This is a genomic window from Niabella aurantiaca DSM 17617 (assembly GCF_000374125.1).
In the GTDB taxonomy this organism is placed as follows: Bacteria; Bacteroidota; Bacteroidia; order Chitinophagales; family Chitinophagaceae; genus Niabella; species Niabella aurantiaca.
Genome location: NZ_KB893646.1, coordinates 1 through 57,671 on the forward strand (window position 1 = coordinate 1; position 57,671 = coordinate 57,671).

Below are 57,671 nucleotides of genomic sequence, written 5' to 3' on the forward strand. Positions count from 1 at the left end.
AGAAACTGATCGATTATTATGAATCCAATAAAGCAAGAATGAATTATCCATTATACAAAACGATCGGTGCCGGACTGATTGGTTCCGGCGCTATCGAATCAGCACACCGAACGATTGTCCAAAAAAGGCTGAAGCAATCCGGACAAAGATGGAGCCGAAATGGCGCCCAAAATATGTTGCATCTCAGAGTAACAAAGAAGAATCAACAATGGTCAAAGATTGTAGAACTATCCAAAAGGGAGTTTGTTAAGGTCGCAGCATAGCGAAAATCTGAAATGCACCCGGGAACACCGTCCGTGGTCTGCCACAGCGGTGCAGTGCCCTTCTGCTGCTTTTTTAAAAAATAACGGATCATGACAAAACGATTTCATACCATTCTGCTGCTTGTTTCCCTGTTAAAATTTGCACCTGCGCAAGGTCAGCCGGCGGTACCCTTTGTAATACCCGCATTGAAAAGCTGGATCTCCAACACCGGTTTTTTTCAGTTAAAGAATACAGCAGCCATTGTAATGAGCCCCGTTTCGGCCCGGGCCCTGCAACCGGGTATGCAGGTATTTTTGTCAGACCTGAAAACGACCTCGGGCTTTGGGTCGCTCCGGTTGCAGACAGGCACACCGGATGCGGGTGATGTTTTCGTTGCCCTGGGACTGAATGACACGGCGCTGGGAGATGAAGGCTATGTCCTGGAGATCGGCAAGATCGTATCTATAAAAGCAAATACACCCACAGGCGCCTTCTGGGCAACCCGCACTTTTTTGCAGCTGCTGGAACAGAATAAAAAAAGCAAACGCATTGCCGCAGGGATCGCCAGGGACTTTCCGGACTACCCGGTACGGGGTTTTGTGCTGGATGCCGGGCGCAAATTCTTTACCATGGATTTCCTGAGGAATTATGTAAAGTTTATGGCGTATTACAAGATGAATGATTTTCATATCCATCTAAATGACAATGGCTTCAAAAAATTTTTTAACAACGACTGGGACCAGACCTATTCCGCCTTCCGCCTGGAGAGCAGCACGTACCCGGAGCTTACGGCCAGGGACGGCCATTATACCAAGCGGGAATTCCGCGAGCTACAGCTCATGGCCCGCAACTACGGAGTCAACATCATTCCGGAGATTGATGTACCGGCGCACTCCCTGGCGTTCTCCAAGGCCGTTCCGGGTATCGGAAGCCGGAAATACGGGATGGACCACCTGGACATCACCAATCCAAAAACATATGAAGTGATCGATCATGTTTTCCGGGAATACCTGGAGGGCCCCAACCCCGTTTTTGTCGGAAAAGAAGTACATATCGGTACCGATGAATATGCAAAGGAGGAATCGGAGAACTTCAGGAAATTTGCCGACCATTATATCCGCTTTGTAGAACAGTATGGCAAGAAGGTACGCATGTGGGGATCGCTGACCCATGCTGCCGGCACAACTCCTGTAAAAGCCGACGGGGTCACCATGAACCTCTGGTATAACGGATATGCAGATCCCAAAGAAATGTTCCGGCTGGGATATAAAGGCATCAGCACCCCCGACGGATACCTGTATATTGTGCCTGCAGCCGGCTACTACTATGATTATCTGAATACCCGGATGCTGTACAACAGCTGGGCGCCTTACCGCATTGGGAAGGATAGCTTTGACGTACGGTTTCCCCAGATCAGGGGCGGCGCCTTTGCTGTATGGAATGATATTGTAGGTAACGGCATCAGCGAAAAAGATGTACACCACCGGGTATTTCCGGCCATGCAGGTGCTATCGCAGAAAATGTGGACGGCCGCAAGAAGCGCCCTGCCGTATGAAACATTCATGACCAGGGCGATGGCTCTTCCGGAAGCGCCCGGCCTGAACCTGCTGGGTAGGTTTAGCAGTGAACGGAAACTGGTATTGGCACCGTCTTTTTCCTCCGCCTCAAAAGCAATATCCAAAAATACAAAGCAGCTGAAAGAGGGGCACACAAATATACTCCGGCTGGCCGGGGGCAACAGCTACTATGCCCTGCCTTACAATGGCATTGGCTATGATTATACCGTTGTCTTCGAGATCAGGCCTGCCAAAAATAATCCCGGTGATGCGGTACTGTTCTCCTCGCCGGACGCCATTGTAAAACTGCAGCAGGGAAATACGGGCAACCTCGGATTCAGCCGGGATGGATATGACTTTACCTTTAATTATAAAGTACCCGCCGACCGGTGGACCCGGATCGCCATTGCGGGGAACAATAAAGGAACCCGCCTCTATGTAAATGGAGAGCTGGCAGACCGGCTGGAAGGTCAAAAGAAAGGATTTGCCAACATCAAAGATTCCATAAATATTGTACAAACCCTCTTTTTTCCGCTAAAATACATCGGCGCAAAGAAAAATGCATTTTCAGGATCTGTCAGGAACCTGAAAGTGTATAATTACATGCTCACCCCGAAGGAGCTGGCTGCCGTCAGAGAGCCTGAAAAAGCCACTATGTCCGGAAAATAATATTTTGGTCCCCTTATAAGCGCCATCCGGCGCGTCGTTGTCGTCAAAGCCGCGCTTTAGCGCAGCTTTGACGAAGCTGTAATTTCATAAGTGCCATCGGCACGGATCATTATGCCCGGGCCTATGGCTCTCTGTTGTTCTTTTGGACTTATAAACGGGTTGAAACCCGTTCTTGCCGGATCTTTCGAGGCCATGCCTCTTTTGCTAAAATGGTTGTTGAACCCCGCTTTTTACAGATGGCGGCTACAGCAAAGCCCAAAGTAGCGGCGATAAAAAACCCGTACCTTTTTTGTGACGATAAGGATGCTCCTGGATCGCTTTTAAACAGCTTCTTAGAGACTGTTTAAATATCATTTTTTTCAAAACCATTCAGGCATGAGGTGCGTTACGCCGCCTGGAATCTTAATGATTCCCCATATTCCAATGGTTATGGTCCTTTACTTGCCGTTTAAAGATCTAAACTGCTTCCCGGAAATAGGTCATGGGCAATTTGCCGGTCTGCAGCATGCAGGTTTAACATCTGCCTATTGAATTTCAATCGAAATCATTCATCCCTCAGAAGGCATTTACCGGCATAATGCCCTTACAGGGCCGGCGCATAGGAGCAGCCTGCCGGTAAAAGCCCGGCTTACGATTTTAGCCCTATCGGGGCGATGTATTGAAAAAGCTCAACCAATTTCACTGCGAAAATTTGAATGGCACCCATCCCTGGCTTAAATGTCATCTTTTGTTAATATTTTCGCAGCATCCCTGGGTGTTTGCCCAACACTCCGGCCCTATAAACAAATTATTAATAAACTCTAAACCATGATGATTAAAAGATCATTCAGCCTCATTATGAGTGTGAGTATAGGTCTAGGCCTGTACAGCTGTCAAAAAGGCGGGATTACGTCCCCCGAAACCCCATTGCCGCTCACTGCGGTCCGTAACGGTCAATCCCTGCTGCCGCCCGGTCAAAATAAAGACCACGTGCCGGGACAGGTGCTGATAAAATTCAAAGACGGAACCCCGGCTAAAACAAAAGCGGATATTCTTGCAAAATTAAAAGGGAAGCTCCGGGATAAAGCCGAACCCAAAGCCATTCCGGGGTTTGAAGATGAAGGCACCGTGGAGCTGATCGAAATTTCATCGGATGTCCTTACCGCCATCAACAAGGTAAAAAATGCACCTGAAATTGACTTTATAGAACCCAATTATATTTATCATACTGCAGAGGTACCCAATGATCCCTATTTTTCCGTTAGTCAATGGAACATGCAGGCTGGCGGGTACGGATGCCAGGCCAGCGCTGCCTGGACCAATCACAAAACCGGGTCCGGTAACGTTTACGTGGGCGTCATCGACCAGGGATATATGTACGGGCACGAAGACCTGAAAAGCAATGCAGGCACCAATCCCGGTGAGATACCTGGCAACGGAACCGATGACGATGGAAACGGATATATTGACGACATCTATGGATGGAATTTTTATAACAATACTGCCGCGGTATATGGCAGCAACGACTTCCATGGTACGCATGTAGCTGGCATCATCGGAGCCAAAGGTGGAAACGGGATGGGCGTGGCCGGTGTGGTCTGGAATGTAAAACTGCTGGGCGCCAAGTTTATAGAAAGTGGTTCAGGCAATGCATTTGCGGCCGCACGGGCCATTGATTATTTTATTGCGCTAAAAACAAAACAAAGACTCAATATCGTTGCGCTCTGCTGCTCCTGGGAGGGAAGTACGGGCTCAAAAGATCTTGAGGCCGCTATCCGGAGGGCCAACAAGGCCGGGATCCTGATCATTGCCGCCGCCGGCAACAGCGCCGGTAATATTGACCAGGCACCCGTATATCCGGCAGGTTATAAGACGGCCAATATCATTACCGTTACCTCCATTGGCCCCACCGGGGCCCTCTCTTATTTCTCCAACTACGGTTCCAAAAGCGTTGACATTGCAGCTCCGGGCGAATCGATCGTTTCCACATACCTGAACAACACCTATGCAGCTATGAGCGGCACTTCCATGGCCGCCCCGCACGTAGCCGGAGCCGCCGCGCTGTATGCCGCCGCGCATCCCGGCGCCAGCATGAAGGAAATAAGATCCGCCATCCTTTCCTCCGCCATTCCCACAGCCTCGCTCAAGGGAAAATGCGCCACCGGCGGCCGTTTGGATATCAGCGGGTTTTAAACAATTGCCCGTAGCCGTTTCACAGACTTTCACAAGATCATCCCGGAGTTTATTCAGGATGATCTTGTTTTTTGAAACCGGCCCAACGGCGGTGCGCGGGCATCGGGAAATCCTGTATATTTGATAAAGATCAACACAATTAACAGCTTATTACAAACACATTCAATATGAAAACCATCCCTACTGCTTTTCTGATGCTGATACTATCGCTTCCGGCAACCGCGCAGACCCGGCAATTCGCTTACTATTTTGATGCCAGCCTGGTTCCTTCACAAAAAGAGAAGGCCGCCATTTATGGCAAGGGGATCAGGCAGGATTCCGTTGTATGGGTCGATTTTTTTTTAATGGCCAATGATCAAAAACTTTTCTCAGGGGCATATACTGACTCGTCTTTAAACGTATTGCACGGAAAAGGCATTGACTATTATCCGGACGGGCGCGTACAGCAGGTAAAACACTATACGCACAATATACAGGACGGGCTTACGCAGCAATGGAACCGCATGGGCCAGCAGACCGATTCCATCATTTACGCACAGGGAACCGTTGCCTTTAAAAAGGAGTTCCGGTATTTTAAAAAAAACATCACGGCCAATGAAATCATTACAGACAGTGTCCGGAACACGATGCAGAATATCAGCTACGATACAACGGGAAGAAAGATCCGGGCATTTATTTTTTCCGGAAATAAAGGTATTGAAAAGATCTACCATACCGACGGCACGGTAACCGATGGCGACAGTCTTTATACCCGGGAACAAAAGGAAGCTGAATTTCCCGGAGGGTTAAACGCCTGGGCCACCTATCTCACCCGGTCGCTGGATGTCTTTCGGCCCATACGGAATGGTGCCGCTCCCGGAAAATACCAGGTTATGGTACAGTTCATCATTGATAAAGATGGGACCCTGTCGAATATCAAAGCATTGACCCATAACGGGTATGGGATGGAAGACGAAGCCCTTCGGGTGATCCGGAGATCAGGCAAATGGAGCCCCGCCCAACAATATGGCCGGTTTGTGAAAGCATACCGGAGGCAACCGATCGTATTTGCAATCACCAAAAAATAAACAACACCAACCCTGACCGGAACGGCCACCGGGATGACATATCCTTCCCAACGAATATCCGGCGCCACGGACCACAAAGCCGGGGTGTGCTTTCCTGTCTTATTTTTAAAGCTCTTTTAACGGTCAAAAGCACGGAGCGCTTTAAACTTTTTTTGTCGGCTTTACTCCAATAGATAAAATCCGTTTATTGAAGTTGTTCCAGCTTTTCAGATTGCAGCAAACAGGCCGCCCCGACAGGGCTGGCCCATTGGAACAGTCTGCCGGTAGAAAACCGGTCATAAGGATCTTTGAACTCGATCGGAGTGACTTATTGAAAAGTTGAAACAGCTTTATTGATAAAAACAAGATTCTATGAAGGCTTTTAAAACATTTGTTTGGGGAGCGCTGTTCGCCTTACTCCTCTCGGGCACCGGATCCTGTACGGTAAACGCCTATCCCCGTGCACCCCGGCACCGGGTATGGGTTCCGGGTCATTGGGTACCGGGCCATCACAGCCACCGGCACTGGGTTCAGGGCCACTATGAATACCGTTAGCAGTATTTTAAAGCTGGTCCCGCTCTTCCTTTACGAACTCCATGAGGCCTTTTATATGGTTGGGAGAAAGGTCAAATTTTAACCCCGCGGCCTCAAACAGCTGCGGCAGCGTTCTGGTGCCTCCCAGGCGCAGCGCCTGTATATAATGATCCAGTGCTTTTGCCTTATCTTCCTTAAACTGTTGCCAGAGGCCAATGGCTCCCAGCTGTGCAATACCGTATTCGATATAATAAAAGGGAACTTCGTATAAATGCAACTGGCGCTGCCAGCTGAAATTGCGGTAGTCCTGCAGTCCTTCCGTGTTTAGCGACCGGGGTGTGAATTCCTCCAGGATCCTGCTCCAGGCTGCGGTACGTTCCTCCCGCGTATGCACGGGGTGCTCATAAACCCAGTGCTGAAATTTATCGATGGTGGCGATCCAGGGAAAAATGGTCAGCACCCGCTCCAGCTGCTGTTCCTGTGCACGTTTCAGTTCCTCCGGCGTCTTAAAGAACGCGGTCCAGAACTCCATACTGAACAATTCCATGCTCATGCTGGCCACTTCCGCAATTTCGGTCGGATATTCTTTAAATGCGGAAAGCTCCAGCGGGTGGGCCAGGAAGGAGTGAATGGCATGGCCGCCCTCATGCACCATGGTTGTTACATCATCCATGGTTCCGGCGGCGTTCATAAATATAAAAGGAGCACCTGTTTCTGCCAGCGGACAATTATATCCTCCGGGGGCTTTCCCCTTGCGGCTCTCCAGGTCAAGCCTTCCCATTTCATTCATTTTGCGCAAACAATCTCCAAAGAACGGCTTCAGTTCATCAAAACAGTGAATGGCTTTCTCCACCAGCTCGCTGCCGGTCGTAAACGGGCGCAGTGGCTCGGTTCCCGCCGGCTCTGCATCAATATCCCAGGGCCTCAGCGCATCCAGGTTCAGTTTCTGTTTTTTTTGCTGATACACTTCGTCTACCAGAGGAAGCACATGCTGTTTCACAGCCTCATGAAACTGAAAACAATCCTCCTTGCTATAGTCGAAGCGCCCCAGCTCCGCAAAACGGTAATCGCGGTAATTTGCATAACCCGCATTCAGGGCCACCTGGTGTCGCTTTTTTAACAGTGTATCGTACAGGTCATCCAGTGCATCCTTATCCTGCAACCTGCGGTCGGCGATCTTCCGGTAAACCGATTCCCGTAATGGCCGGTCCGGGTTCTCTAAAAATTTAGCGGCCTGCTGCAAGGTATACTCCTGGTCGTTCACCGTTACCGTCATTTTACCCGCGATGGCTCCGAATTGCTGGGCTTCCACTGCCAGCTCCGATTGCAGCGGGATGTTCTCTTCCCGGAACAGGTCTATGTTTTTCTTTATATTCCTCAGATAAGTAAAATATTCCGGCGCCTTTAATTCAGCAGAAAGCGGGCTGTTGATCAGCTTCCGGTTCAGCTGGTCGGCATAGGGCTGCATTTTAGGCTGGATCTCCGTCATAAAAAAAGTAAAGGATTCCGCCAGTGCGGTATCGGTCGTATCCCGGGTCATATTGATCTGTCGCCAACAGGCTTCTTCGCTTACCACGGCCTCCAGCTCGCTGGTATCCTTCAGCCAGTGGTCCAGCTCCTCACGGTTTGTAAGTGATCTTTCAGAAAGGTCTTTAAAATAGGGCTCCAGGGCATCCCAATTGGTGATCTTAAAATTTTCCGGTAAAAAGCTTCTTTTCAACGGTTGAATATTTGCATCTGGTTTCATGTTCATTATTTTTCTGCTCTGTTACAGTAGGGTCTCCGGGAAAACAAATGCCCCGGAACCGGGAGCAGCAATATACTTTATAAAAAGCAAACCATCACAAAACAATAAGCCCCCGCTGCAGCGGGGGCGGTATCTATACAATATGAGGTGATGATTAATCTTCTTTCTTTTTGACTGCTTTCTTTGCAGCAGCTTTCTTGGCCGGCGCTTTCTCTTTTTTTACGGCTTCATCTGCCGGGGTGGCTGCTTTTTCTTCCGTAGCCTTCGCAGCTGGCTTCTTTTTAGGTTTTGCCGCTGTTTGCTCTTCGGCCGCTTCCGGTTCAGCAGCTGTATCCGTTTCCAGCTCTTCGGCTTCGTCTGCCTCCGTTAATTTGATCTCAATATCATTTTTTTGCAACAGGTCAAACCATTTAACGATCTTCTTCATGTCCGAAACATACACCCGGTCAAAATCCATATCGGCATATACCTTCTGGAAATAAGCTTTGATTGCCTTGTCGTCCTTTACATCCGGTAAAGCTGTGCCATCCGTCTTCATGACATTGAATACATCTACCAGGTTCACATTTTCCCTTATGGTATAGATCTCAATGCTTTCCAGGTGTGAAAACTGATGAATACGGGAAGACGCAAATCTGGTTGTTTTGTCATTCAGGGAGCGAATGATGGCCCCGTCACTTTTACTGCTGATCAGCTCAAATAAGCCCGATAATCCACTTACTGCAACTAACTTATTATACTCCATGGTCATTTTTTAAGAGCCGCAAGATAAATGACTTTTTTTAAGAATATGCCTAAACGTTCGTTTTTATGTTCTTCTTTTACAGTTTTCCGTAAAAACAGGGAGAAACAAATTATTATTTATCAGCATTTTTAGCCCTTATCAAAAATGCCGACCGAAAGTTTGAGCCTATTTCATCGTCCAATGAACTTTATATCCCCTATTTATGAAGCATATCGTAGTTTTATTCGTACTTGTGATGACAGGAATCCTTACCAACGGGCAATCCATCAAAGGCACTTTAATGGATCCTGTGGAAGGAACAACGGTGAACGGCGCCACCGTCCAGCTGGAAAATGCCGCCGATTCTACCGTAAAAACATCTACGCTCTCGGATAAAGAGGGGAAGTTCAGCTTCATCAACCTCAGTCTGGGTTCTTATATTTTAAAAGCCACTTCCATCGGTTTTGAGAACCTCGAAACAAGGGTCACACTATCGGACACGCTCCGCGATGCAGATCTGGGCGACATTTACATTCCCAAAAAGACCACGACCCTCGAAGGGGTGGTGATCGTGGCCACCGCCCCGGCGGTTACACAAAAAGGTGATACCGCCCAATTCAGCGCCAGTCAGTATAAAGTGAATCCCGATGCCAATGTGGAAGATCTGATCAAGAAAATGCCCGGCATTACCGTAGACCGCAGCGGAAACGTAACCGCCCAGGGCGAAGCCGTAAAAAAAGTGACCGTTGATGGTAAGGATTTTTTTGGAGACGACGCTACTATGGCCCTGCGTAACCTTCCCTCCGAAGTAGTGGACAAGATACAGGTCTTTGACCGGCTGAGCGATCAGGCCCAGCTGACCGGTTTTGATGACGGCAATTCTCAAAAATCCATCAATATTGTTACCAAATCCGGTATTAAAAACGGCCAGTTCGGGCGTATTTACGCGGGATATGGTACAGACAGCCGTTACTCCGCAGGCGGTAATACCAGCTTTTTTAACGGAAGCCGCCGGATATCGCTGGTGGGAAACTTTAATAATGTCAACCAGCAGAACTTTGCACAGCAAGACCTGCTGGGTGTTACGTCAAGCGGCGGCCGTGGCGGTGGAAGAGGCGGCGGTGGCGGATACCGCGGAGGGGGCGATTTTATGGTAGGCCTTACACCCGGCATCAGCAAGACCAATGCCTTTGGTATTAACTATGGTGATAAATGGGGCAAGAAGGTTGACGTTACTGCCAGCTATTTTTTTAACAACCAGTACAATACCAACGAATCCGAATCCAGCACTACCTATCTGACCGGCGACCGCAACACGTATAATAAAAGCCAGCGGACCTCCAACAACAACAATCACCGGTTCAACATGCGGCTGGAATACAAAATAGATTCCAACAACACACTGTACTTCATCCCGAACGTAAGCTTTCAAAATAACGGAAGCAGCTCTGTTTCTGAAATGCACACCTACCGGCCCTTTGACGATCACGTTGATTCCATTAACAGCTCGAGGGGAAATAACCAGTCAAACCGGCAGGGGTTCAACATCAACAACAACCTGATGTACCGCCACTCGTTTGCCAAACCGGGCAGGTCCTTTTCCGTTGGCCTGGAGGCTTCTTATAACAAAAACGATGGCACGGCCAAAAACTACAACCTGATCAACTATTACCGGGATGCCCTCCTGGACAGCATAGAACTGCAGGATCAGTTCGTAGATAACAATTCCAACGGCAGCAGGTACCGTGCCCGTACCAGCTATACCGAACCCGTAGGCCAGCAGGGCATGTTCCAGATTGAATACAGCTACCAGATCCAAAAGAACAAAGCTGACCAGGAAACCTTTGACTTCGACGGATCCGGCTACAACCTGTTCAATGAAGCGCAATCAAACAAGTTCGACAACGACATAAAAACACATACGGCGGAGCTGGATTACCGCCTGGGCAGAAGCAGGGATAACCAGTTTTCCGTAGGACTGGATTTTGAAAATACCCTCCTGCAAAGTACACGCATCTACCCCACCGCTTACGGGATCAATCAGACCTTCAATACCCTGCTGCCCAATATGCGCTGGTCCAAAAAAATTGGAAGATACAGCAGTTTCCGCCTGTTTTACCGTATGCGCAATGAGTTTCCCAGCATCAACCAATTACAGGACGTCATGGATCTGAGCAATAAGCCTAACATCAGTACGGGTAATCCGGATCTGAAGCAGACGTCTACCAATTGGGGATCTGCACGGTATTCTTATACAAATACAAGGAACAGCCAAAGCGTCTTTTTAAATATTTTCGGACAGCTGTCCAATAATTATATTACCACGGCCACTTATTTCCCCGACCAGGATTCTATCGTGAATGGCCAGATGATCGCCCAGGGTGCTCAATTTACCAAACCGGTCAACCTGAACGGCTACAAAAATTTGAACATGTTTGTAACCTATAGTTTTCCCATCAAACCCATAAAATCGAACCTGAACCTGAATACCGGCTATTCGTTCACCCAACGGCCGGGGCTGATCGACTATGTGAAGACGAATACCACCAACCAGGGCATTTCCGCGGGGGCGGTGCTGGGAAGCAATATCAGTGAATATGTGGATTTCAGCCTGTCTTACAACGCGCAATTCAATAATACGACCAGTACGGATCAGCGAACCGGGGATAACCGGTATGTAACACAAACCGGGGGCTTTTCAGCCAACCTGCTTTCAAAAAATGGCTGGTTCGTCCAGAACGATCTTTCCTATCAGAACTATTCCGGTTTGTCTGCCGGCCTGAACCAGTCGTTCTGGTTGTGGAATGCCGGCATTGGCAAAAAATTCCTGAAAAACAAGGCCGGGGAGCTGAAGCTTTCCGTGTTTGACCTACTGAATCAGAATCAGAGCATCAGCAGGACCGTAGACGCCAACCTGATCACCGATTCCCGGAGCATGGTGCTGCAGCAGTATTTTATGCTCACTTTTACATATAGCCTGCGCAATTTCGGCAAAGGAAAAGCACCGGCCAACAGCGAGGGCGGAGAACACAGAAGAGAATGGCGGGGAGGCCCTCCGGGCATGATGCGCGGGGGCGGGCGGCCCGGCGGACCAATGTTTTAGCGGGTACTATTTATTTTTTTTGTAATATCGCTGAATTAACCGGTATTACATTGCTTAACGAAGAAATACTTGTACAGGAATTAAGGCAGGGCAATGAAGCCGCGTTTAAAGAAATCGTGGACACTTACCAGAATATGGTCTATAATACCTGCCTGGCGATCGTAAAAAGCGAAGAGGACGCAGAAGATATTGCCCAGGAAGTATTTGTTCAGGTTTTTCAGTCGATCCACGCATTTAAGGGGGAATCCAAGCTGTCTACCTGGATCTACCGGATCGCTACCACAAAATCACTGGACTTTGAACGGAAAAAGAAACGGAAAAAAAGGTTCGGTTTTGTACGCAGTATCTTTGGGGAAGAAAGCCAGGTAGTGGTAAACCCTCCGGATTTCCAGCACCCCGGCATTGTGCTGGATAAAAAGGAAAACGCAGCTATTTTGTTCAAGGCCATCGATCAGCTTCCTGAAAATCAGAGAATTGCCTTTATTTTAAACAAGGTGGAAGGGCTAAGCTACCAGGAGGTAAGCGAAGTGCTGCGGACCTCGGTATCTTCTATCGAATCCCTGCTGCACCGCGCAAAGAACAACCTGAGAAAGATACTCGAAAAGGATTATAAGCCGCGGACATAAAAGAAAAGTTTAAAAATGACGTCAAATACTATTTAATAAAATATATTTAGGGTATTGTAACCATCATCAAACATGATAAATCCGTTTATTGATGAAACAGCAAGATCATATAGAAACCATCCTCAATAGCTTCGATGGCATACAAAGGGCTGAATCCAGGCCGTTTATGTACACAAGGGTAAGGGCCCGCCTGAGCGAGGAGTCCAATTTCTGGACAAGGACCAGCAGCATCATCGCCAAACCAGTTGTTGCGATCTGCTGCCTCGTGTCCGTCGTTACCGTTAATGTATATCTTATTATAAAGGCAAATAACGAACAAAATACAGAAACGGTAGCAGCAGGCGCAGAATCCGATATTCTGCAAAATGAAAATTTTATCCTGGCATCCAATAACAGCTATGATTTTAACAAATAAAAGGCATGAACAATACGGCACGTAACAGAACCCTTATATTTATCATTGCCTTGCTGCTGATCACTAACCTGGCATTACTGGCCTATTCTTTTATCTATTCAAAACGGCCGCAGCCCAATAAAGAGCGCGAAGGCTTCACCGCGGCATTGAAGAATGAAGTAGGATTTACCGACGGCCAGATCGAGCAGTTCAAACAGTTAAAACAAAAACACTGGGCCAGTGCCAAAACGGATATGGAACAGATCCGGAAGATCAAACAATCCCTTTTTGACCTTACAAAGCAACCGGAAGTTGCAGACAGCACCGTTGCTGCGCTGGCAGATTCGATTGCCGTACTGCAAAAGCACGCGGAGATCAAAGTATTCCATCACTTTAAAGCCACCCGGGCTATCTGTACTCCCGTGCAGCAACCAAAATACGACGCCCTGATAACCCGGATCATCCGGCAGGGAAGAAGCGGCCGCCCCGTACCTCCAAAGCCTCCGGCTAAATAAAAAAATCCATACCTTGCAACTTTCTTGCCTGTAAGATGCCTCTTGTAATATATAAATGGTATCAAATTGCATAATTTTGTAACATGAGAAGCAGATTTATCCTGATTTTTGGCCTGTTCCTGGCATTCAGCACCCCCATGCATGCCCAAAAGGAAGGAGTTGGGGATAAAGTGAGTGCCGTCCTGACAAAATTTGACGCTGCCATTAAACCCGACAAGGCAAAAAGAAGCAGTATCGAAACCATCTTTACAGATTTTTACACCGCGCAGGAAAAACTACGCGATAATATACAGGGATCCACGCTGGCACAGGGACTGCAGCAGGACTACCAGAGCGTCCGCAAAAAAAATGAGAATCTCTTTACGGAAAGAGACACCCAGCTGAAAAAAGTGCTGAGCGCTGACGAATATAAAAAATGGAAGGAAGACATCGAGCCTTCTATCCGGAAGAGCGGAAAAAAATAAATACCGCAGCGCTGGCAGCGTTTAGTTCACCGAAAAAAGATAAAGCCGGTCGGTATCCGGTTGGGTGTCATGATCCTGCACCACGGCTACCTCCTTTTCATCCTCTGCCCAAACGACCGAATGAATTTCCTTTTTTGCTATCGGCAACGGCGTTTTTGAAAAATCGCTGATGCGTAGCACAAAGGCTTCATGATCACTATTAATATAGAATAAAAAATTTCCTGCAGGGCTTAACCATGCCTTGGTAAACTCAAAATCAATGGGTTTCCTGGAGATCATGTTCCCGGCCTGATAGGTTACAATAAAACTGGTGTCCTCTGTCATCAAATGATTATCATCCAGGTACACGAGCCGGTTTTGAGGAAGCAGTGCAAACTTAAAATCCAGGTTGCTGTAGTGGCGGATGCCAAACCGGTGCAGCGTATCATTTCCACGCATGAGCAGGTGCGCGTATTCGTTTGCAAGCCCGGGAGCTGAATCCTGCGGACTGTAAACCGTAAATGCATAATGATCGCCCTGGCCATATACTTCCCCCATCAGGTCATACAGCCGGTGCTGGATCCGGGCACCCCGCAGCAGCTCGTCCTTTTTGGTCAGCAGGTTATACCGGTGAAACGAAATACCTGCGGCATAGGGGCCGTTTACGGCATCACCGGTTTTATAAATGATCCGTGCAGAATCTGTAAATACAGGATCCATCAAAAAGCCACGGGGGGCTGCAACGGCTGTGACGGCCCTTTTGGAGTTGAATTCAAAAATACGGATATCGTTTCCCTTAAGCGCCCCGGCAACGATCTTTGCGCTGCCCAGCGGGCTTTTCTGGTGTGCATAGACCACCCGGCGGCTATTGGGCGAAAACCGGGGCGCCCACCCGTAATCCAGCAGGCTCAGACGGCGGCTCTTTAAATCATAATGGGCAATCACCGGATCCAACAGGCGGCTGGCACCGGGTCCCAGCTCAAAAAAACGCTCTACCCCTTTCTCTTCCACGGTGCCGGTGCTCGACGCGGAGTCTTTACCGCGCAGCCGTTTTACAAAAACGAGCTGATCGCCTTTCTGATTTATGGAAACACCCTGGATGATATGCCCTTTCTGGAACCACTCCAGCTGGCGTTGAACCTTTGGTATTTGCGCAATCGCCCCTCCTGCAAAAAGAAGAGCGAAGAACGTTGTAATCAATTTCATCAATGCTGAATCCTTTTAATTGCAATCGTATTGTAAATGATCTGTCAACAATAAGACGCCCGTATGGCTGTTTTGTTGCTTTACCGGGGATTATTTAACTTTTTTTAGCAAATATGGGGCCATGCGCGGCTGCCGGAATGCGCGCAACGCTTTTTGACCCCGCCAGCAATAATTCCCCATAGAGGGTGCCGGCAGTATGCGCACTGTTATGATATCCGTAGCATTTCCTGCTCCTGTAACGCCAGTTCATAGCTGATCACCCGAACAACCCCGTCTTCATTATTGTCAAAATCCGTTGTAAACGCAGCGGCAGCAATGATGCCCGGGTGCGCGTTCTTCATAGCATAGCTATATCTGGCTACTTTCATCATCTCGAGGTCGTTCAGATAGTCGCCAAACACCATGGTTTCGGCATAGCCGATCCCCAGTTGCTGCTGTACCAGTTTCACACCAACGCCTTTATTGGCGTTTAAGGCTGTAAAATCGAGCCAGCGTTCGCCTGCAACCGCCACTTTGCAGGAGGCTTCAAATTGTTTAAAATGGGGATAGCTGTTGGTTTCGGCATCGACCAGGTCGCACAGCGATACTTTCAAAATGGGCTCCGTCACCGCTGTAAGGTCATCAACGATCTCATAATGCTGGTAATACTGCAAAGCCTGCTTTAACAGTGCCTCTTGCGTGTTTTCCATATATGCTTTATCCTTGCCGCAAAGTACGGGATACACTTTATCCAGGGGCCTTGCCTTGCGCACAATAGAAAAAACGGTCTCCGGCTCCATCATTTCCACCAGCAATTCCTGCCCGCGATAGGTCACGTAGCTTCCATTGTCTGACAAAAAATAAGTATGCCCTTTTATAGGTTCAAACAGCGCCACCAGGTTATGGTGAGGCCGGCCGCTGGCGATGCCCAGCACAATATTTTGCTGTACCAGCTGTTTTTCAAGTTCCCAGAACTTTTTGGGAAGTTCTTTTTTATCATTTAATAGAGAGCCGTCCAGGTCTGTAACGATAAGTCTGATCATAAAATGCTGCAAAGGTAACACATCCTCCTGCGGGGAACTTAAAATATCCAATGTAAAATGTTAAATCAGTAGCTGTTGTATGGCGTTGAGGTACAAGGCTACGTTGGAAACCGGCCCGGTGGTGAATCAAAAAGACAAAATGTAAAAAATCCCTCCTGTAACGGGTTCTTATCCCGGATTACAATCCCCCACTTCAGCATTTACATTCCCCTGCAGAGGATCTTACCAAATCCTGATCCGGTTCTCCGGCTTTTATACAATTTATCTCCCGGCTTTACATCAAATGCCTTGTACCATGCATCTATATTTACCAGTGGACCTTTTTATAAAATAAATACTCCTCAGAAGCTGTTTAAAAATAATATTTTGGTCCCCCTTATAAGTGCCATCCGGCGCGTCGCTATCGTTAAAGCCGCGCTTTAGCACGGCTTTAACGAAGCTGTAATTTCATAAGTGCCATCGGCACGGATCATTATGCCCCGAGCCTATGGCTCTCTGTTGTTCTTTTGGACTTATAAACGGGTTGAAACCCGTTCTTGCCGGATCTTCCGAGGCCATGCCTCTTTTGCTAACATGATCGTTGAACCCCGCTTTTTACAGATGACGGCTACAGCGAAGCCCCAAGTAGAGACGATAAAAAGCGGGTACCTTTTAATGGTTATACGGATGCTCCCGGATCGTTTTTAAACAGTTTCTAAGAAGCTGTTTAAAATGTGCATTTTATTGTGCATAACCGGTTCAAAACATGTTTTCCCCATGAACAACCCTCTTTTTTGGTGCATAACACTGTTTATAACCACTGCAAAACAACCGGCCAAAAAATTTGGAAATGGCTGTTTCCGGATCGTATCTTCAAATTGCAATTGATGAGAACAATTAATTTATTAAGGGTTTTATCAAACGCACTGACAGATTCTTTGACATCCTGGTTTTAGCGTACCGTAATCCGCCGGGCAGCAATGCAGGGCGGGGAGCATGCCTGGAGCCGGAAATCAGAAATCGTCTTCGCTTAATAAAGCATGGACGGGTGCCCTTATGCAAAGGCTGAACAGCAGAAATGCCGCAAGGTATGGAGGCGTTTAACCCGAGGTAAGTGCAAAGCCCGCCCGGAATTTTAAGCAAAAAACAGCGGAAGCCTTGCCGGTTGCCGGGGTCCGGACGTTTTAGCTGTGTGGTCTGTAAAAGGAGCGCACAACTGTTACAAGGTTCCTGACAGCAACAAAGCAGAAGCTATTAAAAAAGCATCGGGTTAGTAAGTGATAGACCGGGAAACCGGTTTTGAAACAAAGCACGATGCTTTTTTTATTTAGAGCTGCCCATCTGTTATGGTTTTAGAAACTTAACAGGTGGGCAGCTCTATTCTTTATCGGCCAGCTCGCTCACCATTTCTGCCACCAGGGCCGACCAGCCGGTTTGATGGCTGGCACCCAATCCACGACCCGAATCTCCATTGAAATACTCATAAAACAGGATCAGATCCTGGTTTTCCGGCTGGTTAAAAAACCAGTTGTATTCCCCGTAAATGGGGCGGCTGCCGCCGGCATCTTTTTGAAACAGGCTGATCACCCTTTTAGAGAGCTCGGTAGAAATGTTGAACAGGTTCATTTCGTTACCGGAGCCCGTCGGGTATTCCATCAGGAAGGAATCATGATAAAATTTACCCAATCTTCTGATCGACTGGATGATGATAAAATTAATGGGGATCCATACCGGCCCTCGCCAATTGGAGTTGCCGCCAAACATATCCGATGTCGAATCACCCGGATCATACCGGATGGAATGCACTTCTCCATTAATGGTAACCGAGTAAGGATTGGCTTCGTGGTACTTTGACAACGCCCGGATGCCCCCATCGGATAAAAATTCGCTTTCATCCAGCAAACGGGTCAGCAGGGCCTTCAGCCGGTCGCGCTGCACCAGCGACATGAGCATTTCCTCCCCGTCTCCTTTTTCTTCATTCGGCCAGAACAGGTCATTCTTTAACCGGTAATTTTTGAACCAGTCGAACCGTTTTTTGAAGTCGGGCAACCGATCAAAAATATCCCGGCTCATGATATTCACCGCATACAGGGAGGTCAGCCCCACAATGGAGCGGATCTTCAACGGCTGGGGCGGGGCATCCCGCATACACAGCACATCATAAAAGAACTGGTCCTCCTCGTTCCAGAGCACATGATCATTCAGCGCTTCAGCGATCAGCACAAAATGCTCAAAGAATTTGGTCACCATATCCTCAAAGGAAGGGTCCACCGCGGCGATCTCCAATGCAATATCCATCATATTCAGGGCATAAATACCCATCCAGCTGGTTCCATCGGCCTGTTCCAGCTGGATCTCTCCTTTATCATGATAGCTGCGGTTAAAGACCCCGATATTATCCAGCCCCAGGAACCCGCCTTCAAAAATATTATCTCCCTTCAGGTCCTTCCGGTTGATCCACCAGGTAAAATTGATGGTGAGCTTGTTAAATACCTTTTTCAGGAAATCAATATCGCCCTTTCCGCTCATCTTTTTTTCAACTTCGTAGATCTCCATTGCGGCCCAGGCCTGCACCGGAGGATTTACGTCGCTGAAATTCCACTCGTAGGAAGGCAGCTGCCCGTCCGGTTTCATGAACCACTCCCGCATCAGGAGGAGCAGCTGGTTCTTTGCAAAAACCGGGTCTACCACGGCCATGGAAATACACTGGAAGGACTGATCCCAGGCGGCGTACCAGGGATATTCCCATTTATCGGGCATAGAAATAATGTCCTGGTTCTTCAGGTGCGTCCATTCACTGTTACGCCCGGTCAGCCGCGAAGGAACGATGGGGGTAATGCCGTCCGATACACTCAGCCAGCGCTCTACATCATAATGATAGTACTGCTTGCTCCATAGCAACCCTGCAAGGGCCTGCCGCTGCACACGCGCCATATTGGGATCAATACCCTTTCGAAAAATGGTCTTATAAAATGCATCTGCCTCCTTTTTCCGTTTTTCAAACAGCTGCAAAAAATGATCGTCAAAGGGGTTTTCTGACGGCTGGTTGGTAAGCCTGCAGTAGATCGAGACCGTTTCTCCTGCATTTACACTGCGTTTATATACCGGCGCAAAACGGGTACCATGCTTCCGGTTGCGCAATGCTTCGGTATTTTCCCCCTCGATGACCGCGTCATGAAAAGCATCCTTTACAAAAATGCTGGCATTGGGACGGTCAAAAAGTTTTTCAAAATTGGTCTCATTATCGGTAAACAGCGCATCATCCGCACCCTGGAAATAAAAATAATAGTCCCCGATGCGATGGTGCCGCGCCAGCACGGCATGATCATTTACCAGTGAGATATCCGGAACCGCCGGGTTGGATCCGTGCGACCAGCGGTTATAAAACCAGAGCAGGGGCAGCACGGTTACCGGTGCCGGCTCCTGGTAAAGATTGGTGATATTGATCCGGATCGCTATATCAGTGCTGCTTTCCTTTGCATAGGTAATATGCACATTAAAATATTGGCGGTTGTTGAAGATGCCGGTATCCAGCAGCTCATACTCCGTCTCGTTTTTACCACGGGTACGGTTCTGCTCCCGGAGCTGATCATAAGGGAATGCCTGCTGCGGGTATTTATACAGGTATTCCATATAATAATGAGTGGGTAAATTATCCAGGTAGAAATACAGCTCCTTTACGTCTTCCCCGTGATTGCCTTCATGATTTCCCAGGCCAAACAGCCGCTCTTTTAAGATCTTATCCTTTCCATTCCACAAGGCTACCGAAAAACAGAGATTCTGAAAATAATCGGAAATGCCCGCAAGCCCATCCTCACCCCAGAGATAGGCCCGGCTATGGGCATGATCAAACGGAAAATAATTCCAGGTATCGCCGTTCTGGCTATAATCTTCCCGTACGGTACCCCACTGGCGTTCACTGATATAAGGTCCCCACTGCTCCAGCGGGATTGGTTTTTTTGCGTTTGCTGCAAGACGTTTATGCTCTTCTGTCATCAATGGTCACTTTAAATAAAAGCCTCCATACTTGTAATATGGAGGCTGCAAAAATATCCTTTTTAAAATTAACGGGTCGCCGGGAGCTACTCAGTAGTTCCGGTACACATTGTACAAAACTTTTTTATCATAATCGGTCAACATCGGTGTGTTATCGTTCTGAATATAATGCAGTTTGAACGCCTGGATGGCCGTTGCCTGGTTGCGGGTATCATACCCGATAACGCGCAGCGCGAGAATGGCATTAAAATCTGCGGGCGGTTCCGCCAGGTTTGAAGAATCGTACCAATACCCGAAACCTGCATCTGCAAGCCGCTTCCAGGGAAAGTATTTGCTGGGGTCATTCTTCCGGCTGGGGGCGATGTCTGAATGTCCTATAAAATTAGCCTGCGGAATACCGAACTTGTCCTTCAGATAGTCCAGCAGTTTGATCAGGGAGTTCATCTGCGCGTCGGAAAAGGGTTCTGTGCCGTTATTGTCGATCTCGATACCAATGCTGCAGGAGTTCATATCGGTGATCGCGCCCCATTTGCTTCTTCCTGCATGCCAGGCGCGCATATATTCGTTCAGCATTTGATAGGTAACACCATCTCTGCCTACTACATAATGTGCACTCACACTGGTGCGTGAAATAGAGAAGGTAAACAGGGTTTGCTCTGCGCTGGTTTGCGCCGTATGATGCAGGATCACAAAGTTGGGTTTCCGGGCATCAAAATTCACGGTAGTGTACCAGGCCGAATTAACAGCCGGGTTCTTTGGATCGGGCACCACCGCCATTTCCTTAAAGAGGTTCTCTGTTGTTTTGTAGTAACTGGGTTTAGCGGCAACGCGCTGGATGCTGTCTGTAATATTTTTATAGTACGCCGGAGAACGATAGGTTGCAGGAGCAGTGGCGGTGTTCTCCGTTTCAGGCTCATCCCTTCGCTCTATTTTTGTATTTACGGTCGGCCGTACCTCCCGCGGTTTTCTTTTTGTGATCTGCTCCGGTCTTGTAAACGTGGTTTGATCGGGGTGCTTACCGGCATCCGGGTTTGCCGGTCTCTGGTTAGCGGGTGGCGATGTTCGGGACAGTACATTCCTTCGGGCAGGTTGCGAAGTGCCACATGCATACAGCACCACCATCAACAACGCCATTCTAAATAATGCTTTGCTGCTCAACATTTCTGATCTTTTCGTTCAATGAATCTGTATAAATAATGCCGTTTCCTCATGTGAAAGTAACGAAAATCCTCGTAAAACGGCTGCTCCTTCTCAAAATTGTGCATTCGAACAAATTATTTTATGATTTTGTTAATGCAGTATTATCTTTAGAAAAAAAAGTTTATGGCTGCAAGATTTGGTATGATCGGACTGGGTACAATGGGGCGCAACCTGGTGTTAAACATTGCGGATCATGGTTTTGAAGTTTGCGGTTACGACCGTGATGAAAACCAGCGGAAAATAACAGAGGAAGCAGGAAAAGGAAAGCCGGTTTCAACAGCCGCTTCTTCCTCCGAGCTGATCGCAAAGCTGGAAACACCCCGCATCATCATGCTGTTGGTGCCGGCCGGTAAGATCGTGGATGCCGTGATTGGTGAGCTGGTGCTGCTGTTGCAAAAAGGCGATATCCTGATCGATGGAGGAAATTCTCATTTTGTGGATACAGAAAGAAGGTACCAGGAACTGCAGCACTCCGGGATCCATTTTATCGGGATGGGCGTTTCGGGGGGCGAGGACGGCGCCCGTTTTGGTCCCAGCATGATGCCGGGTGGAAACCGGGAAAGTTATGAGCTGGTACGCGATATCCTGGAGGCGATCGCCGCCAAAGTGAATGATGAGCCCTGTGTGGCCTATATGGGACATACTGCTGCAGGGCATTATGTAAAAATGGTGCACAATGGCATCGAATATGCCATCATGCAAATGATCAGCGAGGTATATGGCCTGCTCAAAAATGAAGGCATGACCAATGCACAGTTTGCCGATCTGTTTGAAGAATGGAACCAGGGAGAATTGCAATCCTTTCTGATTGAAATCACTGCTGCGATCTTCCGGGAAAAAGACCCGGAAACGGGTAAAGACCTGCTGGACCTGATCCTCGATAAGGCCAAGCAAAAAGGCACCGGCCTGTGGACCTCGGAAAGCTCGCTGGAGCTGAATGTTCCCCTGCCAACCATTGATATTGCCGTGTCCATGCGCTACCTGTCGTCGCTTAAAGATGAACGGACGGCGTTCGCAACACTCTATGATCATCAGCAGCAAAAAACCAGTATCGACCTGAAGGAGCTGAAAACGATTTGTCGCGATGCTTTGCATTTTTCCTTCATGCTGGCCTACGCCCAGGGGCTGGAGCTGCTGCAGGTAGCCTCCGCCGCCTATCATTATGAGATCGATATTAAGACAGTGGTAAAAGTATGGCGAGGCGGATGCATCATCCGCTCGATATTATTGCAGGATCTGTTCAACGCTTACGACAAAGAACCGGCTCTTTCCAATATTATCGGCTCTTTGCAATTCGCCGGCATACTGAAGGAAAAGCGCCGGGCAATGGTGCAATTCCTGAAGACCGCTATGGATGCAGGGGTTGCCGCCGCATGCATCTCATCCGTACTGAATTATTTTGATGCCTACACCACGGCGCGCCTGCCGGCCAACCTGATTCAGGCGCAGCGCGATCTGTTTGGAGCACATACCTACGAGCGCATCGACAAACCGGGTAGTTTTCATACAGACTGGCCATATACACCGGCAGAGGCGCAGTAGTGTTTGTGCCATGAAGGCTCATTATACCCCGGGCCCATGGCCCTCTGTTGTTCTTTTGGACTTATAAACAGGTTGAAACCCGTTCTTGCCGGATCTTTCGGGGCCATGCCTCTTTTGCCAAAATGATGGTTGAACCCCGCTTTTTACAGATGACAGCTACAGCGAAGCCCCAAGTAGAGACGATAAAAAGCTGGTACCTTTTAATGGTTATACGGATGCTCCCGGATCGTTTTTAAACAGCTTCTAAGACCTATCCCCTCCTTTGTGACTTTGGGTCTTTGTGGCTCTGTATTCCTTTTAAACATTCCTTTGCGTAACTTAGTGCCTTCGCGTATTGTGGCGTAAAAAATTAAATCGTTCATATGAGTTTTAAACAAACACCTGCCAATATTGTGATCTTTGGCGGTTTTGGAGATCTTTCCTGGAGAAAACTGATCCCTGCATTTTACAACCTGTTTATTTACGGCTATATGCCGGAGGAGTTTGCGATCTATGCCGTGCATTACCAGGGCATGCCGGAAGATTCCTTTGAAAAGCACATGCTGGAAGGTGTCAATAATTTTTCAAGAAGCGGCAAGGCCAATCCCGAACAATGGAATGCGTTTATTAAAAAGCTCTATTTTTTCCAAGGCGATTTTACGCTGGATGATACCTATACCCGGTTGAAGACGATCCTGAATAAAAACGATAAGGACTGGAAAAAGCGCGCCACACGCCTGTTCTATTATTCCGTGGCACCGATGTTCATTGATCCTATTTCCAAATCCATCTCTAAATACAAACTGGCTCCGCAGCCCAACAAAGATCGTATTGTGGTGGAGAAACCTTTTGGAACGGATCTCACATCTGCAAAGGCGCTGAACAAACTGCTCAAAGATAATTTTGAAGAAACCCAGATTTACCGCATCGACCATTACCTGGGTAAGGAAGTGGTGCAAAACCTGTTGGCCTTCCGCTTTGCCAATTATATTTTTGAACCTTTATGGAACCGCAATTTCATCGAAAACATACAGATCACGGTAACTGAACAGGTAAGCGTGGGCACCCGCGGCAGCTATTATGATAAGAGCGGCGCCTTGCGCGATATGATCCAAAACCACCTGATGCAACTGCTTTCCGTGGTAGGCATGGATTGTCCCAAAGGCAACGACGCAGAAGCCATCCGCAATGAAAAAGTAAAAGTATTGAAAAACGTGCGGCCTTTTACCGCCGCCACAGTGGCATCGGATGTGGTGCGGGCGCAATATACCGCGGGTGAGATCGACGGAAAAAAACAACAGGGTTACCTGCAGGAGACGGCTATTGCCCGGAACTCAGCAACGGAAACCTATGTGGCAGCCAAACTTTATATTGACAATGACCGCTGGAAGGGCGTTCCGTTTTACCTGCGCACAGGCAAATGTTTACAGAAGCAGTCATCCCTTATTGTGATCACCTTTAAAGATTCGCCCTTTAAAATATTTAAAGACGATGTTACCCCCAACCAGCTCATCATCAGCATACAGCCGGAGCAGGAGATCACCTTGCTGTTTGAAGGAAAAGTGCCCGGACCGGTGATGAAGCTGAAGCCGGTGGAAATGGACTTTACCTATTACGAATCCTTTACGGAACAACCACCGGAAGCGTATGAAACACTTTTACTGGATGCACTGGAAGGGGATGCTACCCAGTTTATGCGGGCCGACCAGGTAGAAACTGCCTGGAACCTCGTAATGCCCATTTTACAGGAATGGGAAAAGAACGGGAAAACCGGGCTGGAAAAATACCCTGCAGGAAGCTGGGGACCTAAAAAGGCAGAACAGCTGATCAAAAAAGACGGCTTTCACTGGGTGCTGCTGCCGCCACCGAATGGCAGAGACCGCTATATTTGCAAAGAACGCAGAAAAGAAATTAAATCATGAGCAACCCGATTCAACTTGTTTGGAAAGATAAAGAAGCGCTGAGCCTTGCCTCCGCTTATCATTTTGTTACCGCAGCTGCTAAAAGCATTGCAGCCAATGGCCGTTTTACCGTGGCTTTTTCCGGCGGCAGTACGCCGAAGAGATTGTTTGAACTACTGGCCACGCCCGCTTTTAACCATAATATCGATTGGAAAAAGGTATTTGTCTTTTGGAGCGATGAACGCTTTGTGCCACATACCAGCGATGAAAGCAATTATAAAATGAGCAGAACGGCCCTGTTGGATCATATCAGGATCCCCAGGAAAAATATTTTTGTCACCCCCACAAAGGGCGAACCCGCAACCTGTGCAAAGGAATACGAAGCCAGTGTAAAAGCCGTCCTTGGAAGAAATGCACAGTTTGACCTGACCCTTTTGGGCATGGGCGACGACGGGCATACGGCTTCCCTGTTTCCCGGCACAATGATCTTAACCGAAACAAAACGGTTGGTAAAGGAAGTATGGGTAGAAAGCAAGCAGACCTGGCGCATCAGCTTTACCTATACACTGATCAATAAAAGCAAAGAAGTAATGCTGCTGGTGGGCGATGCGAATAAGTATCCCATATTGAAAAAGATCTTTGCAAAGAACGCCAAACATCTTTATCCCGTACAGGGCGTGGCCCCGCAAAAAGGGCAGGCCATCTGGATGCTGGATGAGGCGGCAGTTACGGGAAAATAATATCGATCCTAGACGTCATTTCTTATTTCAGCAAAAAATAAGCGATAATGAACCGGAAAAACCTTTTGATCTTGTTATTTCTCCAGGTCTATTTATTGACGGGAATAACACTGGTTGCCCAAAACAGCGGTGCATCAAAAAGCAACGAACAAAAACCAGCTACAAACGAGCCTTTATATTATAGTCCGGGCGGTACTTACAGCGATTGGTACTTCCCTTCCGGCGACGATTATACCAGCCTCGAATGGACCTTTGTACCGGTTGCAGATCCGCCACCCAGCCTGGCAAAGCAAGGACTATTACACTACTACGCCTATAATTTTTCGCTGGCAAATGCAACCAGTAACATCGGGAGCGGCTATGCGGGCTTTCAGACAAATGGTATTTTTAAAAATTCGTTCCAGGGCAAAGTGATCAACTTTTCCATCTGGGGCTCCAATGGCGGAAGGTCAAAAGGAATGTTAAACGCAGTCAACGAAGAAAGCGGCGGTTATCAGATCATGTATAAATACAATTGGGTACCGGGGCAGCAATACCGGTTTGAGCTAAAGCAGGGGCCCAGCGGGGAGGATAGTCTTGGCAAATGGTGGGGGCTGTGGGTAACCAATAAAAGCACAGAAGTGAAAGACTTTATCGGCGAGCAGCGGGTGCCATCGACTATAAATGGCAAAAGCGCTGTAAAATGGAAGGCGCATACTTCTATGTTTGGTGAAGACCTGCATTGGTGGCAGTCTTTAAATGGTCATACAAAGTATAAGGACCAGTCCAGCTTTCAGCCCTCTGCTATGGCTGCTGTGGATATTACTGCAAACGGAGGCACAGTAAAGCCGGTCAGATTTTTTAACCTGATCAATTCAGGGAAACCTGTAACAGGAAGCAATGGCTTTAAATCTGTAAATTCCAAGGTGTCTATTTACCGGGACACTATGTTCAACGTACAACATAATTTAGGCTATTGGGCTTCCCCGGCACCCAATTACCTTAAGAAATAAGCAGCGCATAGTTGTTTTGTGTGCTGCCGGTACCACAAACAAAAGCTGCGGCCGCCGCACCCTTGCGCCGCTGCGTGAGATCGGACGAATACAACAGACAACACAAGATCTGGAGGAGCTAAAACCCGAACCATCCTCCTTTTTCAACTCCTACATACCAGCCATCCTCCCGCTCTTCCACCGGGTAGGTCTTTAAAAAGTAGCCTTCGCCGGTGGTATTCCGGCCCGTCTCCAAATTGAATTTGTACCGGTGCACCGGGCAAACAATGTCGCCCTGAACATTTACATAGCCCTGCGCCAGCGGAGCCGCCGCGTGGGGGCATTTGGCCGCACAGGCAAAAAGCCGGTCTTTAAACCGCGCAATGCACAAATGCCTCCCCTTTACTTTTATCTCTGCAAGGTTCTCTTCATTAAAGTCCAGTTCATTCGGATGTACGGCAAGCAAGTGCCACTCCAGTTCTTTGCTCATTGTTCAAATGATTTCAGCATCAAAAATCAGTAATTTTTTCTTTTCAGGGGATGTTATACTCTTTTACCTGTTGCATTATCGATCATAACAGGAGATCTTGCAACAAAATGGTTACAAGATTGTGAGTTACAATATTTTTTGTAGCTGAACTATTTGTACCCCATGGGATGGCAGCAGTCTTGCCTGCCCGCTCGTTCTTCAGGCAGGCGTCGCACATTTCGGCATTCAATAGGGATTAGCCGGTTGCGTTAAAGGGACTGGGAGACGGGGTTTCGTTTAAAATATGCTTTCAGGAAGCATGCCAGCACTACGGTTACCGAGGTAAAGCTATGGGCCATCCGGATGACCCGGCCAGACGGGTTTAATCTTTTTACAAAGGCCATCGGTCTGGATCATTCTTTTGAACTCCGGAATTTATTCCGGAAGCCAGAACATGCTACGGAGCACAGGAGTGCCATAGGCACGGAACATGGGGCGTGCACTCCTATGTTGCCGAAAATGATATTGATAAATATCTGATAAGATGGAACCTCGAGGAGGAGGAGGATAGCACAAAGGCATACCCCACAGATGAATTCGCCAGAGAGGGCTGGCAACTGCTGGATTTTATGGATAAGCTGAAACTGCCGCATTCCTTTAACGACTATGGAGCGCCCAATGGTTATGCCTATAAACTATTTACGAATCGGTTTACGCCCGCACCTCAACCAGCATTTAATCCAAAGAATAAAAACAGGAAGCCCTGGTGGAAATTTTGGTAAAATAAAGAAGCATCCATATTGACTGTATCCCCATCTATATATACTTGAAAAATGAAGTCTGAACTACGTTCCGGCTCTCAGAAGCTGTTTAAAAATAATATTTTGGTTCCCCTTATAAGCGCCATCCGGCGCGTCGTTGTCGTTAAAGCCGCGCTTTAGCACGGCTTTAACGAAGCTGTAATTTCATAAGTGCCGTCGGCACGGATCATTATGCCCCGAGCCTATAGCTCTCTGTTGTTCTTTTGGACTTATAAACGGGTTGAAACCCGTTCTTGCCGGATCTTTCGAGGCCATGCCTCTTTTGCTAACATGATCGTTGAACCCCGCTTTTTACAGATGGCGGCTACAGCAAAGCCCAAAGTAGCGGCGATAAAAAACCCGTACCTTTTTTGTGACGATAAGGATGCTCCTGGATCGCTTTTAAACAGCTTCTTAGAGAATAAAACCAGGTAATAAGGTTATACAGGCCGGATACCTGCGATACGCTCCGCCTATTGGGCACTCGCATGCCACTCGATGATAATTTTATACCCGCACTTTGCACTATTTACCAAGTGGAGCCTCGGCAAACCGGGGCAACATAAAACAATCGTCACACCAAAAAATCATCATAAGAACTATGTTCCCCAAAGTAATGGTAAATAACGCCACAACAAGACCTGTCAGGTCTGTAATGCATCGAATACAAACCTAACAGGTCTCGCCTCTTTGTTCTAATAAAACATCGTCTTATACGGGTACCGCACCTGGTACAGGTCTTTAACCTTATTCAGAATGGTGGCCCGTAATCCTTCTACATTCCGCCTTTCGGTTGCAGCAATAAATACGGCATTCCCGCCGGTTTCATGGTTCCACCGGTCATACAGGTCCTGCAGGATCTCTTTTTTGGTATCTTCACCCAGCCACTCATCAAAGGTCAGCTGTTCATACAGGTCCATTTTATTAAAAACGGTGATCACGGGTTTGTCAAACGCCTTCAGCTCCTGCAGGGTTTTGTTCACGACCCCCATCTGGTCTTCATATTGCGGATGGGAGATGTCAATAACGTGGATCAGTATATCCGCCTCTCGTACTTCATCCAGCGTGCTTTTAAAACTCTCGATCAAATGATGTGGCAGCTTGCGGATGAACCCAACAGTATCGCTGAGCAGGAAGGGGGTGTTCTCAAACACCACTTTACTGGTGGTGGTATCCAGGGTAGCGAACAGCTTATTCTCAGCAAACACATCGCGCTTGCTCAGCAGGTTCATAATGGTGCTCTTTCCCACGTTGGTATAACCGACCAGCGCCACGCGGATGAACTCCCCGCGATTCTTGCGCTGGGTAGCCGACTGTTTGTCGATTTCTTTCAGGCGGTTCCGCAGCAAGGAGATCTTTTCACGCACAATACGGCGGTCAGTTTCGATCTCCGTTTCCCCCGGTCCCCTTGTTCCGATACCGCCTCCCAGGCGCTCCAGGTGTTTCCACATCCCGCGCAGGCGGGGTAAAATGTATTGATATTGCGCCAGCTCAACCTGGGCCTTGGCTTCTGCCGTTTTTGCCCGCCGGGCAAAGATGTCGAGGATCAGGTCCGACCGGTCGATGGTCTTTACACCCAGTACCTTTTCAATATTGTTGATCTGGGCGCCGGAAAGCTCATCATCGAAGATGGCCAGGTTTAGCTGGTGGGCAACAATATACTGGCGGATCTCCTCCAGCTTCCCTTTACCAACGAAGGTCCTGGAATCCGGATGCTGCAGCTTCTGAATGAAGCTTTTTTTTGTCTCTGCCCCGGCCGTTTCCGCCAGGAACGCCAGTTCCTCCAGGTATTCCACCACCTGCTGCTCCGTCTGGTCCTTCGTTACCACTCCAACAATGACGGCTGTTTCCGTTCCCTGTATTACATTCTTTTTATCAAGCATGAATGGGCAAAGTTAATACAAAGACCTGTAAGGTTTTTAAAAGTGAAACCGGAAGTAGTAAATAGTTAGCGGGAGATTTTCTTCCGTTCCTTTTAGGCGGCGAACAACAATTGAATAACGGCCCACAGAACGCACAGATTCTCACAGAAGTCTTAACAGATATCCATTATTCTGCAAAATCCTTAAAAAAATCGGGGATCAGGGGTCCGCGGATGTTCATGAAATCCGTAAGAAAAACAACATATGCTAAAGCTGCAGACCTACCGCTGGCTGGCAATGAGCAGGTTGAGATCGGTATAGCGGAGGTCAAAGCGCTGACTCAGGTAAAAATTGGTAAGATGTCCTTTGAACAGGTAGATCCCGTTCCGGAGATGGAGCTGATGCCAGGCAAGCCGTTCGATGCCCCCCTCTTCCCCTGCCTCTATCAAAAGCGGCGCCAGCACATTGCTGATGGCCTGGGAGGCCGTACGGGCAAAACCAGAAGGAATATTGGGCACACAATAGTGAATGACACCGTATTTTAAAAAGATCGGGCTTTCGTGCGAAGTAACTTCTGAGGTCTCAAAACAACCACCCCGGTCGATGGTTGCGTCAATAATTACCGATCCCTGGCGCATACCGCTTACCATTTCCTCGGTAACTACCAGGGGGCTCCGGCCCGATTCATTGGTGAGCGCCCCCACCGCAACCTCACAGGTCTTTAACTGTTTTGCAAGCAGCTTGGGCTCCAGCACAGAGGTCCACAGCCGGTGTCCGATGGCGTTTTCCAGCCGCTTTAAACGGGAAATATTGCTGTCGAACAATTTAACGGAAGCCCCCAGCGCCAGCGCCGCCCGCGCGGCATATTCCCCTACAATACCGGCGCCAATGATGACCACCTTGGTGGGAGCGATACCGGTAATGCCCCCCAGCAATACCCCCTTCCCATGATTCGCAGATCCCAGGTATTGAGCAGCGATCAGCATTACCGCACTGCCGGCGATCTCACTCATGCTGCGCACGATCGGATAGGAATCACTATCGTCCTTTAAATTTTCAAACGAAAGCGCCGTGATCTTTTTTTGCATCATGGCATGCAGCACCTCCCTGCGCAGTACCGAAAGATGCAGCGGGGAAATAATGATCTGGTTGTATTGCAACAGGGGCAGATCCTCTTCTACCACGGGCGCGCTTTTTACCAGGATGGGCGCCTTAAAAACATCTTCTCTTGAATAGACAATTTTGGCGCCGGCTTCGCTGTAATCTGCATCGCGGAAATGCGCGGCATCGCCGGCGTTGTGCTCCACAATCACCGAATGCCCGTTGTTGATCAGCACCGCCACCGCATCCGGTGTCAGTGAAACCCGGTTCTCCTGAAAAGCGATCTCCTTTGGAATACCAATGGTCATACCGCCGCCCTTTACGCGAATATCCAATGTTTCCTCCTGCGTTTCATAACTGAAGGAGGTGCTCACTATGGTTTTTATCTTACTCATAAAAGAAAGGGCCGGGGAAAATGACTTTCAGCAAAAGGTTTAAGTTGTATGATATGGTTCAAGCCGCAAAATTACTTATTTTTTAAGTATTTCTATTTCCCGCTGTTCCCCGTCTTTTACCGTGAGCGATACATAGAGGGTCTCTCCGGGAAAAAGATCCGGCGCCTTTTCCGGCCACTCTACAAAACAATAATGACCACTGTACAGGCAATCTTCTACCCCGGCCCTTATGGCTTCTTCCTCATCCTGCAGCCGGTACAGGTCCATATGATAAACCGAAGCCGGTCTTCCCTCATCCATAAAACGATATTCGTTAATGATGGAAAAAGTGGGGCTGCTCACCACATCCTCAACCTGCAATATCTGGCAAAGGGTATAGATCAATGTCGTTTTCCCTGCGCCCATCTGCCCGTAAAAGGCAATGATCTTTTTATCCGCAAGCTGCTGCAACAGCCACCCGGCCACCTGTATGATATCGTCTTGTGAAAATTCCTTTTTCATCTGGCAAAGATATATCCCGTAAAGGGTAAATGAAGCAGGCAACTGATAAAAGTCGACAGATGCGGCACCCCCCTAAAAAAAGTTGCCGGCCTGCGCCAGCAACTTTTACCTATACTACCAACAAAACTAAGACGGTTACTGGCCGGGTGTGGAGCTGCCACCACTGGCTCTTTTGCTTTCATCATCCAGGCCCGTTTTGCGCTGCCGCGCCGATTTTACCTGTTTGTTTCCAAACCGGTAGGTAAAGTTCAGCTTAAACTGACGGCTGTCCCATTTGGCGATCACATAGTTGTAGGCCCCCGCAAAATTCATATCCCCGGTAAACCGCATGGTCTTAAACAGATCGTCCACACTTGCTTTCAGAGTACCATTGCCATTCAGAACGGTCTTTTGCATTCCCAAACTGATAAAGCCCATCGATCTGCCCTTGAAGGTTCCGGCCCATACAAACGGCGACAGATACAGCCCGGTCAGTTCCGCGGTCCAGGTCTTTGCAAACTTTAATGAATGCTGCATAAAGTACTGAACATTGAAATTTTTTGTATGAATATCCTTCCCATCCCCAAAGCTCGCTTCATACAAAGAGTAGTTGGCGGTAAGGTTGGAGAAGAAAGTGTAGGTCTTATAAGTGAACGGATAAGAAACGTTGAGGCTGAATACATCCTGGTTGGCCAGGTTTTCGTTGGTCTGGAACGATTTTGTTTTATCGATGGTATCGATCAGCTGCACGAACATATCCTTTACATGACTGTAATTTAACGAGGTATTGAGCTTGAATTTATACGTATGGGTAATACCCACGGTATTGGTATATTGCGGCTTCAGATTGGTATTTCCCCGCGCATAGAGATAATCATTCAGCCGGTATTCAAACGGGTTGAGATCATCATAGTCCGGGCGGTCGATCCGGCGGCTGTAGCTGATGCTCCACTGGTTCATGGGGTTTTTGTTATAGGTAACCGATGCACTGGGAAACAGGTCCGTATAATCCCGTTTTACCTTTCCCTCGTAGTCCTTATAGGCCTGTGTGGCTTCATCCCATTGCTTACCCGTGGAAGTTCCGTTGGAATGGGTATTTTCTGCCCTCAGCCCTACCTGGTAAGAAAAGGTTTTGTACGCCCGGTTATAGTTTACATACAGGGCATTTACGTTTTCCCGGTATTTGAAGTAATTGCTTTTTCCATAATCCAGGGACTCGGTACTGCCATTGGCATCATAGTTCTTAAAGTCATTGCCGGTGTTTACAAAATTCAATTTACCACCGTAGCCCAGCTTGCCTTTGAGGAAGGGGTGCTCATAGTCCAGCTTAAACGAATACAGGTCTATATTTGTGGCAGTGATGATCCTGTAAATGTTGCGGCTCTGTTCCGTTCCGTCGGCTGCGCGCATATAGATATTGGGCACATACTGGTTCCCGTCGATCTTAAAGTGTCCGTAATCCAGGTCTACATTCAGCTCCCGCCCGGAGGTATCGGCATAACGGTAGTTGAGGTTCCCGTTCAGGTTATTGCGGTCCCGGAGCGTTTGGGTATTGGTATAGAGGATCCGGTCAGTAACACCTGTGGGTTTGTACGCGATGGGCATATTGCCTGGCTCCCGGCGATCCACATCAGCGATATTGCCATTTACCATTACACCGATGGTATTCCTGGAGTTGATGAAATAATCAACCCCTGCTTTAAAATTATGCCCCTTGAGATAGTTTTTGCTGATCATATTCTGATCAAAAAGGCTGTCGCTTACCTCGCGCCTTATATACTGCTTGCTGAAACGCAGGCCCTGGTTGTAATTATAGCTCCCGAAAACATTTACGTTCTTATTGCGGTGGTTCAGATTGATCCCTCCGTTATAATTGGCATAGGTAGCCACATTCGCCCCGGCGGTAATGGTACCGTTCGTTCCAAAGGCTTTGTTCTTCTTCAGACGGATATTGATGATGCCTGCGTTCCCTGCCGCTTCATATTTTGCTGACGGGTTGGTGATCAATTCGATGGCTTCTATATCGGAGGACTGAAGGGACCTTAAATAGCTCGCCAGGTCGGCGCCGGTGAGGGGAGAGGGTTTTCCGTCTATATAAATACGCACGCCGTTTTTGCCGGCCATACTGATATTGTCATCTTTATCTACCAGCACTCCCGGAGATTTACGCAGCAGCTCCAGCCCGTCATTGCCCGTAGCATTAATGGTCCCTTCTACATTTACCACCATGCGTCCGGGCTTCACCTCCACAAGCGGTTTTTTTGAAGTAACCACCACACCAGACAATTGGGTGCTGCTCTTTTCGAGGGCGATATCGTCCAGTTTCAGATCAGCGCCGTCATAGTCAAATACGGATGAATAGGCCGGGGCGTACCCTATATTGGTAGCCATTACCAGGTAGCGTCCATTGGATATGGATTCAAACCGGTAACCGCCGTCGGTGCCGGCTGCATTTAATTTTACAATAGAAGAATCTTTGGCATTTAATAGCGAAACGGTTGTGTTTTCCACCGGCTTTCCCGCATCATCCTTTACGGTCCCCGAAATAACCTGAGCCTGAATGGTTGCATAAAAGAAAAAGAACAGTGGTGTTAATAATAATTTCATAAAAATAGTTTGTAGTCATCTTTTGAGGGAGCAAACTTAACAGTAAAATTCCTGCGAAAGAACCGGGCGCCGTTTAACGGTAAAAAATCTCCTGCGAATGGCCGTTTTTGCAGGTCAAACTGCGGGCGACGGGAACGGCCCGTAATGTTTTACATGCTATGGTACAGGGTTTTGAAAAAAACCGCCGCGACCGGAGGGAAGGAACAGGCATCAAAAGCCCGCCACCCTGAATCGGTTAATACTTATCCACCCCCGCTTTTTACGCGGTTTTGTTCATCCCCGGCACCACCGGTACGGCGGCGGGCGGGTTTGATATTTCCTTTGCCAAACTTATAGGTGAAGGAAATATTGAACTGGCGGTTATCCCGGCGGCGGTCATTGGCCACTGAAAGGTCCACATCCGCATAACGGGAAGAGCCGCTGAAGTTACTGGTGCGGAAAAGATCCCTTACCCCGATTTTGACCGTTCCGTTCTTATGAAACAGCTGCTTTGCCAGCGCAAGGTTCAGGGCGCCCATCGGGCGGGCGATTATTAAGCCCTCGGACGGGCTGGAGCTGTACCAGCCGTTTAGCTCAGCTGTCCACGTTTTGGCAAACGAAAAACTGCTGGTAAGGTTTGCGTCCAGCGTGTTCACCATCAGTTCCACCGGTATATTTTTAGCCCCATCGGTATATAAGCCCTTATATTGGTTGTTAAATATACCACTGTAAACGCTCAGGTTCCACCACGACAGCAGCTGTTTGTTTGCCGAAACCGAAAAGCCCCATTGCCTTCTTTTGCTGAAGTTTTCCGTGGTCTGAAAAGCGGTCTTCTTTTCCGTGTTCTGCTTGATGAGCTGTGTAATGATGTTATTTGTTTGGGTATGGCTGACGGTGAATGTAAGAAAGCGGTTCAACGTATGGCTCACCTCTACCCTGTTAGAGAACTCCGGCTGTAAATAGGGGTTACCCTGTCCATAGGTAAGGGAATCCAGGAAGAATACAAAAGGATTCAGGTCATCATAATCCGGTCTTCTTATCCGGCGGCTATAAGCCATGCTCAACTGATTTTTATCGTTAAAGCTATATACGGCGCCTATATTGGGAAACAGGTTGGTATAGTTCCGTTTGAAACTACTGTCGATGGTTACCTGCGTACCTTTGGCATTGGTATTCTCCACCCGCAAACCTCCGGTAAATTCCCATTTTTTTACCGTGGCGGTAAGGATGGCGTAGGCGGCGTTGATGTTCTCCCGGTAAATAAAATGATTGGTACGCTGCCGGTCCATATACCAGCCGGTGCTGGTGTCTCTCTCGTACGATACATTATTATCCGTGTTCACAAAACTGCTTTTCAGGCCCGTTTCCAGCTTCAGATTTTTGTTAAAGGGGTGGATATAATCCATTTTACCGCTATAGATTTTAATAATGGAGGGAAAATCGCCATGCAGCAATACCGTATTTCCTCTTTGGCTGTTGTCCGGGTTGTGCACGTTGGTTGTTAAAAAATTACTGCCCCGGCTTTCATAATACCCCTGATCGATATCCACCGAGAATTCGCGCCCGGCCGAATCAAAAGTGTGTTTGTAATTGAAATTGGTATTGATGTTTTTGGATTCGCTGGCATTATATGCATCTGAGATAAAAACAGTATTGATACTGCCGTCCGCATCCCGCAGGTTGGAGGCGCTTTTCTGCCAGTTCTTCCAGGGGTTGATGTTGCCCGTAACCACAATACCCGCTACGTCCTTTGGCGTAAAATTGTAGTCAAAACCCAGTTTTCCGTTGTGCCACTGGCTTTTGTTGTGTCTTTCCGTTTTCTGGTCGGAAGACCCGGAAAATACTTCCTCTTTATAAAAATTACGGTGGATGGTTAACGTTCCCAGCCCTTCCCAGACGCCGCCGTTATAGCTGCCAAATACGTTGATCTTATTGTTGCGGTAATTAAAATTGGCCCCGCCGTTGTATTTGGGATAGACCCCCTGGGCATAATTGAGGTTCAGGTTCCCGTTCATGCCTTTTATCGTTCCTTTTTTGGTTTTGATATTGATCACCCCGGCCCCGCCGGCAGCATCGTATTTGGCCGGCGGATTCGTCATGATCTCAATCTGGTCGAGCCCGCTTGCCTGGATGCTCTTTAAAAAAGCGGCCAGCTGGGTGCCCGACAGGTAGGTCTGTTTGCCATCGATCAATATCAATACGCCTCCTTTTCCCTTGAGGCTTACGTTTCCATCCGCATCAACGGATACGCCGGGCGATTTTTCCAGTATCTCCAGCACATTCAGCCCCGCATTGGTAGGAGAAGCGTCCACATTCACCACGGTCTTCCCAGCCTTCACCTCAAAAGGCGGTCTTTTTGAAGTAACCACTACCCCGGTCAGCTGCGTATTGTTCTTCTCCAAGACGATCGCATCCACCGTCGCATCCCCGCCTTCAAACTTTATGGGAGCTGAATAACTCTTTGTATATCCTACATTGGAAGCCATTACAAGGTAGCTGCCGGAATGCAATTTGTTGAACCGGAACTTCCCGGTCTTATCTGCAGTCGTTATCTGTTTCACCGAAGAATCCTGTGTACTCAAAAGCGAAACGGATGCTTTTTCCAAAGGTTTGCTGTCGGTGCCCGTAATTTTCCCGGAAATGCTCTGCGCCTGCGCCCACACACTCCCGATACTGAATCCGATCAAAAAAATCTTTCTCATAGTTGATGCGATTGTATAACACAAAACTAAAGTGCCGGCCTTCCCCGGGCCAGCTATTACCGGTAAATGGGGCAAAACATCCGTTAATTGTGATAAAATGCCCTTTAAGCGGATGTTAAAATCATCTTTGGATCAGAGGCCTTCTGTAAGGAACCGGTGCAGGTTCCAGCGCACCCGTCTGCTACACTAAATCGCGCAGCAGAAGAAAATGTTACACGATTTTCAGCAGCTTTCTGAAAAATTAGCAGTCCTTTAAAAATTATCCTTTTAAAAATGGAATATTGGGTTCCTTTACTCATATTTGTACTCAAAAATATTGTTATGAGTTATCCTGAAACCTTACGTTATACCAAAGATCATGAATGGATCAGTCTTGATGGTGATATAGCAACTATTGGCATTACGGATTTTGCACAAAGAGAACTGGGCGATATCGTGTATGTTGAAGTGGAAACAATCGGAACATCGTTAAAGGCCGGGGATGTTTTTGGAACCGTGGAGGCCGTAAAAACGGTTTCCGACCTTTTTTTGCCGGTTGACGGGGAAGTTACTGAACTGAACGAAGCGCTTGGCAATGCGCCCGAGCTGGTTAATACCGATCCTTATGGCGAAGGCTGGATGATCAGGATGAAGGTTGCCAACCCTGCAGATGTAGCCGCCTTACTGGATGCGGCTGCTTACGAGGCCCTGGTGGGGTAACCCGCTGCTGACACACAAAATGATGCAATTAAATATTAAACAAGTTACAGCCATTCACATTCCGTGACTGGCTTTTTTTATTTCCTAAATTGTATATGGTGAAAACGGATTATCTCCTGCTTTGCGCTTTGGTTTATTGGATCATTACCATTGTATTGCTCACACTTCCGGGATCGGCTTTTCCGCAGGAAGATATCTTTAGCAAGATCTATTTTGATAAATGGATCCATATCGGGATGTTTTCGATCCTGGTGCTGCTCTGGAATTTCTGGCTGATGAAAAAAAGAGGGGCCGGTCAGCGACTTTACACGCCCTTCGTAATGATCAGTATAACCGCCCTGGCGTACGGCATCCTGATGGAATATATTCAAAAATGGTATATATCCAACCGGTCCTTTGATACGGGAGACATTATCGCCGACGGAACAGGAGCAATAATCGGCTTACTGGCAAGCATTTACCTATATAAAAAAATAGACCCCTGTAGAAACAGGGGTCGCAACCAAAACTAACTGCTTATGAGAAAATTGACTATCTTTTTTTAAATTTTTATTGTTGTTCTTTCTATGTATAAACGCAATATCCTTGCCACTATTACAACCGGCTTGTTAAAGTAATGCTAAACCGATTTTTCAAGAATTATTGCCAAATAAATAAAGAGCGTCTGCAGCTATCAAATTGCAGAAACTATGCCAAAAAAGCCGCTATTTAAAAAACCCTGAAATTAAATTGGCCAGCCCGCCGGATTGCTGCGATTGCTGGTGCTGCTGGGCATTCTGGGTCACCTGGCTGATGATATCGCCGATATTTGTACCACCGGTATTTTGTCCTCCGGATACCTGGTTGAGTAATCCCTGAAAATCAAAACCACCGCCTCCTGCGTTGCCGCCGCCGGTTAAGCTGCCGATCAGGCTGTTCAGGTTAAACCCACTGTCCTGGGGATCGCTGCTTACCGTTTTGGATACCATGTTGCTGATCACATTCGGGATGATATTATTGGCTATGTTGTTTGCCGTTGCCGGGTTCAGTTTCATATTGGACACCAGCCGGTTGGCGAGGTGACCGACCATCATGCTGACAATGGGATTGCTCAATATACCGCTACCGCCCTGCCCCTGGTTCTGCCCTCCGCCGCCGGTAAATAATGAAAGAATGCCCTGCAGCCCGCCGCCACTGGCCATATTCTGAAATCCATTGGTAATGGTACTTGCGGCCTCCGCCATTACCTGGTTATTGTACTCATTTGGAACATCCGGGTTTTCTACTACGGTTTGTTGTCCGTATTGCTTTACAAGGTTCAGGATTTGATCTAACATTTTGTTTTCTTTTTTGGTGTAAAAAAAATTTACTACAAAATAAGACCAATACCGGAATATCAGGAATTTTTCTTTTCATTGCGCCACCAGCGAATACCCAGGAACACGATCAATGCCAGGGGCAGAAAAGCCAGGTAAAGAATGCCCGTATTGAAGCCCTGGGCGGGCCCGTCACCCATCTGCTGCGTGGTTTTGGTGCAGATGGAACACTGCGCCCATGTTTGGACCGACTGAAAAAAAACCAGCATAAAAACGGCTGCAAACAGCACTTTCTTTTTCATCCTGCAAAATTACTTTATTGTTCCCGTTAATGAACAACAAAAACACCGGATTGTTCGGATCCTCCACATACACCAAGCTTCTGCATCCATTACCTGAGGCACCGGACCTTCAAAAAATGTACCACCGGTTTTTCCGGCGGAAGCAAAAAAATATAACTATATTTATAGTTCAATAAGCCGGCAGAGGAACCGGATGAAATGCGCGCCATGATTTCCCTGCTCCTTTCCTTTTGCACGAAACCTAAACAACAAAACATATGAAATCAAAATTTACACTGACGCTCCTGCTGGCCTTAAGCCACTTTTTTGTAGCTGCGCAATATACAAATCTCAAATTCACTCCCGCTCAACCGGAGCCGGGCGAAACGGTCCGGTTCGAATACGATCCCGCCGGGACCACCCTGGAGAAGGCAGATAACATCACGCCTGCAGTTTTTATTTATGACGGATCCATAAAAGCGGCAGAAACCTCTTTTACCAAAACCGGCGATGGAAAATGGACGGGCAGCTTCTCCCCGAACGACAAGGCCAAAGCCGTCCTGATCGCATTTAAACAGGATAACCGTATTGACAATAACCAGGAACAGGGCTATTCCTTCTTGCTGATGCAGCAAAACAAACCGGTAAAAAATGCAGCGATCGGCCTGGTGTCCTTAAACGATTTTGGCAGCTTCATGCTGAAGATGAAAGTAAAACCGGAAACAAACCTTGCGCTTTATGACCGGGAGCTGGAAACGGACCCGGAGCTTAAGACCCGGCTTGCCAGCGCCTATGCGCGTCTTTTAATGACAGTGGACAAAGAGAACGGAAAGAAAAAGACAGAAGCGCTGATCGATGTATTGCAGCATAAAGCAAATAAAACGGAGGCGGATTATATCGCCCTGGAAGGCGTTTACATGGCCCTGAAAGACGGCTACAATGCCGATAAGATAAAAAAGGACATCCAGGCAATCTACCCCAAAGGCATCACGGCCAAAAGGGAACGGCTCAATGTCCTGTACAGGGAACAAAACGCCGAAAAACGGATCCAAATGCTGGAGCAGCTGCAAAAAGATTTTCCGGCAAAAAATGCGGATGATGAAAAGACCTATGGGAACCTGCTCCGCAATATATATGGTAATCTGGCTTTCAGCGCCGGAGTGGCCAGAAAATGGGCCGATTTTAAGAAATACATTGCCAAAACGGAAAGCAATACTGCATTGGCGCTTGCTTATAATGAAGCGGCCTGGGGCCTTTCCGGGAAAGGCCTCGGGAAAAAGGGCGATAGCCTGCAGTTTGCAAAAGAATTGTCGGCCAGGGCCTTGGCCTGTATCAAAAAAGAACTGGAAACCCCGGCCGGTAAACCCGATTACCGGACTACCGCCGATTACCTTAAAAGCATGGAATACACCCTCGGAAATTATATGGATACCTATGCGCTCATTCTCTGGAAGCTGGGCGAGCGCACAGCGGCCTACCAGATACAGGAGGAGGCCGTACAAAAAACAGGGAAGATCAACCCCGAAATCCTGGAAAGGTACGTGATCTTTAAAGAAAAGATCAAAGGCAGGAATGCCGTAAGGGAAGAAATAGAGGACATGATAAAAGCCGGTAACAGCACGGCAAGATTAAGGGGGGTCTTAAAAAATATTTATATTGCCCGGAACAAATCTGAAAAGGGATATGCCGGCTATCTTGAAAACCTGCAGGCAGCTTACCGGGTTAAGCTGAAAGAAGCGTTGCGAAAACAAATGATCAATGAGCCGGCGCCCAAATTTGCCTTAAAGGACCTGGATGGGAAAGAGGTATCGCTGGCATCGCTAACAGGAAAGATCGTTGTGGCAGATTTCTGGGCAACCTGGTGCGGCCCCTGCAGGGCATCCTTCCCCGGAATGCAGCAGGCCCAGAACCATTTCAAAAATGACCCGGATGTAGCATTTCTTTTTGTGAATACGCGAGAAAGAGCACAGCCCCGTGAAATGGAGACCAAGGTGGCGAATTTTATTAAACACAGCGGCTATGATTTTCATGTGTTGCTTGATGCAGACAATAAGGTTTCCGACAATTTCGCGGTGGAGGGCATTCCGGCCAAGTTCCTGATCGACGGAAACGGAAATATCCGGTTTAAGGTAGTAGGGTTCGACGGGAATACGGACAACCTGATAGAAGAAATGCGCGCCATGATCGAAGTCATGCGGAACTGATCTGCGGTATGACCATTAGCACGTAATAAAGCTTTCGTAATTGTTCCGGTTGATGGTATGAAAGGCCGCATCCGGGTACGCTTTTGCAAAAGGCCGCCGGCGGTATATTTTATGCGCTCGCTTAAGATGTAGTTTTCCCAAAGCATTCCGGTATCCAGCCGGATGGCCATTGGCTGAAAATTATTGAGCAATCATTTACAATCCTTTTAAAAAGAGCGCGTTCGATCATAGATCTAAAAATACTAAAACTGACGGAATTTATATTTTATTCAATAAAAAAGCCAGACCATGCTTATGATCCGGCGTTATAATATATTGCTTTGTAATTTATTATACAGCTTCTGCCGCCATTTTCTTTGCGATCTTGTTCCGTTCAATCTCATCCAGCACTACTTTACGCATCCGGATAAAATTGGGGGTTACCTCAATACACTCGTCCTGCTGTATATACTCCATACATTCCTCCAGGGTCATCAGCGTTTTGGGAGCAATGCGGGTAGCATCGTCGCTACCACTGGCGCGGTGGTTGGTCAGCTTCTTTTCTTCTGTAGCATTGACCACCAGGTCGCCGGGTTTGATGTTTTCCGCAAGGATCTGTCCTGTATATACTTCTTCACCCGGATCCACAAAAAAGGTACCCCGGTCCTGCAGTTTATCGATGGAATAGCCGGTGGTCCTTCCCTGATTCTTGGAGATCAGCACCCCGTTATTCCTGCCGGGAATCAGTCCTTTCCAGGGCTGGTACGATGAAAAGCGGTGCGCCATCACGGCTTCACCAGTAGTAGCCGTGAGCATCTGCGTACGCAATCCGATCAAACCGCGGGAAGGAATTTCAAACTCCAGGTGCTGCATTTCGCCCTTGGTTTCCATCACCAGCATTTCTCCTTTACGACGGGTAACCAGGTCGATCACCTTGCTGGCAAATTCTTCCGGCACATCCACCACCAGTGTTTCAAAGGGTTCGTGTTTTTTACCATCAATCTCTTTAGTGATCACCTGTGGCTGGCCAACTGTCAGCTCATATCCCTCGCGGCGCATGGTTTCGATCAGTACCCCCAGGTGCAGGATGCCCCGGCCATACACCAGAAAGGCTTCTCCACCTTCGCTTTCCTCCACCCGCAGCGCCAGGTTCTTTTCGGTTTCCTTTTCCAGGCGATCGCGCAGGTGACGGCTGGTAACGAACTTACCGTCCTTACCAAAGAAGGGTGAGTTGTTAATGCCAAACAGCATGTTCATGGTAGGCTCATCCACACTGATCCGGGGCAATGCTTCCGGATTTTCGGCGTCTGCAAGAGTATCCCCAATATTAAAATCTTCGATGCCCACTACTGCACAAAGATCGCCGGCCTGTACTTCTGTCACTTTCTTTTTACCCATTCCTTCAAATACATACAGCTCTTTTACCCTTGTTTTTCTTACACCGTTCTCCTGCATCAGGGCTACCTGCTGGCCTTCTTTAATAACACCACGGCTTACTTTGCCTACTGCAATACGGCCGAGGAAGGAAGAATAATCCAGCGAGGTGATCTGCATCTGCAGCGAGCCCTCTTCTGCTTTCGGAGCCGGAACATATTTTAAAATGCCATCCAGCAGGGGCGTAATATTATCGGTGGCCGTTAATGAATCATTGAACCATCCGTTTTTCCCGGAACCGTAGTACGTAGGAAAATCCAGCTGCTCTTCAGTGGCATCCAGGTTAAAAAACAGGTCAAATACCGCATCATGTACTTCGTCCGGCCGGCAGTTGGGCTTGTCTACCTTGTTGATCACCACGATGGGCTTCAGTCCCAGCGCCAGTGCCTTCTGCAATACAAACCGCGTTTGCGGCATGGGGCCTTCAAAGGCATCTACCAGCAGGATCACCCCGTCGGCCATTTTCAGCACACGCTCCACCTCTCCGCCAAAATCGGCGTGACCGGGCGTATCAATTACATTGATCTTTGTGTCCTTATAGGTTACCGCGGCATTCTTACTGAAAATAGTAATGCCCCGTTCGCGTTCCAGATCATTGTTGTCCATTATCAGCTCCCCGGTAGCCTGGTTTTCTCTGAAAACCTGCGTAGCATGGAGGATCTTGTCCACCAGGGTGGTTTTGCCATGGTCTACGTGGGCAATAATGGCTATGTTCCTTAAATTCATATTCTTATGTTGAAAAGTTTATCTGCCTAAAAGTAAACAGGGAGCATATAAAAAGGCCGGTTTCCTGCCGCTGCCAACCCGTTGTCCTGCCAACCGGTTCTCCTCCTGCTCCTTAAAAAGAGCGCAAAGGTACGGTAATTGTGGAGCGCAGCCCAAATTTTTAACAGATTTAGTATGGGAAATAACTAAAAAATAATCCCCTTCTTAAATTATTTGCCACCGGAACAGTTGTTGTCAATCCGTATTCGGCTTAAATATTTTATCTTGCTGCTTACAAGCATTTGTTTTATGAATCGGACCATTATTGCCGGTATTGGTAGCTATGTGCCTGATAATGTGGTGACCAACGCAGAGCTCGTTCAGTTTATGGACACCAGCGACCAATGGATACAGGAGCGTACCGGTATCAAAGAGCGGCGTTATGCACGCCGTTTTGAGCAAACGACCGCAACGATCGGGGCGGCAGCGGCCAAGATCGCTGTTGAACGGGCGGGCATTGCCGTTGATGACATCGACTTTGTGATCTTTGCCACGCTTAGCCCGGACTACTTCTTCCCCGGCTGCGGAGTGCTGGTGCAGCGCCTGCTGGGGTTAAAGGACGTAGGCGCATTGGATGTACGCAACCAATGCAGCGGCTTTTTATATGGATTGAGCGTAGCCGACCAGTTCATTAAAACAGGTATGTACCGGAATATCCTGCTGATCGGGGCAGAAGTACACTCCTATGCCATGGATTTTTCTACCCGGGGGCGGAATGTATCGGTTATTTTTGGGGACGGAGCGGGAGCGGTAATATTGCAGCCCTCCAAAGATACCGGCAGGGGAATTTTAAGCACACATCTGCATAGCGACGGCTCGGCTGCCGAGGTGTTGAGCATGCCCAACCCTGGTTTCCACTGCGGCGTGCATCGCCCAGAATGGCGGCCGCCCGTGCCTGAAAAAAAATACGGCGGCGTTTTCATTACCCCGGATCTTTTAAATAAGGAAGACTTTTATCCTTATATGGACGGACAGGCCGTGTTCAAAAAGGCCGTGGTAAAATTGCCGGAGGTCATTATGGAAGCCCTTAACGCCAATGAGCACAAACCGGAAGACCTGCAGTTACTGATCCCGCACCAGGCCAACCTGCGTATTTCCCAGTTTGTACAGCAAACGCTGAAGCTACGCGACGACCAGGTTTTTAACAATATACAAAAATATGGAAATACCACAGCCGCGTCCGTTCCCTTAGCTTTGTGCGAAGCCTGGGAAAAAGGCCGGGTTAAAGAAAAGGACCTGGTATGTCTGGCAGCCTTTGGCAGCGGATTTACCTGGGGAAGCGCCTTGTTAAAATGGTAGATCACCGCATGAAAAGAAAAATAGGTTACATCGTTAATCCGATATCGGGCACTAAATCGAAGGACAAGGTTTCCAGCGTCGTTGCAAAGGAAACATTGCGGGCCGGGATTCCCTTCTCGTTTTTCCCTTCGGTCGCCAATGGCGATTATTCTTTCCTGTACGATACCATTACGGATGAGCAGTACACAGATATTGTGATCATTGGCGGCGATGGAACCGTAAACCAGGTGGTAGACAGTCTGAAGCATCTGCCGGTGCAATTCGGGATCATTCCGTCCGGCTCCGGAAACGGCCTGGCATTTGGAGCGGGGATCCCCAAGACCCCGCAAAAAGCGCTGACGATCATCTTTAAAAATAAAAGCATTCCGGTTGATGGCTTTCGGGTAAACGGTAAGTTTGCCTGTATGCTCTGTGGGCTGGGTTTTGATGCAAAGGTGGCACACGATTTTGCCAACCAGCCACAACGGGGATTGATGACTTACGTGAACCAGGTTTTCAAAAATTTTTTTGGCGCCCGGCCGTATTCCTTCAAAATAAAACTGGCGGAAAAAAGGTTTGAAACCGAGGCGTACTTTATCAGCATCGCCAACAGCAACCAGTTTGGCAATCATTTTACCATTGCGCCCAAGGCCAGTCTGAATGACGGCCTGCTGGATGTGGTGATCGTTACCGAACAATCAAAAATGGCCATGCTTTACAACACGCTGATACAGGTGGGCGGCATGAACAAGGTACGGACCGTAGAAGAGGTCCGGAAAAAACGGGGGATCATTTACTTTCAAACGGAAACCATCCGCATCAGCAACTGGAGTGAGGCGCCCATGCATATCGATGGCGAGCCGGTAAATACCGAAAAGAAATTAAGCATAGAAATTGAAAAGAACAGCTTTAAACTGCTGGTACAATGATACAAAAAGAGCAGGATAGCCTTCCCCGCCTGCTGCTGACCCACCAGCAGGACCTTTTGGAAGCCGGCTGCGATGAAGCGGGCCGGGGCTGTTATGCAGGACCCGTATTTGCGGCCGCTGTTATCCTTCCTGAAAACTTTTATCATCCCCTGCTGAACGACAGCAAACTGCTGAAACCGGAGATCCGTACAGAGCTGCGGTATCACATTGAAGAAAACGCCGTTGCCTATGCGGTGGCCCAGGTGGGCGTGGAGGAGATCGATGCCACCAATATCCTGAAAGCCGCTCAAAAAGCCATGCACCTGGCGCTGGATGCCCTGAATCCCGGGGCTGCGTTCATTGCCGTTGACGGTAATTATTTTGTACCGTACCGCCGGGTACCCTACGCCTGCATTGTTAAAGGCGATGGAAAATATGCACATATAGCCGCGGCAAGCATCCTGGCCAAAACCTACCGGGATGCCTATATGCAACGGATCCACGAAGAATTTCCTCATTATAACTGGATCTCAAACAAAGGATATGGTACCCCTGCACACCGGCAGGCAATAGAAGCACTGGGGATCTGCAGGCACCACCGGAAAAGTTTTAACATTTTACCGGGGCAGCCGCCATTATTTGAAGACTAATGGCATCGATTTTGAATGTACCGGATGTATCTGTAAATCCATAAAATATGAAAAAAATATTTCTGTTAATACTGATTGTTGTATGTGCGATCTTCACCTCATATGCCCAGCCGCGCCCGCCCAGGCCACCGCATCCGCCCAGGCCGCACGCGCCCCATCACTACAAATCCAAAAAGCAGCATCATAAAAAATATGATAAAAAGAAGCACGCCCAGTATCGCCCCGTGCGGCACCGGCGTCCGCAACACCCGCCCCGGCCTCCATTGCCTCCATTGCCACCACGGCCCCCGCTTCCGCCACACCCGTAAATATACCCGGAATCAGGTATAGCAGGATTGCCGGTTTCTCAATAAATTTGACAACGGGTTTGCGTATTTACTATTTTAAAATGAAACAGATATATGAAAAAAACAATTTTTCTTTTACTGCTTGGTTTTGGAATGCTGACCGCCTCCTACGCGCAGGATTCCAAAAAAACGGATGATACAAAGGACGACACAAAAACAGAAAGATCCGGTTCCAAAAAAGCAAAGGCCGATAAGAAAGAAACCACGGAGGAACGCCACGAACGCCAGAAGGAGTTCTGGAAAAAAGTAGGAAATGACCAGCGTGATTTCTGGAAAGGGGAACATGAGCGCCATGTTAAGAACAAGGAAGAAAAGGAGGGTAAAAAAGAAACCGCATCCGAGGGATCGAAGGACAATACAAAAGAGGCAACAATAGAGCGGGAAGACCGGCGTCCGCCCCATCCGCCCAAACCGCCCAATCCTTTTAAAAAGAAAAAGAAAAAAGATAAGGACAACGGGGATAAAGAGGAAAGCTCCGAGTCTGGTTCTTAGTTGTCACAAGAACAAATTCACGGAAGCACCGGGAATATTTCCGGTGCTTTTTTTATCTTTAGCCGATGAAACATTTTCTCCCAGCGATTGTCTTTACCATTGTCCATCTGTGCTGCGGCGCACAAACCAGCCGGCAACCCAATATCCTGTTCATCATTTCGGACGACCATGCCTATCAAACGATCAGCGCATACGGAAGCAAACTGACCCAAACGCCGGGTATTGACCGGCTTGCCCGGGAAGGTGCATTGTTTACCAATGCCTACGCAACCAATTCGCTCTGTGGCCCCAGCCGGGCAACCATTCTTTCCGGCAGGTACAGCCATCTGAACGGGTTCAGGGACAATATGCAATCCAACTTCAATTTCAACCAGGATCTCTTTGTAAAGCAGCTGCAGGCGGCCGGTTACCAAACAGCCTGGGTGGGCAAAATGCATCTTGGGAACAACACCCCACAAGGATTCAACTATTATGAAATACTCCCCGGACAGGGTGAATACTACAATCCGGATTTCATCTCATCGGGGGGCACCCGCAAACGGTATGAGGGTTATGTATCCAACGTTATTACACAGCTGTCTGAACAGTGGCTGAACGACCGGGACCCCAATAAACCTTTTTGCCTGGTTGTAGGCCATAAGGCAACCCACCGGGTATGGATGCCGGACCTGCAGGACCTGGGGGCTTTTGACCGGCGGACCTTTCCCCTACCGGCTACTTTTTATGATAACTACGACACCCGCAAAGCAGCACAGGTGCAGGATATGACCATTGAAAAAACCCTGCGCCTGGCCCAGGATCTGAAAGTGTTCCCCTCCCGGGAAGCTGAAAATAAAATGCGCGCCATCAGCCGGATGACGCCGGAACAGCGAAAAAAATGGGATGCCTATTACGATGGGATCAAACAGGAATTCGTGGCAAAGAAATTATCGGGGAAAGCGCTGACCGAGTGGAAGTTCCAGCGCTATATGAAAGACTACCTGTCCACCGCAAAATCACTGGACCGGAACATCAATGCGCTGCTGCAATACCTGGACAAACATGATCTGGCCAAAAATACGATTGTTATTTATATGTCGGACCAGGGTTTTTATATGGGCGAGCACGGCTGGTTCGACAAGCGGTTCATGTATGAAGAATCCTTCCGGACCCCCATGGTCATGCGCTATCCGGGCGTGATCAAACCCGGCACAAAGATCACCGATTTCATCATGAACCTGGATATGGCGCCTACACTGATACAGGCCGGTAAGGGAAATGTGCCGGAAACCATGCAGGGCCTGTCCTTTCTGCCGCTTTTGAAAAAGCAGGCCTACACACCGCGAAAGGCCATGTATTATCACTATTACGAAAACGGCGAACATTCCGTTTCCCCTCATTTCGGGATTAAAACAAAGCGGTATAAGCTGATCCGCTTCTACAAAAAAGTGGCTGCATGGGAGCTGTTCGATCTTCAAAAAGATCCGCATGAGCTAAAAAACATTTATGACGACCCCGCATCTGTTAAAATTGTGGCGGATCTTAAGAGCCAGCTGGCGGCGTTGATCGATCAATATAAGGATGCGGAGGCCAGGGTCATCTTTGATACGCCGGTAGCGGATTAATTCCTCCTGTCGAGGCCCCAGATCAGCTTGGTCTGCAATGTTTGCAGGAAATTATTCTCGCTCAGGCGCACCAGGGATATCGTGAAGGACTCTTTCTTTACGGCAAGCGATACATTCCTGGTAACGATCTCTTTCCTCGAATCCAATGCGCAGATGATGTCTTCTGACCGGCTCTCTATATCGAATGAAATGATGCTGTTGTCGTTCACTACGAGCGAGCGCATATTGAGGTGATGCGGAGCTACGGGCGTAATGACGAAATTACCCGAGTCCGGAAAAACGATGGGGCCGCCGCAGCTCAGGGAATATCCTGTGGAGCCGGTGGGTGTTGCCACCACCAGGCCATCGGCCCAGTACACATTCAGAAATTCGCCGTTGATATAGGTATGGATCTTCAGCATGGAAGCGGTATCTCTTTTGTGTATGGCAAATTCATTCAGCCCAAAGGGTTTCTCTCCAAACAGGGGCATATCTGCATCCAAATGTACCAACGTACGCTGCTCGGTCACATACGTTCTTAAGGCCAGCGATTTTATGGCCAGTCTCAGGTTATCGCGGCCAATGCTGGAGAGGAACCCCAGTCTGCCAAAATTAATGCCCATAATGGCAATGGGCTTGTCCATGATCAGCGCTACGGTGTCCAGCAAGGTACCATCGCCGCCCAGGCTTACAATGCATTCCACATCCATAGAGAGGTCTGCTGTCTTTTCAAAAACCCGGGTCTGCGCATCCAGCCCCATGTCTGCCTGTATTTCCTCAAAAAAAGGACGGAACACGGTATAGCTGAGACCATAGGCGTCCAGTTCCTGAAAAAATGTTCTTACATCTTCCAGCTGCAACTGGTCAATACCCCGGCTGTAAACGGCTATTGTCATTCTAAAAAACATCCTCCTTCTTCTGTAAATATATACCGTTTTCGCCTAAATGGTTGTAAGAGAACTCTACTTTTAAAGTAACGTTGTTAATCGTAAAAATATCAAACCCGATACCACCGCCAAACAGGAGCCTGTTAGGTAACCTGTTACCCGGCCCGGGATGCGGATTGTACACATAGCCCGCATTACCGAATATTTTGCTGTAAATTTTGAGCGGCACGGCTTCGGGAAACTGCCGTCTTAGAAAAGGGAGGGAAAAGCTAAAATTGGTGAGCCTTGTGGCCAGGGAGGCATTCACGAAACCGCCGGCTACCCCGTCGATCACATAGTATTCGTACCCCCGCAGGAACATGTCGCCATACCCCAGCAACTGCTGGTTGTAATAAGGTTGTTTAAACGGAACTTTTATCGTACCGCTGGCGCCCAGGCTATAATAGGAAAGCCTGCCCAGCCGCCAGTAGCCTACGCTTTTTGCGGTTAGCTGCCAAAGGTTCATGGAGTTATTAAATCCCTGTTTGGATACGAAGATCTCCGCCGCATGACCCTGGGTAGGGTAAGGCGTATAGTCTACATTCTCATAACGCATCCGGTAGTACAGTTCTCCGTATTTTATCTGCCTGCCGCTGTGATTGATCACATTGGGATTCAGACTGAATACCGTATCGCCCAGCCGGAGGGAATGAAAGCCCAGGCCAAAGTAATGTGTCGTATAGATCTTTTTCCGGTAAGAGAACTCGAGCTTACTGTCGAAAAAGTTTCTCAAAAAACCGGAGTCCTTTATAAACTGCTGTTTGTCGTTGACGGTATTATACAGCACTTCATGGTTTTTTCCCAGAGCTACCTGAACATTGATCCCCCATTTTAACTTTTTGTCGATATAAGGCCGCTGGTAACCAAAGCTCAGCTGCCTGGTATAACCCGTTATAAAATAAAAACGCAGCTTATCATTACTACCTGTTACATTGTCCCACAGCAGTTTCACACCATAATCGACCCTCGCAGTACTGGCTCCCTTTTCAAACAGCCATTGGTTCAGGTTCCGGTCTACCGGTTTAAAATAGGGAAACGGCAGCAGGTACAATTTCTCCGTTACCCTGATTCTGATGTCTACATAAGGCGGGTCAAACAGCAATACCGATACATTTCCTTTCTGGAACAGGTTCAGGTTCAGGATCCGTGTTTTTGCCAGTTCAAAGAGTTCCGGCACATTTTTCAGCAGGATGGAATCCCCTTTTTTAAAGGGCAGTTCTCTCAGCAGGATGGTATCCTGGGTTTTCCGATTCCCCTCAAATACAATATTCCGGATGATGAATGCCTGATCCATGGAATGCGGCAGGCTGTCAATTTTCGGGTCGTTTTCTGTAACGGGGGAAGCCTTATTGATATCTTTTGCGCCCGCAGCAGTCGTATCGACCTGCGCAAATATAGCGGAGTAACACCCTGATAAGATAAGGATAAGTGGGAGAAAACTATTTTTCAGGGACAACATTTTCACATCAAAAGATAATTACGGGTGCTATATATTCAGGTAGTTCATCAGGTTCTCGTAATTCTCCTTTAGTTCGTTTGTGTATAATTCTTCCCCAAAATAATACTTAACAAGATAATCATACCGTTGGAAACTACTCACAATATCCGAGACCTCCAGTTTATTAATACGAATCGTAACTTCAAGTACACTCCGCTCCCGTATACGCCGGGTATTCAATTGTGTGATCCGGGCATCGTTCGCCTCTACAATCTTTGTTATTTCGGAAAACGAATATTGATTCGAGTCAATTTCCAGCACTATCAGTGCCCCGGGGTCCTGGAGCTGCAGAAAATCCGCCACATATTCTGCAAGGGTGCCGGATTCGATGGCGCCCATAAAATTGTTTTCTTTATCTACCACCGGCACCACCGATAAGTGATGGGCGCTGGCCAGGGCGAACGCTTTCAAAAAATGCTCATCTTCCTTTACCGAGTAGTTGCTTAACGGTTGTGGCATTTCCCCGATCGAAAGTTCATCATCCACATCCAGCAATACGTTTTCATTAACCAGTCCGGCCAGCTTGCCTTCGTTGGTCACTGCAAGGTCTACTACATGGTGCTCCTGCATCAGGCTCAATACCTGATAAACCCGGTCCGACAATTTTAATTGTGGCAATGCCTCAAATGATAAATCTTTAACTAACATGATGCTGCCTGCCTTTACAGGTTAGACCACTTTCAGGAGACTTTTGTTGCAACCGCCCCCAGTCTTTGTAAAAAATTAAGCAAAATTTTATTAAACTCAGCAGGGACTTCCATCATGGGCGCGTGGCCGCATTGGTCAATAAAATGAAGCTCGCTGTTGGGAAGGAGTTTTTTAAACTCTTCGGCTACAAATGGCGGGGTAATATTATCATTCCTGCCCCATATCAAAAGCGCCGGGATGGTGATCCTGTTCAACTCCTCCCCCAGATTATTGCGGATGGCGCTTTTGGCCAGGGCAATGATCTTGATCACTTTCAGCCGGTTATTGGTAATGTCAAACACTTCATCCACCAGTTCTTCCGTTGCCATTGCGGGGTCATAGAATGTGTATTCAGTCTTTTTCCGGATGTATTCCCTGTCGCCCCTTTTGGGATAACTGTCGCCCATCCCATTCTCAAAAAGCCCCGAACTTCCGGTAAGGATCAACGACTTCACTACCTTGGGCTCGTTCCTCAAAAGATATACCAGGCCTACATGCCCCCCCAATGAATTTCCCAGCAGGTGTACATTATCGTATCCGCGGGTCTCTATAAATTTATGCACATATTTGGCCAGGCCGCTTACGCTGGTATTCAGGATATCCATTTCCAGCAGCGGAAGCATGGGTACTACTACCTTAACGTGATTTTTAAAAAAATTGATCAGATCACTAAAATTGCTTAAAGCTCCAAACAAACCATGCAACAGCACCAGCGTTTGTCCCTCGCCTTCCTCAATGTATCTAAACTTATCGTGCTGTTTTATTTCGTATTCCATTCCTTAGTTATAGCAATATAGCTGCTAATATATTGATTTTAATAATGAATCAAGATGTTAATTTATATAAAAGTATTGAATTCTATAAAAAAAATACCGGGAAAACAATAGTTAAATTATTAATTTTTCAACTAAAAAACTGTTCCAGTTGCTCAAACAGGTTCCGGAATGCAGGAATCAGGATGCCGATGGTATCGATTACCCGTTTTCCAAACTGCTGTATGAAACCAAAAGTAGCAGACCCCGCAACTGTGGTATCCGGCAGCAAATGCAGTTGATTAAGATAAAACAGAAGGATCGCATAAACCGCAACATAAAGCATGGCAAACAGCAAAATACCTCCTAACCGGTTCACCCATCCGAGCATGATCTTTTCTACAGAAAACTGAAGCAATTTCGCCAGCCACTTTACCAGCAGGACCACCCCCAGCAATACCACCACAAAAGCAACAACCGGCAGCCATTTGTCGGACAACTTTACGATCGTACCAATTTTACCGGCAACTACAGAGGATAGCTTCATTGCCGCGGCCAGGCCAATAACAAGCGCCAGGCAAGAAAAAAGCCCAACGATCAACCCTTTTCGGTACCCTTTAAAAACGGCCAGGCATAAAAGAATTACAAAAACAAGATCAATGATCATCCAGTGATCTTATTTAGCCAGCAGTTCTTTCACCACTGCTGCGATTGTTTTTCCATCGGCTTTACCGGCCAGCTCTTTTGATGCCTGTCCCATCACTTTTCCCATATCCGCGGGACCTGTGGCACCCGTTTGTGCGATAAACGCCGCGATAAGGGGTTTGAGCTCATCGAGACTGAGCTGTGCCGGAAGGTAGCGTTCCAGCACTTCTATTTCTTCCTTTTCCTTTTGGGCCAGGTCCGGCCGGTTTTGTTTTTCAAAGATCTCCAAAGAGTCCCGGCGCTGCTTTACCAGTTTCTGTACCAGCTTGATTTCATCATCTGCAGACAGACTTTCTTTGGCTCCTTCCGCCGTTTTAGCCAGCAATATGGCTGCTTTTACGGCTCTTAAGCTGCGCAATGCCACTTCTTCCTTCGCCAGCATGGCTTTTTTTATATCTTCATTAATGGTTTGTTCTAATGACATGTTATTGAGATTTGAGATTTCGGATTTGAGATTTCAGCTATCAGCATTCAGTGCTCAGCGTTACGTTGCTTTCTGTTGCTCCAATTGTTTTTCCTGGAATCTTTTATAAAACTCCTGCGCAAAATCTTTCATTTCTTTTACCTGATCGTGATACTGGGTGGCGCGGCCATACGTATCGGCCATGGTCATCAGCGACTGGTAAAAGAAATCCGCCATTTCATCAACCATCATTTCTTTGGTCCACAGATCGATCCGCAATGCAGCCTTTTCTGCTCCATCCCATAAGGACAACATGATGGCCTTGGCCCTTTTTTCTTTTTCGGCCGTACTGGCGGTGGCGTTCCAGCTTATTTCAGACGGAATTTTATCTTCGTCCAGTTCAACATTTATTGTGATCGTAGATTTCATGTTTGTGATCTGTTAGAAACCGCAAATGTAAGCATTCGGCTTCAGGCCTGCAACAGGCGTTTTTTCAGAAGCTCCAATCCGGCCCCGGGCACCAGCTTTACGGGGTTTCCGGAGCGCTGCTGCAAAAATTGCCGGCGCAGCGCTTCATTTTTATACAGCTCCATCAGCTGACTGCCAAGCGAGGCTTCATCTGCTGCGTCAAATAAAAAAACACCGGTACCGAGCCGTTCTCTTTGCGATACAGGAGCAATAACAGGAACATCGCTGACGAGCGCTTCGCAGGCCACTGCAGGAAACCCTTCATCTTGCTGGAAGGTAACGGCGGCATAGGCCGCACCAAGCGCTGCTGTATAACCCGCCGCCCCGGAGCTTTCAAAAAGGACCACATCCTCCCGGTATTTGTAGGTGTCCAGGGCGTTAAAGACCGCACCGAAAGCAGATCCGGGATGATGCCCTCTTTGAGTGATGACCAGCTTCCAACCGGATTGCTGCATCTTTTTAAACCGGGAAAAAGCTTTGAGGAGCGTTCGCAACTGTTCCCCGCTCCAATGCACATCGGCGCAGATAAAGAATTCCCGGCCTTCCGTTACCCGGTCTTTAAATGCAAACTGCCCGGCAGCTTCCAGCGGCTTTATCCCCGGCGTCAGCAGCCCTTCTACCACGATGATCCTGTCCGGAGCCAGGCCGCTTCTTTTTACCATCGCATCCCTAAGAGCGCCGGAACTGACCACGATGCCTGCTAATTTTTGCAGGGCTGGAAAATCTGTTTGTGCATGTATCGCTGTGTCCTTCATCAGCAGGAACTGCGGAACCCGCGTCCGGAGCACATCCTTTGCATCCAGCAACAGCAGGGCCCGGGTCCTGCTTTTCTTTAGCAGCCGGGGAAGGATCCGCTTTTTAACCAGCAGCCGGCGCCAGAAACCGGCTTTTTTTTCCGAAAGGGCAACTACCCGGATACCAGGATACACTTCCGGGAACCCTGCTGTCTTTTCCGGAGAAAAGACCAGGAGCTGCTGGGGCAAATACTGCTGCAAAGCGTTAATTATCAAAATATTGTTCGGATCAAAAAAATGATCATTTTTTAAATTCCGGCTATAAACTGCTACTGGCACGACGGTATCCTGGATTAGATGAAATTTCTGTTCAAATAAACTGAATTTGTTTATCTTTGTATTCAGCTGCAAAGGTATAATACGTATCCGGAATATTTGAACTTACATACATTTGAGCGATCCCAAACATTTTTATGGAATATAATACAACAAGGAATCAACTGATCATACGGGAGTATGGCCGTAATGTGCAGAAGATGGTAGAATACATCCTGACCATTGAAGACACCGAAAAAAGAGAAAAAAATGCCCAGGCTGTTATTGAGCTGATGGGTATCCTGAACCCTTCTTTGAAGAACGTAGAAGATTACAAACATAAATTGTGGGACCATCTTTTCCAGATCTCCGATTTTCGGCTGGAAGTGGATGCCCCCTATCCGAAACCTACCCCGGAAGAGCTGAGGGCCAAGCCTGATCCCATCCCTTACCCTACCCGCAGCTCCAAGCTGGCGCACCTGGGATCCAACCTCGAAGGGCTGATCGAAAAGGCGCTGGCGGAAACAGACCCTGATAAAAGGCAGGGCTTTGCCAATAGCATTGCCTATTACATGAAACTGGCGTATAGCAACTGGCACAAGGAAATAGTGCACGATGATGCCATCCAAAGTGAACTGAGCGATATCACGAACGGTCAGCTCACCTTTACCAATACGCCCAGTGTAAAAGTATTCCGCCCGGAGAACAACCGCGACAGGGAACGCAGCAATTTTAACAATAAACGCAACAAGTTCCAGCAACGGAACGGAAACGGTGGCAACGGAAACAACAATAACAACCGCCGCAACGGGAACGGGAACAGCAATTTCAAAAAGAAGCGCTTTTTATAAATTGATGGCCTGATGCTCAGGTCAGATCTTTTTTTAAAAAAGGCCGGTCTCCCGGTCTTTTTTATTTAACAGAATCTTTGAGCGCCTCTTTTTTAAAAAACAACTATTTTCGTCAGAAGCTGTTTAAATATAAATTTTTTCAACCATTAAGACCTGTTCAGTCGCTTGTGTTTCTTAAGGCTTCTTAACCCCTTAATGGTTGCTGGTGTTCGAATGGGTATCTTCGTTCAGCTGCCGGTCAAAAACTTAAACTGTTTCTCAAACTTATCTTAACACAAAACACAGTCAACATGAAAAAGCTACTACTGCTTATGGCAATGGGTGTTACCATTACCGCCGGGGCACAAAATGACCTTGCAAAAACAGCAATTCCTTCATCTCCGCTCCTCTTAAAAGATCCGCAGTTGAAAACAAGCTTCCAGGTTCAAAGTCCCGTTTATTTCCGGGCAGAAAAAAACGCTGAGCGCTGGCAAAAGCTAAGAAGGTCCGGCATTATTTTAACCAGCGGAGGCATTGCCTGCATCGCCGGAGGTATAGCGCTGATCGCTGCCGGAGAAGATCAAAGCAACAACGGGTATGACTATTATACTACTGACACCCCCGGCGAAGCAAAAATTGTGGCGGGAGTAATGGGCATTGCCGGCGGCATTACCGCCCTGGGCGGCGGCATTACCATGTGGGCCATTGGCAATAACCGGCTGAAAAAATATTCAAAGCGGATGTCTTTGGACATGGGCAGCCGGTCCGCAACGTTTGCCTATAAATTTTAAGATCTATAGGTGCCAGAAAGATAAGATAAGGCCTGGCTGCGATTATAGCCGGGCCTTATCTATTTTGATAGCTGCTTTTCCTGGCCAATGGCGGCACGCAGGGCGTATTCACAAAATCATTTAATGTAAGGTTTTTTATGGCCGCTAAAACGGCCGCTTCCCATGCCCGGATGAAGACCGCACATTGAACAGTCCCTTATATATTTTTCCGTTTGGTTGCCCGATAATAATACAGAAGAGAGGCCCGATTACAGCTGTAACCAGGCCTCTCTTCCATCCTGTGATATTCTATTTCAATGACAGCAAGAAACCAATGGTAAAGTTTGCATCCCAGTCAAATACAAACGTATCGCAATTGGTCGCGTCCCTGATCGCTTTGTAAATGTTCACGCCGCTTTTTGTTTTTGCCTTATCAGGACGATAAGATTCCGGATCATTCAGCACTGTGTACCGCTCTTCCCCCTTCCGGATCTCTTTTGCCAGCTCAAAGGGAACACCGCCCAGGATAAAACATACTTCCCGTTTATCAGAAGGAATCTTTGCAGCCTCGGTTTTCACCTCGTTATATATCGCATCATCTTTTAACCCCTTCTCATAATACTTGGCCCCCGGTGTTTCCAGCGCCTGTACAGCCCCGCCGGTGCCCACCCAGGAGATCTTGGTATTGCCGGAACCAATATCCGCCACAAAAGCATTATCATTGTAGGCCCTGGGCAATACCGACTTCAGCGCCAGCTTACCTTCCTGATCCGGCGTTACCAGATTGACCACATAGCCCATCTTTTTTAACTCGGAGGCAATAATCTTCGTTTTGGGCTCTTTCTGCGCCCCGGAGCTGATCACAAAATGTACATTTTTTGAGCGTACTCCCTTATCAAACATATCACCGATGTATTTTTTCAGACCGGCGCGGATGTCTTCCGTGGTAGCCATTCCTTCATAGG

Annotated in this window: 49 protein-coding genes and 1 pseudogene (1 of these 50 running past the window's edge); 25 read left to right on the top strand and 25 right to left on the bottom strand. The window is 47.9% G+C overall.

The window, feature by feature from the left end; genetic code table 11:
• The 5 genes and pseudogenes from B160_RS32150 to B160_RS0122855 form a co-directional block, all read left to right on the top strand.
• A pseudogene (locus tag B160_RS32150) lies at window positions 1–263 on the top strand (hypothetical protein); the annotation flags it as partial.
• A 90-nt stretch (window positions 264–353) separates the two neighbouring features.
• Window positions 354–2,468 (top strand): family 20 glycosylhydrolase, encoded by a 2,115-nt coding sequence (locus B160_RS29945; RefSeq protein WP_018630269.1) that lies wholly within the window; start codon window positions 354–356, stop codon window positions 2,466–2,468.
• A gap of 807 nt (window positions 2,469–3,275) precedes the next feature.
• Window positions 3,276–4,640 (top strand): S8 family peptidase, encoded by a 1,365-nt coding sequence (locus B160_RS32420; RefSeq protein ID WP_018630272.1) that lies wholly within the window; start codon window positions 3,276–3,278, stop codon window positions 4,638–4,640.
• Between the two features lie 167 nt (window positions 4,641–4,807).
• On the top strand, window positions 4,808–5,707 hold the full coding sequence (locus tag B160_RS30850; RefSeq protein WP_018630273.1) for an energy transducer TonB: 900 nt from the start codon (window positions 4,808–4,810) through the stop codon (window positions 5,705–5,707).
• Window positions 5,708–6,058: 351 nt separating this feature from the next.
• Window positions 6,059–6,241, top strand: a complete 183-nt coding sequence (locus B160_RS0122855) for a hypothetical protein (protein ID WP_018630274.1) — start codon at window positions 6,059–6,061, stop codon at window positions 6,239–6,241.
• A 7-nt stretch (window positions 6,242–6,248) separates the two neighbouring features.
• Here B160_RS0122855 and B160_RS0122860 read toward each other — a convergent pair whose 3' ends face one another.
• Window positions 6,249–7,967, bottom strand: a complete 1,719-nt coding sequence (locus B160_RS0122860; protein WP_018630275.1) for a M3 family oligoendopeptidase — start codon at window positions 7,965–7,967, stop codon at window positions 6,249–6,251.
• Between the two features lie 154 nt (window positions 7,968–8,121).
• A complete protein-coding gene (locus B160_RS32425; protein WP_040680391.1) occupies window positions 8,122–8,712 on the bottom strand; it encodes a DUF5606 family protein in 591 nt (196 codons plus the stop codon).
• Between the two features lie 202 nt (window positions 8,713–8,914).
• Between B160_RS32425 and B160_RS0122870 the strand changes: the two genes are divergently transcribed.
• From B160_RS0122870 to B160_RS0122890, 5 genes are all read left to right on the top strand, one after another.
• A complete protein-coding gene (locus B160_RS0122870; protein WP_026309962.1) occupies window positions 8,915–11,794 on the top strand; it encodes an outer membrane beta-barrel protein in 2,880 nt (959 codons plus the stop codon).
• A gap of 50 nt (window positions 11,795–11,844) precedes the next feature.
• Window positions 11,845–12,420: an RNA polymerase sigma factor gene (locus B160_RS0122875; protein ID WP_018630278.1), complete on the top strand. Its 576-nt coding sequence runs from the start codon at window positions 11,845–11,847 to the stop codon at window positions 12,418–12,420.
• 91 nt (window positions 12,421–12,511) lie between these two features.
• The gene (locus B160_RS0122880) at window positions 12,512–12,835 is read left to right on the top strand and encodes a hypothetical protein (RefSeq protein ID WP_018630279.1); all 324 of its coding nucleotides are present in this window, start codon (window positions 12,512–12,514) and stop codon (window positions 12,833–12,835) included.
• A 5-nt stretch (window positions 12,836–12,840) separates the two neighbouring features.
• Complete coding sequence (locus B160_RS0122885) at window positions 12,841–13,329, top strand: hypothetical protein (RefSeq protein WP_018630280.1); 489 nt, start codon at window positions 12,841–12,843, stop codon at window positions 13,327–13,329.
• 83 nt (window positions 13,330–13,412) lie between these two features.
• Entirely contained in the window at window positions 13,413–13,793 is a 381-nt protein-coding gene (locus B160_RS0122890) for a hypothetical protein (RefSeq protein WP_018630281.1), read from the top strand.
• Between the two features lie 21 nt (window positions 13,794–13,814).
• On the opposite strand, the gene B160_RS0122895 is transcribed toward B160_RS0122890, so the two are convergent.
• The 4 genes from B160_RS0122895 to B160_RS0122920 form a co-directional block, all read right to left on the bottom strand.
• Complete coding sequence (locus B160_RS0122895) at window positions 13,815–14,978, bottom strand: hypothetical protein (RefSeq protein WP_018630282.1); 1,164 nt, start codon at window positions 14,976–14,978, stop codon at window positions 13,815–13,817.
• Between the two features lie 206 nt (window positions 14,979–15,184).
• Entirely contained in the window at window positions 15,185–16,000 is an 816-nt protein-coding gene (locus B160_RS0122900) for a Cof-type HAD-IIB family hydrolase (protein ID WP_040680393.1), read from the bottom strand.
• 1,356 nt (window positions 16,001–17,356) lie between these two features.
• The gene (locus tag B160_RS0122915) at window positions 17,357–19,975 is read right to left on the bottom strand and encodes an MGH1-like glycoside hydrolase domain-containing protein (protein ID WP_018630286.1); all 2,619 of its coding nucleotides are present in this window, start codon (window positions 19,973–19,975) and stop codon (window positions 17,357–17,359) included.
• Between the two features lie 90 nt (window positions 19,976–20,065).
• Window positions 20,066–21,136, bottom strand: coding sequence for an N-acetylmuramoyl-L-alanine amidase (locus B160_RS0122920; protein WP_018630287.1), 1,071 nt, complete (start codon window positions 21,134–21,136; stop codon window positions 20,066–20,068).
• 162 nt (window positions 21,137–21,298) lie between these two features.
• Between B160_RS0122920 and gndA the strand changes: the two genes are divergently transcribed.
• From gndA to B160_RS0122950, 4 genes are all read left to right on the top strand, one after another.
• Entirely contained in the window at window positions 21,299–22,717 is a 1,419-nt protein-coding gene (gndA, locus tag B160_RS0122930; protein ID WP_018630289.1) for an NADP-dependent phosphogluconate dehydrogenase, read from the top strand.
• 362 nt (window positions 22,718–23,079) lie between these two features.
• Window positions 23,080–24,618, top strand: coding sequence for a glucose-6-phosphate dehydrogenase (gene zwf / locus B160_RS0122940; RefSeq protein ID WP_018630291.1), 1,539 nt, complete (start codon window positions 23,080–23,082; stop codon window positions 24,616–24,618).
• Window positions 24,615–25,337, top strand: coding sequence for a 6-phosphogluconolactonase (pgl, locus tag B160_RS0122945; RefSeq protein WP_018630292.1), 723 nt, complete (start codon window positions 24,615–24,617; stop codon window positions 25,335–25,337). Before zwf ends, pgl begins: the two co-directional genes overlap by 4 nt.
• A 47-nt stretch (window positions 25,338–25,384) precedes the next feature.
• On the top strand, window positions 25,385–26,329 hold the full coding sequence (locus B160_RS0122950) for a hypothetical protein (protein ID WP_018630293.1): 945 nt from the start codon (window positions 25,385–25,387) through the stop codon (window positions 26,327–26,329).
• A 118-nt stretch (window positions 26,330–26,447) separates the two neighbouring features.
• Here the strand turns inward: B160_RS0122950 and B160_RS0122955 are convergent, their stop codons facing one another.
• Complete coding sequence (locus B160_RS0122955) at window positions 26,448–26,798, bottom strand: Rieske (2Fe-2S) protein (RefSeq protein ID WP_018630294.1); 351 nt, start codon at window positions 26,796–26,798, stop codon at window positions 26,448–26,450.
• A 476-nt stretch (window positions 26,799–27,274) separates the two neighbouring features.
• Between B160_RS0122955 and B160_RS0122965 the strand changes: the two genes are divergently transcribed.
• Complete coding sequence (locus tag B160_RS0122965) at window positions 27,275–27,559, top strand: hypothetical protein (RefSeq protein WP_018630296.1); 285 nt, start codon at window positions 27,275–27,277, stop codon at window positions 27,557–27,559.
• Between the two features lie 713 nt (window positions 27,560–28,272).
• On the opposite strand, the gene hflX is transcribed toward B160_RS0122965, so the two are convergent.
• The 5 genes from hflX to B160_RS0122995 all read right to left on the bottom strand — a co-directional run bounded on the left by hflX (window position 28,273) and on the right by B160_RS0122995 (window position 36,703).
• Entirely contained in the window at window positions 28,273–29,460 is a 1,188-nt protein-coding gene (hflX, locus tag B160_RS0122970) for a GTPase HflX (RefSeq protein WP_018630298.1), read from the bottom strand.
• Window positions 29,461–29,720: 260 nt separating this feature from the next.
• A complete protein-coding gene (locus B160_RS0122975) occupies window positions 29,721–30,935 on the bottom strand; it encodes an alanine dehydrogenase (protein ID WP_018630299.1) in 1,215 nt (404 codons plus the stop codon).
• 75 nt (window positions 30,936–31,010) lie between these two features.
• Entirely contained in the window at window positions 31,011–31,436 is a 426-nt protein-coding gene (tsaE, locus tag B160_RS0122980) for a tRNA (adenosine(37)-N6)-threonylcarbamoyltransferase complex ATPase subunit type 1 TsaE (RefSeq protein WP_018630300.1), read from the bottom strand.
• Between the two features lie 135 nt (window positions 31,437–31,571).
• Window positions 31,572–34,022 (bottom strand): TonB-dependent receptor, encoded by a 2,451-nt coding sequence (locus B160_RS0122985; protein WP_018630301.1) that lies wholly within the window; start codon window positions 34,020–34,022, stop codon window positions 31,572–31,574.
• Between the two features lie 242 nt (window positions 34,023–34,264).
• Complete coding sequence (locus B160_RS0122995; protein ID WP_018630303.1) at window positions 34,265–36,703, bottom strand: TonB-dependent receptor domain-containing protein; 2,439 nt, start codon at window positions 36,701–36,703, stop codon at window positions 34,265–34,267.
• A gap of 321 nt (window positions 36,704–37,024) precedes the next feature.
• Between B160_RS0122995 and gcvH the strand changes: the two genes are divergently transcribed.
• A complete protein-coding gene (gene gcvH, locus B160_RS0123000; protein ID WP_026309964.1) occupies window positions 37,025–37,402 on the top strand; it encodes a glycine cleavage system protein GcvH in 378 nt (125 codons plus the stop codon).
• 95 nt (window positions 37,403–37,497) lie between these two features.
• On the top strand, window positions 37,498–37,914 hold the full coding sequence (locus B160_RS0123005; protein WP_018630305.1) for a VanZ family protein: 417 nt from the start codon (window positions 37,498–37,500) through the stop codon (window positions 37,912–37,914).
• Window positions 37,915–38,106: 192 nt separating this feature from the next.
• Here B160_RS0123005 and B160_RS0123010 read toward each other — a convergent pair whose 3' ends face one another.
• The gene (locus B160_RS0123010) at window positions 38,107–38,718 is read right to left on the bottom strand and encodes a hypothetical protein (protein WP_018630306.1); all 612 of its coding nucleotides are present in this window, start codon (window positions 38,716–38,718) and stop codon (window positions 38,107–38,109) included.
• Window positions 38,719–38,777: 59 nt separating this feature from the next.
• Window positions 38,778–38,999, bottom strand: coding sequence for a hypothetical protein (locus B160_RS0123015; protein ID WP_018630307.1), 222 nt, complete (start codon window positions 38,997–38,999; stop codon window positions 38,778–38,780).
• Window positions 39,000–39,256: 257 nt separating this feature from the next.
• On the opposite strand from B160_RS0123015, the gene B160_RS30855 reads away from it, so the two are divergent.
• Window positions 39,257–41,182 (top strand): TlpA family protein disulfide reductase, encoded by a 1,926-nt coding sequence (locus B160_RS30855; RefSeq protein ID WP_018630309.1) that lies wholly within the window; start codon window positions 39,257–39,259, stop codon window positions 41,180–41,182.
• 330 nt (window positions 41,183–41,512) lie between these two features.
• On the opposite strand, the gene typA is transcribed toward B160_RS30855, so the two are convergent.
• Complete coding sequence (gene typA, locus B160_RS0123030; RefSeq protein WP_018630310.1) at window positions 41,513–43,321, bottom strand: translational GTPase TypA; 1,809 nt, start codon at window positions 43,319–43,321, stop codon at window positions 41,513–41,515.
• Between the two features lie 288 nt (window positions 43,322–43,609).
• Here typA and B160_RS0123035 point away from each other — a divergent pair, with 288 nt between their 5' ends.
• The 3 genes from B160_RS0123035 to B160_RS0123045 are packed head-to-tail and all read left to right on the top strand — an operon-like array spanning window position 43,610 to window position 46,196.
• The gene (locus tag B160_RS0123035) at window positions 43,610–44,659 is read left to right on the top strand and encodes a 3-oxoacyl-ACP synthase III family protein (RefSeq protein ID WP_018630311.1); all 1,050 of its coding nucleotides are present in this window, start codon (window positions 43,610–43,612) and stop codon (window positions 44,657–44,659) included.
• An 8-nt stretch (window positions 44,660–44,667) separates the two neighbouring features.
• Window positions 44,668–45,567, top strand: coding sequence for a diacylglycerol/lipid kinase family protein (locus tag B160_RS0123040; protein WP_018630312.1), 900 nt, complete (start codon window positions 44,668–44,670; stop codon window positions 45,565–45,567).
• A complete protein-coding gene (locus B160_RS0123045) occupies window positions 45,564–46,196 on the top strand; it encodes a ribonuclease HII (RefSeq protein WP_018630313.1) in 633 nt (210 codons plus the stop codon). Before B160_RS0123040 ends, B160_RS0123045 begins: the two co-directional genes overlap by 4 nt.
• A 93-nt stretch (window positions 46,197–46,289) precedes the next feature.
• On the opposite strand, the gene B160_RS30860 is transcribed toward B160_RS0123045, so the two are convergent.
• Window positions 46,290–46,496 (bottom strand): hypothetical protein, encoded by a 207-nt coding sequence (locus B160_RS30860; protein ID WP_051107231.1) that lies wholly within the window; start codon window positions 46,494–46,496, stop codon window positions 46,290–46,292.
• Window positions 46,497–46,597: 101 nt separating this feature from the next.
• Between B160_RS30860 and B160_RS0123055 the strand changes: the two genes are divergently transcribed.
• Window positions 46,598–47,035 carry a hypothetical protein gene (locus tag B160_RS0123055; RefSeq protein WP_018630315.1) on the top strand — a complete coding sequence of 146 codons (438 nt, stop codon included), beginning with the start codon at window positions 46,598–46,600 and terminating at the stop codon, window positions 47,033–47,035.
• A gap of 65 nt (window positions 47,036–47,100) precedes the next feature.
• Window positions 47,101–48,639: a sulfatase family protein gene (locus B160_RS0123060; RefSeq protein WP_018630316.1), complete on the top strand. Its 1,539-nt coding sequence runs from the start codon at window positions 47,101–47,103 to the stop codon at window positions 48,637–48,639.
• Here the strand turns inward: B160_RS0123060 and B160_RS0123065 are convergent.
• The 8 genes from B160_RS0123065 to B160_RS0123100 form a co-directional block, all read right to left on the bottom strand.
• The gene (locus B160_RS0123065) at window positions 48,636–49,514 is read right to left on the bottom strand and encodes an NAD kinase (RefSeq protein WP_026309966.1); all 879 of its coding nucleotides are present in this window, start codon (window positions 49,512–49,514) and stop codon (window positions 48,636–48,638) included. The two genes, B160_RS0123060 and B160_RS0123065, sit on opposite strands and share 4 nt — an antisense overlap.
• A gap of 1 nt (window position 49,515) precedes the next feature.
• Window positions 49,516–51,003: a POTRA domain-containing protein gene (locus B160_RS0123070; RefSeq protein WP_018630318.1), complete on the bottom strand. Its 1,488-nt coding sequence runs from the start codon at window positions 51,001–51,003 to the stop codon at window positions 49,516–49,518.
• Between the two features lie 27 nt (window positions 51,004–51,030).
• Window positions 51,031–51,690 (bottom strand): CBS domain-containing protein, encoded by a 660-nt coding sequence (locus B160_RS0123075; protein ID WP_018630319.1) that lies wholly within the window; start codon window positions 51,688–51,690, stop codon window positions 51,031–51,033.
• A gap of 32 nt (window positions 51,691–51,722) precedes the next feature.
• Complete coding sequence (locus B160_RS0123080; protein ID WP_018630320.1) at window positions 51,723–52,505, bottom strand: alpha/beta fold hydrolase; 783 nt, start codon at window positions 52,503–52,505, stop codon at window positions 51,723–51,725.
• A gap of 127 nt (window positions 52,506–52,632) precedes the next feature.
• Window positions 52,633–53,148 (bottom strand): CvpA family protein, encoded by a 516-nt coding sequence (locus B160_RS0123085; protein ID WP_018630321.1) that lies wholly within the window; start codon window positions 53,146–53,148, stop codon window positions 52,633–52,635.
• 9 nt (window positions 53,149–53,157) lie between these two features.
• Window positions 53,158–53,610 carry a GatB/YqeY domain-containing protein gene (locus tag B160_RS0123090; protein WP_018630322.1) on the bottom strand — a complete coding sequence of 151 codons (453 nt, stop codon included), beginning with the start codon at window positions 53,608–53,610 and terminating at the stop codon, window positions 53,158–53,160.
• 60 nt (window positions 53,611–53,670) lie between these two features.
• Window positions 53,671–54,018, bottom strand: a complete 348-nt coding sequence (gene gldC, locus B160_RS0123095) for a gliding motility protein GldC (RefSeq protein ID WP_018630323.1) — start codon at window positions 54,016–54,018, stop codon at window positions 53,671–53,673.
• Window positions 54,019–54,059: 41 nt separating this feature from the next.
• On the bottom strand, window positions 54,060–55,052 hold the full coding sequence (locus B160_RS0123100) for a glycosyltransferase family protein (RefSeq protein WP_157558200.1): 993 nt from the start codon (window positions 55,050–55,052) through the stop codon (window positions 54,060–54,062).
• Window positions 55,053–55,264: 212 nt separating this feature from the next.
• Between B160_RS0123100 and B160_RS0123105 the strand changes: the two genes are divergently transcribed.
• Together B160_RS0123105 and B160_RS0123110 are read left to right on the top strand one after the other, a co-directional pair.
• A complete protein-coding gene (locus B160_RS0123105) occupies window positions 55,265–55,957 on the top strand; it encodes a DUF4290 domain-containing protein (RefSeq protein ID WP_018630325.1) in 693 nt (230 codons plus the stop codon).
• Window positions 55,958–56,247: 290 nt separating this feature from the next.
• Window positions 56,248–56,727, top strand: a complete 480-nt coding sequence (locus B160_RS0123110) for a hypothetical protein (protein WP_040680356.1) — start codon at window positions 56,248–56,250, stop codon at window positions 56,725–56,727.
• A gap of 288 nt (window positions 56,728–57,015) precedes the next feature.
• Here B160_RS0123110 and B160_RS0123115 read toward each other — a convergent pair whose 3' ends face one another.
• Window positions 57,016–57,671: the 3' portion of a hypothetical protein gene (locus tag B160_RS0123115; protein WP_018630327.1), read on the bottom strand. It continues 361 nt past the right edge of the window; 656 of the gene's 1,017 nt are visible here — the last part of the coding sequence; the start codon falls outside the window, past its right edge; it ends in the stop codon at window positions 57,016–57,018.

Excerpts from the sequence above, each read along its gene's own strand:
- B160_RS0123070 (WP_018630318.1), bottom strand. The coding sequence starts at position 51,003 with ATGTTGTCCCTGAAAAATAGTTTTCTCCCACTTATCCTTATCTTATCA.
- B160_RS0123035 (WP_018630311.1), top strand. The coding sequence starts at position 43,610 with ATGAATCGGACCATTATTGCCGGTATTGGTAGCTATGTGCCTGATAAT.
- B160_RS0123005 (WP_018630305.1), top strand. The coding sequence starts at position 37,498 with ATGGTGAAAACGGATTATCTCCTGCTTTGCGCTTTGGTTTATTGGATC.
- B160_RS0122985 (WP_018630301.1), bottom strand. The coding sequence starts at position 34,022 with ATGAAATTATTATTAACACCACTGTTCTTTTTCTTTTATGCAACCATT.
- B160_RS30855 (WP_018630309.1), top strand. The coding sequence starts at position 39,257 with ATGAAATCAAAATTTACACTGACGCTCCTGCTGGCCTTAAGCCACTTT.
- B160_RS0123075 (WP_018630319.1), bottom strand. The coding sequence starts at position 51,690 with ATGTTAGTTAAAGATTTATCATTTGAGGCATTGCCACAATTAAAATTG.
- B160_RS0122895 (WP_018630282.1), bottom strand. The coding sequence starts at position 14,978 with ATGAAATTGATTACAACGTTCTTCGCTCTTCTTTTTGCAGGAGGGGCG.
- B160_RS0122950 (WP_018630293.1), top strand. The coding sequence starts at position 25,385 with ATGAACCGGAAAAACCTTTTGATCTTGTTATTTCTCCAGGTCTATTTA.
- B160_RS0123085 (WP_018630321.1), bottom strand. The coding sequence starts at position 53,148 with ATGATCATTGATCTTGTTTTTGTAATTCTTTTATGCCTGGCCGTTTTT.
- B160_RS0123040 (WP_018630312.1), top strand. The coding sequence starts at position 44,668 with ATGAAAAGAAAAATAGGTTACATCGTTAATCCGATATCGGGCACTAAA.
- B160_RS0122915 (WP_018630286.1), bottom strand. The coding sequence starts at position 19,975 with ATGACAGAAGAGCATAAACGTCTTGCAGCAAACGCAAAAAAACCAATC.
- B160_RS0123045 (WP_018630313.1), top strand. The coding sequence starts at position 45,564 with ATGATACAAAAAGAGCAGGATAGCCTTCCCCGCCTGCTGCTGACCCAC.
- B160_RS0122890 (WP_018630281.1), top strand. The coding sequence starts at position 13,413 with ATGAGAAGCAGATTTATCCTGATTTTTGGCCTGTTCCTGGCATTCAGC.
- B160_RS0123065 (WP_026309966.1), bottom strand. The coding sequence starts at position 49,514 with ATGACAATAGCCGTTTACAGCCGGGGTATTGACCAGTTGCAGCTGGAA.
- zwf (WP_018630291.1), top strand. The coding sequence starts at position 23,080 with ATGAGTTTTAAACAAACACCTGCCAATATTGTGATCTTTGGCGGTTTT.
- B160_RS32425 (WP_040680391.1), bottom strand. The coding sequence starts at position 8,712 with ATGGAGTATAATAAGTTAGTTGCAGTAAGTGGATTATCGGGCTTATTT.
- tsaE (WP_018630300.1), bottom strand. The coding sequence starts at position 31,436 with ATGAAAAAGGAATTTTCACAAGACGATATCATACAGGTGGCCGGGTGG.
- B160_RS0123010 (WP_018630306.1), bottom strand. The coding sequence starts at position 38,718 with ATGTTAGATCAAATCCTGAACCTTGTAAAGCAATACGGACAACAAACC.
- gldC (WP_018630323.1), bottom strand. The coding sequence starts at position 54,018 with ATGAAATCTACGATCACAATAAATGTTGAACTGGACGAAGATAAAATT.
- pgl (WP_018630292.1), top strand. The coding sequence starts at position 24,615 with ATGAGCAACCCGATTCAACTTGTTTGGAAAGATAAAGAAGCGCTGAGC.
- B160_RS30850 (WP_018630273.1), top strand. The coding sequence starts at position 4,808 with ATGAAAACCATCCCTACTGCTTTTCTGATGCTGATACTATCGCTTCCG.
- B160_RS0122920 (WP_018630287.1), bottom strand. The coding sequence starts at position 21,136 with ATGTTGAGCAGCAAAGCATTATTTAGAATGGCGTTGTTGATGGTGGTG.
- B160_RS0122995 (WP_018630303.1), bottom strand. The coding sequence starts at position 36,703 with ATGAGAAAGATTTTTTTGATCGGATTCAGTATCGGGAGTGTGTGGGCG.
- B160_RS0123060 (WP_018630316.1), top strand. The coding sequence starts at position 47,101 with ATGAAACATTTTCTCCCAGCGATTGTCTTTACCATTGTCCATCTGTGC.
- B160_RS0123105 (WP_018630325.1), top strand. The coding sequence starts at position 55,265 with ATGGAATATAATACAACAAGGAATCAACTGATCATACGGGAGTATGGC.
- B160_RS0122885 (WP_018630280.1), top strand. The coding sequence starts at position 12,841 with ATGAACAATACGGCACGTAACAGAACCCTTATATTTATCATTGCCTTG.
- typA (WP_018630310.1), bottom strand. The coding sequence starts at position 43,321 with ATGAATTTAAGGAACATAGCCATTATTGCCCACGTAGACCATGGCAAA.
- hflX (WP_018630298.1), bottom strand. The coding sequence starts at position 29,460 with ATGCTTGATAAAAAGAATGTAATACAGGGAACGGAAACAGCCGTCATT.
- B160_RS0122870 (WP_026309962.1), top strand. The coding sequence starts at position 8,915 with ATGAAGCATATCGTAGTTTTATTCGTACTTGTGATGACAGGAATCCTT.
- B160_RS0123055 (WP_018630315.1), top strand. The coding sequence starts at position 46,598 with ATGAAAAAAACAATTTTTCTTTTACTGCTTGGTTTTGGAATGCTGACC.
- B160_RS0123080 (WP_018630320.1), bottom strand. The coding sequence starts at position 52,505 with ATGGAATACGAAATAAAACAGCACGATAAGTTTAGATACATTGAGGAA.
- B160_RS0122975 (WP_018630299.1), bottom strand. The coding sequence starts at position 30,935 with ATGAGTAAGATAAAAACCATAGTGAGCACCTCCTTCAGTTATGAAACG.
- B160_RS0122860 (WP_018630275.1), bottom strand. The coding sequence starts at position 7,967 with ATGAAACCAGATGCAAATATTCAACCGTTGAAAAGAAGCTTTTTACCG.
- B160_RS0123090 (WP_018630322.1), bottom strand. The coding sequence starts at position 53,610 with ATGTCATTAGAACAAACCATTAATGAAGATATAAAAAAAGCCATGCTG.
- B160_RS0122955 (WP_018630294.1), bottom strand. The coding sequence starts at position 26,798 with ATGAGCAAAGAACTGGAGTGGCACTTGCTTGCCGTACATCCGAATGAA.
- B160_RS0122855 (WP_018630274.1), top strand. The coding sequence starts at position 6,059 with ATGAAGGCTTTTAAAACATTTGTTTGGGGAGCGCTGTTCGCCTTACTC.
- B160_RS0123110 (WP_040680356.1), top strand. The coding sequence starts at position 56,248 with ATGAAAAAGCTACTACTGCTTATGGCAATGGGTGTTACCATTACCGCC.
- B160_RS0122880 (WP_018630279.1), top strand. The coding sequence starts at position 12,512 with ATGAAACAGCAAGATCATATAGAAACCATCCTCAATAGCTTCGATGGC.
- gndA (WP_018630289.1), top strand. The coding sequence starts at position 21,299 with ATGGCTGCAAGATTTGGTATGATCGGACTGGGTACAATGGGGCGCAAC.
- gcvH (WP_026309964.1), top strand. The coding sequence starts at position 37,025 with ATGAGTTATCCTGAAACCTTACGTTATACCAAAGATCATGAATGGATC.
- B160_RS32420 (WP_018630272.1), top strand. The coding sequence starts at position 3,276 with ATGATGATTAAAAGATCATTCAGCCTCATTATGAGTGTGAGTATAGGT.
- B160_RS0122900 (WP_040680393.1), bottom strand. The coding sequence starts at position 16,000 with ATGATCAGACTTATCGTTACAGACCTGGACGGCTCTCTATTAAATGAT.
- B160_RS0123015 (WP_018630307.1), bottom strand. The coding sequence starts at position 38,999 with ATGAAAAAGAAAGTGCTGTTTGCAGCCGTTTTTATGCTGGTTTTTTTT.
- B160_RS29945 (WP_018630269.1), top strand. The coding sequence starts at position 354 with ATGACAAAACGATTTCATACCATTCTGCTGCTTGTTTCCCTGTTAAAA.